Origin of the sequence: Streptomyces sp. NPDC001508 (assembly GCF_040298665.1) — a bacterium.
GTDB lineage: Bacteria > Actinomycetota > Actinomycetes > Streptomycetales > Streptomycetaceae > Streptomyces.
The window spans coordinates 1-56,996 of record NZ_JBEPAP010000054.1; the positions used below are offsets into that span (position 1 = coordinate 1).

Annotated in this window: 50 protein-coding genes and 1 pseudogene (1 of these 51 running past the window's edge); 19 read left to right on the plus strand and 32 right to left on the minus strand. The window is 72.5% G+C overall.

What is annotated here, in order from left to right; genetic code table 11:
• Positions 1–86 precede the first annotated feature (86 nt).
• Positions 87–881, plus strand: a complete 795-nt coding sequence (locus ABT245_RS34275) for a DUF2249 domain-containing protein (protein WP_351741440.1) — start codon at positions 87–89, stop codon at positions 879–881.
• Between the two features lie 96 nt (positions 882–977).
• On the opposite strand, the gene ABT245_RS34280 is transcribed toward ABT245_RS34275, so the two are convergent.
• The 7 genes from ABT245_RS34280 to ABT245_RS34310 all read right to left on the minus strand — a co-directional run bounded on the left by ABT245_RS34280 (position 978) and on the right by ABT245_RS34310 (position 10,271).
• Complete coding sequence (locus ABT245_RS34280) at positions 978–3,839, minus strand: protein kinase domain-containing protein (protein ID WP_351741443.1); 2,862 nt, start codon at positions 3,837–3,839, stop codon at positions 978–980.
• A 142-nt stretch (positions 3,840–3,981) separates the two neighbouring features.
• Positions 3,982–5,022, minus strand: a complete 1,041-nt coding sequence (locus ABT245_RS34285; protein ID WP_351741445.1) for a LacI family DNA-binding transcriptional regulator — start codon at positions 5,020–5,022, stop codon at positions 3,982–3,984.
• Positions 5,023–5,525: 503 nt separating this feature from the next.
• Positions 5,526–6,449 carry an SAM-dependent methyltransferase gene (locus ABT245_RS34290; protein WP_351741568.1) on the minus strand — a complete coding sequence of 308 codons (924 nt, stop codon included), beginning with the start codon at positions 6,447–6,449 and terminating at the stop codon, positions 5,526–5,528.
• Positions 6,450–6,637: 188 nt separating this feature from the next.
• Complete coding sequence (locus ABT245_RS34295) at positions 6,638–7,261, minus strand: cysteine hydrolase family protein (RefSeq protein WP_351741448.1); 624 nt, start codon at positions 7,259–7,261, stop codon at positions 6,638–6,640.
• Positions 7,258–8,385, minus strand: a complete 1,128-nt coding sequence (locus tag ABT245_RS34300) for an isocitrate/isopropylmalate family dehydrogenase (RefSeq protein WP_351741450.1) — start codon at positions 8,383–8,385, stop codon at positions 7,258–7,260. The genes ABT245_RS34295 and ABT245_RS34300 overlap by 4 nt, the downstream gene beginning before the upstream one ends.
• 20 nt (positions 8,386–8,405) lie before the next feature.
• Positions 8,406–8,957 carry an EF-hand domain-containing protein gene (locus tag ABT245_RS34305; RefSeq protein ID WP_351741453.1) on the minus strand — a complete coding sequence of 184 codons (552 nt, stop codon included), beginning with the start codon at positions 8,955–8,957 and terminating at the stop codon, positions 8,406–8,408.
• A gap of 225 nt (positions 8,958–9,182) precedes the next feature.
• The gene (locus tag ABT245_RS34310; RefSeq protein WP_351741456.1) at positions 9,183–10,271 is read right to left on the minus strand and encodes an MFS transporter; all 1,089 of its coding nucleotides are present in this window, start codon (positions 10,269–10,271) and stop codon (positions 9,183–9,185) included.
• A gap of 684 nt (positions 10,272–10,955) precedes the next feature.
• Here ABT245_RS34310 and ABT245_RS34315 point away from each other — a divergent pair.
• Both ABT245_RS34315 and ABT245_RS34320 read left to right on the plus strand, forming a co-directional pair.
• Complete coding sequence (locus ABT245_RS34315) at positions 10,956–11,972, plus strand: ArsR/SmtB family transcription factor (protein ID WP_351741571.1); 1,017 nt, start codon at positions 10,956–10,958, stop codon at positions 11,970–11,972.
• A gap of 75 nt (positions 11,973–12,047) precedes the next feature.
• Entirely contained in the window at positions 12,048–12,554 is a 507-nt protein-coding gene (locus ABT245_RS34320) for a glutathione peroxidase (protein WP_351741458.1), read from the plus strand.
• A 335-nt stretch (positions 12,555–12,889) separates the two neighbouring features.
• Here ABT245_RS34320 and ABT245_RS34325 read toward each other — a convergent pair whose 3' ends face one another.
• The 3 genes from ABT245_RS34325 to ABT245_RS34335 form a co-directional block, all read right to left on the minus strand.
• Positions 12,890–13,081 (minus strand): DUF397 domain-containing protein, encoded by a 192-nt coding sequence (locus ABT245_RS34325; protein ID WP_351741460.1) that lies wholly within the window; start codon positions 13,079–13,081, stop codon positions 12,890–12,892.
• A gap of 187 nt (positions 13,082–13,268) precedes the next feature.
• The gene (locus ABT245_RS34330; protein WP_351741463.1) at positions 13,269–14,126 is read right to left on the minus strand and encodes a helix-turn-helix domain-containing protein; all 858 of its coding nucleotides are present in this window, start codon (positions 14,124–14,126) and stop codon (positions 13,269–13,271) included.
• A gap of 275 nt (positions 14,127–14,401) precedes the next feature.
• Entirely contained in the window at positions 14,402–15,160 is a 759-nt protein-coding gene (locus ABT245_RS34335) for a GOLPH3/VPS74 family protein (protein WP_351741465.1), read from the minus strand.
• A gap of 1,080 nt (positions 15,161–16,240) precedes the next feature.
• Between ABT245_RS34335 and ABT245_RS34340 the strand changes: the two genes are divergently transcribed.
• Complete coding sequence (locus tag ABT245_RS34340) at positions 16,241–18,652, plus strand: D-alanyl-D-alanine carboxypeptidase (protein ID WP_351741573.1); 2,412 nt, start codon at positions 16,241–16,243, stop codon at positions 18,650–18,652.
• Positions 18,653–18,848: 196 nt separating this feature from the next.
• On the plus strand, positions 18,849–20,726 hold the full coding sequence (locus ABT245_RS34345; RefSeq protein WP_351741467.1) for a DUF8823 domain-containing protein: 1,878 nt from the start codon (positions 18,849–18,851) through the stop codon (positions 20,724–20,726).
• Between the two features lie 10 nt (positions 20,727–20,736).
• Here the strand turns inward: ABT245_RS34345 and ABT245_RS34350 are convergent, their stop codons facing one another.
• A complete protein-coding gene (locus ABT245_RS34350; RefSeq protein WP_351741470.1) occupies positions 20,737–21,597 on the minus strand; it encodes a hypothetical protein in 861 nt (286 codons plus the stop codon).
• A 123-nt stretch (positions 21,598–21,720) separates the two neighbouring features.
• On the opposite strand from ABT245_RS34350, the gene ABT245_RS34355 reads away from it, so the two are divergent.
• Positions 21,721–22,506 (plus strand): SDR family oxidoreductase, encoded by a 786-nt coding sequence (locus ABT245_RS34355; protein WP_351741473.1) that lies wholly within the window; start codon positions 21,721–21,723, stop codon positions 22,504–22,506.
• Between the two features lie 87 nt (positions 22,507–22,593).
• Here ABT245_RS34355 and ABT245_RS34360 read toward each other — a convergent pair whose 3' ends face one another.
• The 3 genes from ABT245_RS34360 to ABT245_RS34370 form a co-directional block, all read right to left on the minus strand.
• Positions 22,594–23,709, minus strand: coding sequence for an ADP-ribosylglycohydrolase family protein (locus ABT245_RS34360; protein WP_351741475.1), 1,116 nt, complete (start codon positions 23,707–23,709; stop codon positions 22,594–22,596).
• A gap of 393 nt (positions 23,710–24,102) precedes the next feature.
• On the minus strand, positions 24,103–25,185 hold the full coding sequence (locus tag ABT245_RS34365; protein ID WP_351741479.1) for a glycerophosphodiester phosphodiesterase family protein: 1,083 nt from the start codon (positions 25,183–25,185) through the stop codon (positions 24,103–24,105).
• 297 nt (positions 25,186–25,482) lie between these two features.
• Complete coding sequence (locus tag ABT245_RS34370; protein ID WP_351741482.1) at positions 25,483–27,873, minus strand: tetratricopeptide repeat protein; 2,391 nt, start codon at positions 27,871–27,873, stop codon at positions 25,483–25,485.
• 93 nt (positions 27,874–27,966) lie between these two features.
• Here ABT245_RS34370 and ABT245_RS34375 point away from each other — a divergent pair, with 93 nt between their 5' ends.
• Entirely contained in the window at positions 27,967–28,500 is a 534-nt protein-coding gene (locus tag ABT245_RS34375) for a DUF2165 domain-containing protein (protein WP_351741484.1), read from the plus strand.
• On the opposite strand, the gene ABT245_RS34380 is transcribed toward ABT245_RS34375, so the two are convergent.
• From ABT245_RS34380 to ABT245_RS34400, 4 genes are all read right to left on the minus strand, one after another.
• Positions 28,493–29,059, minus strand: a complete 567-nt coding sequence (locus ABT245_RS34380) for a hypothetical protein (protein WP_351741486.1) — start codon at positions 29,057–29,059, stop codon at positions 28,493–28,495. The two genes, ABT245_RS34375 and ABT245_RS34380, sit on opposite strands and share 8 nt — an antisense overlap.
• Positions 29,060–29,149: 90 nt before the next feature.
• On the minus strand, positions 29,150–31,735 hold the full coding sequence (locus ABT245_RS34385) for a bifunctional FO biosynthesis protein CofGH (RefSeq protein WP_351741489.1): 2,586 nt from the start codon (positions 31,733–31,735) through the stop codon (positions 29,150–29,152).
• A 504-nt stretch (positions 31,736–32,239) separates the two neighbouring features.
• A complete protein-coding gene (locus ABT245_RS34390; protein WP_351741491.1) occupies positions 32,240–32,707 on the minus strand; it encodes an NUDIX hydrolase in 468 nt (155 codons plus the stop codon).
• A 205-nt stretch (positions 32,708–32,912) separates the two neighbouring features.
• Positions 32,913–33,290, minus strand: a complete 378-nt coding sequence (locus ABT245_RS34400) for a DUF6087 family protein (protein WP_351741494.1) — start codon at positions 33,288–33,290, stop codon at positions 32,913–32,915.
• On the opposite strand from ABT245_RS34400, the gene ABT245_RS34405 reads away from it, so the two are divergent.
• On the plus strand, positions 33,246–33,389 hold the full coding sequence (locus tag ABT245_RS34405) for a DUF6879 family protein (protein ID WP_351741497.1): 144 nt from the start codon (positions 33,246–33,248) through the stop codon (positions 33,387–33,389). The genes ABT245_RS34400 and ABT245_RS34405 overlap by 45 nt on opposite strands.
• 21 nt (positions 33,390–33,410) lie before the next feature.
• A pseudogene (locus ABT245_RS34410) lies at positions 33,411–33,632 on the plus strand (helix-turn-helix domain-containing protein); the annotation flags it as partial.
• A gap of 87 nt (positions 33,633–33,719) precedes the next feature.
• On the opposite strand, the gene ABT245_RS34415 reads toward ABT245_RS34410, so the two are convergent.
• Positions 33,720–34,160: an ATP-binding protein gene (locus ABT245_RS34415; protein WP_351741499.1), complete on the minus strand. Its 441-nt coding sequence runs from the start codon at positions 34,158–34,160 to the stop codon at positions 33,720–33,722.
• Between the two features lie 201 nt (positions 34,161–34,361).
• Here ABT245_RS34415 and ABT245_RS34420 point away from each other — a divergent pair, with 201 nt between their 5' ends.
• Positions 34,362–35,216: a Scr1 family TA system antitoxin-like transcriptional regulator gene (locus tag ABT245_RS34420; RefSeq protein WP_351741501.1), complete on the plus strand. Its 855-nt coding sequence runs from the start codon at positions 34,362–34,364 to the stop codon at positions 35,214–35,216.
• 13 nt (positions 35,217–35,229) lie between these two features.
• Positions 35,230–35,433 (plus strand): DUF397 domain-containing protein, encoded by a 204-nt coding sequence (locus ABT245_RS34425; RefSeq protein WP_351741504.1) that lies wholly within the window; start codon positions 35,230–35,232, stop codon positions 35,431–35,433.
• An 87-nt stretch (positions 35,434–35,520) separates the two neighbouring features.
• Here the strand turns inward: ABT245_RS34425 and ABT245_RS34430 are convergent, their stop codons facing one another.
• Entirely contained in the window at positions 35,521–36,051 is a 531-nt protein-coding gene (locus ABT245_RS34430) for a GNAT family N-acetyltransferase (protein ID WP_351741507.1), read from the minus strand.
• Between the two features lie 77 nt (positions 36,052–36,128).
• On the opposite strand from ABT245_RS34430, the gene ABT245_RS34435 reads away from it, so the two are divergent.
• Entirely contained in the window at positions 36,129–36,524 is a 396-nt protein-coding gene (locus ABT245_RS34435) for a nitroreductase family deazaflavin-dependent oxidoreductase (RefSeq protein WP_351741510.1), read from the plus strand.
• A 281-nt stretch (positions 36,525–36,805) separates the two neighbouring features.
• Here ABT245_RS34435 and ABT245_RS34440 read toward each other — a convergent pair whose 3' ends face one another.
• The 6 genes from ABT245_RS34440 to ABT245_RS34465 form a co-directional block, all read right to left on the minus strand.
• Positions 36,806–38,266 (minus strand): aldehyde dehydrogenase family protein, encoded by a 1,461-nt coding sequence (locus tag ABT245_RS34440; RefSeq protein ID WP_351741512.1) that lies wholly within the window; start codon positions 38,264–38,266, stop codon positions 36,806–36,808.
• Positions 38,263–40,002: an N-acyl-D-amino-acid deacylase family protein gene (locus tag ABT245_RS34445; protein WP_351741515.1), complete on the minus strand. Its 1,740-nt coding sequence runs from the start codon at positions 40,000–40,002 to the stop codon at positions 38,263–38,265. Before ABT245_RS34445 ends, ABT245_RS34440 begins: the two co-directional genes overlap by 4 nt.
• A 145-nt stretch (positions 40,003–40,147) precedes the next feature.
• Positions 40,148–41,263 (minus strand): LLM class flavin-dependent oxidoreductase, encoded by a 1,116-nt coding sequence (locus tag ABT245_RS34450; protein WP_351741518.1) that lies wholly within the window; start codon positions 41,261–41,263, stop codon positions 40,148–40,150.
• A 141-nt stretch (positions 41,264–41,404) separates the two neighbouring features.
• Positions 41,405–42,175 carry an SDR family NAD(P)-dependent oxidoreductase gene (locus ABT245_RS34455; protein WP_351741520.1) on the minus strand — a complete coding sequence of 257 codons (771 nt, stop codon included), beginning with the start codon at positions 42,173–42,175 and terminating at the stop codon, positions 41,405–41,407.
• Positions 42,176–42,183: 8 nt separating this feature from the next.
• The gene (locus ABT245_RS34460) at positions 42,184–43,104 is read right to left on the minus strand and encodes a TIGR03619 family F420-dependent LLM class oxidoreductase (protein WP_351741523.1); all 921 of its coding nucleotides are present in this window, start codon (positions 43,102–43,104) and stop codon (positions 42,184–42,186) included.
• Entirely contained in the window at positions 43,101–44,339 is a 1,239-nt protein-coding gene (locus ABT245_RS34465) for an amidohydrolase family protein (protein ID WP_351741526.1), read from the minus strand. The genes ABT245_RS34460 and ABT245_RS34465 overlap by 4 nt, the downstream gene beginning before the upstream one ends.
• Positions 44,340–44,548: 209 nt before the next feature.
• Between ABT245_RS34465 and afsR the strand changes: the two genes are divergently transcribed.
• The gene (gene afsR / locus ABT245_RS34470; protein ID WP_351741529.1) at positions 44,549–47,506 is read left to right on the plus strand and encodes an SARP-family global regulator AfsR; all 2,958 of its coding nucleotides are present in this window, start codon (positions 44,549–44,551) and stop codon (positions 47,504–47,506) included.
• A 266-nt stretch (positions 47,507–47,772) separates the two neighbouring features.
• A complete protein-coding gene (afsS, locus tag ABT245_RS34475; protein ID WP_351741532.1) occupies positions 47,773–47,961 on the plus strand; it encodes a regulatory protein AfsS in 189 nt (62 codons plus the stop codon).
• A gap of 625 nt (positions 47,962–48,586) precedes the next feature.
• Here the strand turns inward: afsS and ABT245_RS34480 are convergent.
• On the minus strand, positions 48,587–50,188 hold the full coding sequence (locus ABT245_RS34480; protein WP_351741534.1) for a FadD3 family acyl-CoA ligase: 1,602 nt from the start codon (positions 50,186–50,188) through the stop codon (positions 48,587–48,589).
• Positions 50,189–50,320: 132 nt separating this feature from the next.
• On the opposite strand from ABT245_RS34480, the gene ABT245_RS34485 reads away from it, so the two are divergent.
• From ABT245_RS34485 to ABT245_RS34495, 3 genes are read left to right on the plus strand one after another with little or no spacing between them, the layout of a single operon-like run.
• Positions 50,321–51,481 (plus strand): lipid-transfer protein, encoded by a 1,161-nt coding sequence (locus tag ABT245_RS34485; protein WP_351741536.1) that lies wholly within the window; start codon positions 50,321–50,323, stop codon positions 51,479–51,481.
• A 7-nt stretch (positions 51,482–51,488) separates the two neighbouring features.
• Positions 51,489–51,917, plus strand: coding sequence for a Zn-ribbon domain-containing OB-fold protein (locus tag ABT245_RS34490; protein WP_351741539.1), 429 nt, complete (start codon positions 51,489–51,491; stop codon positions 51,915–51,917).
• Positions 51,914–52,690 (plus strand): enoyl-CoA hydratase/isomerase family protein, encoded by a 777-nt coding sequence (locus tag ABT245_RS34495; protein WP_351741542.1) that lies wholly within the window; start codon positions 51,914–51,916, stop codon positions 52,688–52,690. Before ABT245_RS34490 ends, ABT245_RS34495 begins: the two co-directional genes overlap by 4 nt.
• Positions 52,691–53,005: 315 nt before the next feature.
• On the opposite strand, the gene ABT245_RS34500 is transcribed toward ABT245_RS34495, so the two are convergent.
• The 4 genes from ABT245_RS34500 to ABT245_RS34515 all read right to left on the minus strand — a co-directional run bounded on the left by ABT245_RS34500 (position 53,006) and on the right by ABT245_RS34515 (position 55,136).
• On the minus strand, positions 53,006–53,569 hold the full coding sequence (locus ABT245_RS34500) for a hypothetical protein (protein WP_351741544.1): 564 nt from the start codon (positions 53,567–53,569) through the stop codon (positions 53,006–53,008).
• Positions 53,570–53,593: 24 nt separating this feature from the next.
• The gene (locus ABT245_RS34505; RefSeq protein WP_351741547.1) at positions 53,594–53,890 is read right to left on the minus strand and encodes a hypothetical protein; all 297 of its coding nucleotides are present in this window, start codon (positions 53,888–53,890) and stop codon (positions 53,594–53,596) included.
• Between the two features lie 101 nt (positions 53,891–53,991).
• Positions 53,992–54,552: a GNAT family N-acetyltransferase gene (locus ABT245_RS34510; RefSeq protein WP_351741549.1), complete on the minus strand. Its 561-nt coding sequence runs from the start codon at positions 54,550–54,552 to the stop codon at positions 53,992–53,994.
• A complete protein-coding gene (locus tag ABT245_RS34515; protein ID WP_351741575.1) occupies positions 54,549–55,136 on the minus strand; it encodes a lasso peptide biosynthesis B2 protein in 588 nt (195 codons plus the stop codon). Before ABT245_RS34515 ends, ABT245_RS34510 begins: the two co-directional genes overlap by 4 nt.
• 33 nt (positions 55,137–55,169) lie before the next feature.
• Here ABT245_RS34515 and ABT245_RS34520 point away from each other — a divergent pair, with 33 nt between their 5' ends.
• Complete coding sequence (locus ABT245_RS34520) at positions 55,170–55,307, plus strand: hypothetical protein (protein ID WP_351741578.1); 138 nt, start codon at positions 55,170–55,172, stop codon at positions 55,305–55,307.
• Entirely contained in the window at positions 55,292–55,831 is a 540-nt protein-coding gene (locus tag ABT245_RS34525) for a GNAT family N-acetyltransferase (RefSeq protein ID WP_351741552.1), read from the plus strand. The genes ABT245_RS34520 and ABT245_RS34525 overlap by 16 nt, the downstream gene beginning before the upstream one ends.
• A 48-nt stretch (positions 55,832–55,879) precedes the next feature.
• Here the strand turns inward: ABT245_RS34525 and afsK are convergent, their stop codons facing one another.
• On the minus strand, positions 55,880–56,996 hold the end of the coding sequence (gene afsK / locus ABT245_RS34530) for a protein serine/threonine kinase AfsK (RefSeq protein WP_351741555.1). Its footprint extends 1,235 nt past the window's final position; the window shows 1,117 of its 2,352 coding nt (coding positions 1,236–2,352); its start codon lies beyond the right edge, outside the window; its stop codon occupies positions 55,880–55,882.

Below are 56,996 nucleotides of genomic sequence, written 5' to 3' on the forward strand. Positions count from 1 at the left end.
AACGGCTCGCACCACTGGCCGTGCACCCACCGGGACCGAGAGGTCACAACCCTACCCGTGAGGGCTGCAGAAGGGATGGTCCTCTAATGAGCACCCTGACCATCGCATCGGACCCCCAGGACTCGGCGGCCGCAGAAGCGATCGAGGCACATCACACGCAGCTGGCGGGTGAGCTGGCCGGACGGGTCGCGATGCTGATCGCGGCCGCGGACCGCGACCCGGCGGCGGCCGACGGGGCCCGTGCGGAACTGGTCCGCTTCTGCGACCGGGACCTGCTGCCGCACGCGGTCGCCGAGGAGGCGGCCCTCTACCCCGTCGCCCACGACCTGCCCGCCGCCCACCTGCTGATCGACGGCATGCTCGCCGAGCATCGCAGGCTCACCACGCTCGTCGACGCGCTGCGCACCGCCGGATCGGCCGTGCGGGCGGCGACCGACGGCCGGGCGCTCCAAGTGCTGTTCGAGGAGCACCTGGAGAAGGAGAACACCCTCGTCCTGCCGCTGCTGGCCGGCGCACCGGACATCTCCCTCGCCCAACTCCTCACGGGCATGCACGACATCCTCGGCCACGACGACGAGCACGGTGGCGCCGGCGAGGCGGCCACGACCGGCGGTGGCTGCGGGGGAGCCTGTGGCTGCGGGGGTTCGGACGAGACGGAGGTGCCCGAGCTGGACGTACGCGACGTCCCCCACTCGCTGCGGCACGCCACGGTGTTCGGCGCGATCGCCGCGGTGCCCTCCGGACGCGCGATGGTCCTGGTCGCGCCGCACGACCCGCTGCCCCTGCTGGGCCAGATCGAGGACCGTCACCCGGGCGCGTTCGCGGTGGAGTACCTCCAGCGCGGCCCGCAGGCGTGGCGTCTGCTGCTCACACACCGCTGAGCACGCCGCACCGTCCGGTGGCTGACGCGGGCGGGGTGCGACGGAGCCGTTCGGTGATCGGGGACGCGACCACAACCCCGCCCGGACGCGCCGGGGTCAGCCCACCCCTGTTGACTTCAGTACCGCCAGCAGTGTGCGGGCGTCCCGTACGGTGGGGTGGGTTTCGCCGAGGTGGGCGGCGGCGTCGTTCAGCGCCTGTTCGGCGTTGCGTACTCCGCCGGGCCGGTCGCAGCCGAGCATGGCGTGTGAGACCCGCAGCCGCAGGGTCAGTGGGTGGCGTGCGCCCAGCCGCGCTTGTGCCTCGCTGAGGAAGGTGCCGCAGCCATGGCGCGTCTCCGCCATGGACATCCCCTCCTGTCCGCGCTCCCAGCGAAGGACTCGGGCCGCCAGCTCCTCGGCCGCCTCGTCCAGCGTCACCGTGCGGGCAGCGGCGTCGTCCTGCGTGGGCGTGGTGGCTACGGCGTCGGCAGTGCGCTCGGCCGCCTCGTCCACCATCCCCGTGCGGGCAGCGGCCTGCGTGGTGGCTGGGACCGTGTGGGAGGGCTGTGGCGTGGCCCATGTGGTGTCTTCGGGGGTAGGGGCTCGGGTGTAGGCGAGCGTCTGGTAGTGGCGGGTGGCTGGCACCGTGGCGTGCTCCGCGACGAGGGTCCGCGCCTGCTCCGACAGCGGCGGCCGTTCGATGCTGCCCTCGCCGGCCCCGGGGACCAGCGCCTCGGCCACGTCACCGGCCGTCGGCCGCCGCTCCGGATCGGGGTGAAGGCAGGACCGGATCACCTCCCCGAGGTCCCGGGGCAGCCCGGCGAGATCGGGAGTGCCGGCCCGGATGGCGGCGACCACGGACGGCGTGTCCCGGCCCCAGGGGCTGCGCCCCAGAGCGAGGCGGGCGAGGACGGTGCCGAGGGAGAACACATCGCTGGCCGGGGTGAACGTGGGCTGCTCGCGCAGTTGCTCGGGGGAGGCGTACGCGTAGGTGCCGGCGAAGCCGCGCCGTGGCTCGGTGAGCCGTTCGATCTGGGCGATGCCGAAGTCGATGACGCGCGGGCCGTCCTCGGTCAGCAGCACGTTGGCCGGCTTGAGGTCGAGATGCACGATGCCCTCGGCGTGAATGGCGCTCAGGGCGACGGCGATACCCGCCCCCAGCGTCCGTACCAGATCCGCTTCCAGCCCTCCGCAGCGCTCGACGAGTTCCTGCAAGGAGGGGGCGGCCACATACGGCACCGCCATCCACGGCGTCGGACCGTCGGTGTCCGCGGCGATCACCGGCACGGTGAACCGCCCGTCGACCCGCTGGGCCGCCCGCACCTCGTGGGCGAAGCCCCGCTTGATCGGGGGAGCCGCCGCGAGGTGTGCGTGCAGCGTCTTGACCGCGACCATCAGCCCATCGGGATCCTGGCACAGGTAGACACGTCCGAAGCCGCCCTCGCCGACGCACTCCAGCACCTCGTACGTACCGAAGGCGGGCGGCTGGTCCATCCCGGCGACGGGCCGGGCCCGCTCCATCTCCCGCCAGGTCCCGATGGCCGCGGCCTGCGGGTGCACCGCGATCCGGCCGTCCGCGGCGCCCGCGGACTTCCGCTTCAGCGCGGCCTGTTCACCGTTCGCGGGCCGCTCGTCCTTCACCACGACGACCCGTGCCGTCACCGGTTCGCCCTCCTGGAAGACGTACGCCTCGATCTGTACGTTCTCGTCGCTCAGACGGGACACATAGACGCCCGGCAGCCCCAACCCCTCGCACACGGCGGCCTCTTCGGGCATCGGCCGCAGGTCGCCGCGGGCGAAGCAGAGGGCCGTCGCCTCATATCCCTGCCGGGACAGGCCCCGCAGCACGGCCGCCCAGTGCTCGGCGTTCCACGCGCGCCATGTCACGTCGTCCGCACCGTCGTTCACGACCGCGAGGCGGGGCGCCTGGGACGGGCCGGCTTCGCGTGCCAGCACCGCGCATGCCGTCTCCGGGGCGGCCTGCACGGTCTCGCCCAACAGCGTCGCGGTCGGTTCGTCGATGCGGAGCACCGGACGCCGGGCCGTCCGGGCGAGTTCGTCGCGCTGTGCGCGGAGGATGTCGTACTCCGGTGATCCCGGTCCCTGGCCCCGCAGTTCCATGCAGGCGAGGACCTTTCCGAAGCAGTCGACGGCCGTCGCGTGGTCCTCCGCCGCTACCGCCGCCTTCGCCTGCTGGACGCGCGCGGAGAGGGTTCGGGGGCTGTCCGCGCCGTAGAGTTCCTCGGAGCGCGCGGCTATCTGCCCGTACATCCGGCCGGCGCGCTGGAAGTCCCCTTCGGCTTCGACCGCGGCGGCCGTCGCGAGGAGGTCCTGCAGCCCGTCGTGGCCGCCCTCGTTGCCGAACGGCAGTCCTCCGGCGACCTCGGCGTAGCGCTGGCGGGCGATGTTGACGAGCTGGTGGCCGGGGCCGAGTTCCTGTTGCGCGGTCTGCAGCATCTGGGAGAACGCGCGCAGCGCCGCCGCGTTGTCGCCGCTCTTCTGCTGCCAGTAGCCGACCTCGCACAGCAGGGTGAGCGCCGTCTCGGTGCGGTTCTCCGCCTCGGCGGACCGGCGCATGGCTTCGTAGCGGCGGACGGCCTCCTCGGGCCGGCCCGACCGGCCGTGCCAGTGGGCCAGTTGATGCCGGGCGAGTTCGGTGTCCCGATGACGTGGTCCCTGGATCCGCTCCCGGTCGGCCATCAGCCGGCCGAACAGGTGCACTGCGGCTTCCGGTTGTCCGGACTCGCCGGTCCAGTGGGCCAGTTGGTGCCGCAGCGCCAATGTGTCGGCGTCCTGTGGTCCCAGGGCGCGTTCCGCTTGCGCGACCAGCTCCGCGTAGCGTTCGGCGGCCTGCTTCGAATTGCCCTGACGGGCCGTCATTTCCGCCGCCCCGCTGCCCTCCCGCAACAGCGCGACCACCTCCGCGCGAGGAACCGGTACCGCCCCGCGCAGCTTGCCGAACCACCCCACCAAGCCCACCCCCATCGCCGTAGCCGGACGTGTTTCCCGGGCTCAGTATGCTCTACCCAATCGTTTGCGCCAATCGTTTGGGCAACGGTGCCCGCTGGCCTCGTGGGGAACGGAACTGACGGGTGATCGGGGCGGCGCTACGCTTTCGCGCTCATCGCAGACCCGGCCCGATCGGCATGCCCGAGGAAGCCCGCACCACGAGTTCGGGCCTGAGCACCTCCGAGGCGACGGGCTCGCCCGCGATACGGCGCAGCAGCAGCCGTACGGCGCGTCTGCCCTGCTCGGCCATGGGAGAACGGACGCTGGTGAGCGGGACGGGCAGTTCGGCGGCGAGCGGGGTGTCGTTGAACCCGGCCAGCGCGAGGTCTTCGCCCAGGCGCAGGCCCAGGTCGCGGGCGGCGCCCATGGTGCCGATGGCCGCGAGGTCGTTCACGGCGAAGATCGCGGTCGGCCGGTCGGGCCCGCTCAGCAACTCGGCGGCGGCCCGGTGCCCGCCGGCCGTGTCGAAACGGCAGTGCCGCACCCAGTGGGCGGGCAGGGGCAGGCCGGCCTCGCGGTAGCGGTCGGTGAAGCCGGTGGTGCGGTCGGTGCCGGTGCTGGCGAAGGATTCACCGGCGATGACGGCCACCCGGCGGTGGCCCAGATCCAGGAAGTGCTCGGCCACGCGGCGCCCGCCCAGCCGGTCGTCGCAGGTGATCGCCGGGTGGCCGGTGTCGGTGCGGCGGTTGACGAGTACGAAGGGCGTGCCGTCCAGGGCCGGGTCGGTCAGCGCGGCCCCGTCCAGGTGGGCGTCGCCGATGATGAGGCCGTCCACCCGGCGGCCCAGGACCATGCCTATCCGCTCGCGCTGGGTGGCGGGGTCGTCGTGGGTGTTGGTGACGAAGGTGGAGAGCCCCCGCGCGGTCGCCTCCTCCTCCACCCCCTCGTAGATGGTGGCCACCACGATCTCGGACAGCCGGGGGAAGAGCACCCCGACCAGGTTGCTGCGCCGGGTGCGCAGGCTGGTGGCGTGCGGGTTGGGCCGGTAGCCGAGTTCGTCGGCCAGCTCCCGGATCCGTCGCGCCGTCTCGCCCGACGCCGCGCGGCCCTGTTCCACGGAGGGGCCGTTGAGGACCCGGGAGACCGTCGAGACGTGCAGCCCGAGCCGTTCCGCGATCCCGCGCAGTGTCACCGGACCGCCCTCGCCCGCCATACCCGTCTCCCACCTCGCCGCTGCCGAACCGCCCCCATTCTCCCCAACGGGACACCTCCGGCGGCCGCCCGGACGCACCTGGACCCGGGCCGCACGGCTTCTGGCCGGCAGCCGGGCGGATTCCGGGGGGTGGCTAGGCGGATTCCGGGAGGGGCCGGGCGGATTCCGGGAGCGGGTGGCTTCCGAGGGGTGGCCGGGCGGCTTCCGGGGGGGGTGGCCGGACGGATTCCGGGGGGCGGCCGGAAGGATTCTGGCTGGCCGCCGGGGTGGCTTCCGGCGGGTGACCAGGCGGATTCCGGGAGGCGGCCGGGCGGATTCCGGCTGGCCGCCGGGGTGGCTTCCGGCGGGTGACCAGGCGGATTCCGGGGGGCGGCCGGGCGGATTCCGGGAGGCGGTCAGGCGGGGAAGCCTCGGGGTTCGCCCTCACCGCCCGCCACGTAACCACAACCCAGCCGAACAACCGTGACAGTGGCGGCAGTTGCGAGGGCCGGTCGTTCGCCTTGTCAGTGGTCGGTCGTCGTCCCGTCCGGGGAGGGCTGGTGGATGCCGGTGATCCAGCGGTTGGTGGACAGGGGGTCGTGGGGTTCTGGGTGGAGGCCGGTGCCGAGGCGGGGGGTGTGGTCGAAGGGGGTGTGGGTTGTGGTGTGCCAGCCGTGGTGGGTGAGGGTGGTTGCCGAGTCCGGGCGTGGGTCCGGGTCGAACAGGGCGAGCAGGTCGACGCCGATGCGTTCGCGGGCCGCCGTGTAGATCGGGGAGTTGCGGACCGCGGCCGACTCGACGCCCTCTTTCACCTCGTAGCCGAGGGAGCTTCCGGGGGCGCTGAGGGCGGTGACGGCGGCGATCAGACGGCGTTCCGCGGCGGCCGGGAGGTAGAGGAGCAGGCCCTCGGCCAGCCAGGCCGTCGGGTGGGCGGGATCGAGGCCCGCTGCGAGCAGGGCGTGCGGCCAGTCGTCCCCTCGTAGGTCCGCCGCGATCGGCACGCGCCGGGCGCGGGATGTGGCCGCCAGGCCGTCCAGGGTGTGCTGTTTGAAGGCGAGTACCGGCTCCTGGTCGATCTCGAAGACGGTGCTGCCGCTCGGCCACGGCAGTCGGTACGCACGGGTGTCGAGGCCCGCGCCGAGCAGGACCAGTTGGCGGGTGCCCGTCTCGACGCGGTCCAGCAGATGGTCGTCGAACACCCGGGTCCGCAGGCCGAAGTAGCGGCCGAGCCTGCCCCACAGGGGGTCGGCGTCACCGCCCGGCACCTCCTCGGGGCGCACCGGCCAGTCCGCGCAGGCCGGGGCGGCACGGACGAAGTGCTCGGCGTATTCGTCCCGGGCCGGCGCGTCGGGCCGGTGCGTCTCGATGGCACGGGCGGCGGCCACCAGCAGCGCGGTCAGACCGACACCTCGCTCAACCCCATTGGACTCGTAAGCGGTTGCCGTCAGACCGACACCTCGCTCAACCCCATTGGACTCGTAAGCGGTTGCCGTCAGACCGACACCTCGCTCAACCCCATTGGACTCGTGGGCGGTTGCCGTCAGACCGACACCTCGCTCAACCCCATTGGATTCGTGGGCGGTTGCCGTCAGACCGACACCTCGCTCAACCCCATTGGATTCGTGGGTGGTTGCGGTCATGTCTCCTCCTCTTCGGGGTGCCGGGTCCATGCGGCGGTGTGTGCGTACGGGGTGATACGGGCGCCGTAGAGGCGTCGCATGAAGCCCAGGATCCGCTCGTCGGGGGTGTGCAGGGCGGTGGTGCAGTCGCCGAGGACCGTGATGTGGAAGCCCTTCTGGAACGCGGTACGGGCCGTGCTGTCCACGCAGACGTCGGTGAACAGCCCGGCGAAGGCCAGGTGTCCGGTGCCACGGCCGGCGAGGTATTCCTCGAAGCCGGCGCAGAGGAAGGCGTCGAAACAGGCCCGCTTGGTGAACACCCGCTCGCCGGGCGCCGGTTCGAGCGGCGCCGCGAACTCGGCGCCCCAACTGCCCTCCAGGCACTTGGCCGGCCGTCCGCGCCGCTCGTCCCGGCGCCGCCAGGCGGGTCCCTGGTGGGCCGGGTCCCCGGTGAAGCGGACGAACACCACCTCGGTGCCGTGCTCCCGGGCCGCCGCGACCGCGCGCACGGTGTGGGTGACGACACTCCGCAGTGCCGCCGGGTCACCGGGGTAACGGGAGGTCGCGAGCGGGCCGGTGCAGAAGTCGTTCTGCATGTCGACGACGACCAGCGCCGTACCCCGGTGCGCCGCCGGCGTCATGGTCCGGCGGGCCGTGACGTGGTGACGGGCTGCCCCGCCCGCGCCCGCCCGCCCGGCTCCAGCGCGTCGAGGAAGGCGTCCACCACGTCCGTCGTGCGGTGCTGCCCGCCGAGGTCGGGGGTGAGGATGCCGTCCCTGCGGACGCCGGCGAGGGCCCGCTCCGCCGCGGCACCGGCGCCGGGGCACTCCGCGTGCCGCTCGGCGATCGCGGCGGCGGCCCGGACGGTGGCCACCGGGTTGACCAGGTCGCGTCCCTCCAGGTCGTCCGCCGAGCCGTGCACCGTCTGGTACTCGACCAGCCCGTGCACATCGGGGTGGAGATGCACATTGCGGGTGCAGTGGTCCTCCTGGCGTCCGGCGCCGAACCGGTCGAGCAGGACGACATGCATGATGTCGGCCCACTCGTTGCCCGCCACCAGCACCGTGCGGTCGGCCGGGCCGTGCGCGATCAGGTTCCGGTTGACCGTGTCCGGCTGGAAGACCCGTACGTCGACGCCGTGGCGGTCGGCGAACTCGGCCGCCCAGTCGTCCAGCGCACCGTCCAGCAGATGGAACTTGTACGCCATCACGATCCGGTCCGGCCCCTCGTGCGGCCACTCGCGCCAGGCCCGGCGCACCGCGTACTCCAGGACCTTCCCGGTGATCTCCCGGCTGAACTCCGTGACCCGCCTGACGTGTCCGGGCCGGTGCTCGTTGTCACCGGTGTAGAAGCCCTGCGCCTGGTCCCGGACCAGCAGCATCCTGGCGCCGCCCGCGTCGAGCGTGTCCACCTTCACGGCCCGGAGCCGCTGCCGTACCAGATACAGGGTCTGGGCGTTGATCGCCGTACGGAAGATCACCCGGGTGCCCGCCGCGGCCCGTGCGCGGACGAATTGTTCGTAGTGGTCGGCGTCCTCCTGGGTCAGCCGGCGCGTCTCCTCGATGCCGCCGCCGTCCCGGTCCCGGGTGGCGGACCGTGCCCGCAGGGAGAGGTACGAGTGGTAGGTGCGCGGCGAGCGCACCACCGCGATGTCGCTGCCGTACATCCGGGCGAACCCGTCCAGGACCCGTTCGAAGACCGCCGCGATCTCCGCGCCCGTGCCCCGGCCGACGGCCAGGCCGACGATGTGTTCCGCGCTGCTCATGACGGATTCCGGCCACCGTGTCAGGCCGCGGGCCCGGTGCCCGTCCCGACCCCGGCGACCAGGTGGTCACCGGGGATGCCCGCCTTGTCCGGGGCGTAGTAGTCCCTGATGCCCTCGACCCAGGTCGGCGCGGGGATCCGGTCGCCGGCCGCGGGATCGAAGGCGTCGAAGAGGGCGTCGACATTGCCGCGTTCGAAGCCGATCGCCGTCATCAGGGCCATGAAGTCCGGGCGTTCGATCAGCCCGTCGCCGTCCGGGTCGCCGAGGGCGGCGAGGGCCTGGGCGAACCCGGTGACCGTGGCGTCGAAGCGCTCGGGCGAGAGCACACAGGCGGTGTACTCCTCGAAGCTGATCACGCCGTCTCCGTTGGCGTCCAGCTCGGTCAGCAGCGTGGTCCAGTACCGTTCGAAGGCCGCCCGCATGGCGTCCTTGGCCGCCTGGCCGGAACGGGGTGCCGCGGCGACGACCCGGTCGCCCATGAGCGTGAAGTCCTCCGACTCCAGGACTCCGTTGCCGTTCGCGTCCAGGAGGGAGAAGACGAGGGCGACTCGCTGGGTGGCCTCTGCGCGCATGACTTGGTGACCTCTCGTGAGGGTGCGTCGGGGAATGGGGGTCGGGCGGGACCTGCGCCCGCTCCGTACGGCCGGACTTCGCCCGGCCCGAATCATGATTGCCGTGAGGTCCGAGGCGTGTGCGGCCATGCAGGGATGTATCGCCGAATAGGAGGAATCGGCCTGATTCTGTTGCGTGTTGTGGTGGGGGCGTGCACGCGCGCGTGGCGGTTGCGGCGGTGCAGGTCAGTCGGCGGCGGCACGGGACGCCCGGTCGTCGTGGGCGCCGCCCGGGCAGCGCCCGGCCGCGGCCAGGGCCAGCGTGACCGCGAGCGAGGCCATTGCCATCGCCGTCATTCCGGTGGCCGGCGAGGTCAGTTGGGCCACCGAGCCGGCCAGCGCGGCGCCCATGCCCTGCAACGTCAGCATGCCCGCCGAGTGCAACCCCAGGGCGTGGCCGCTGAGTTCGTCGGGGGTCAGGGCCATCAGCCGCTCCTGCTGGATCAGGCTCGCGCCGAAGCCGACGGAGGCGAGGGCGACACAGATGGCGGCGAGCGGGACCGCGGGGCGCAGCGCGAACACCGCGTACGGGGCGGCGAGCAGCGCGAGCAGCGGTGTCGCCAGCCGGGCCCTGACCGGCCCCGGCAGCAGCCGGCCGACGGTCACATCACCGGCGAGCATGCCCAGTGCCGCGCAGGCGAACAGGGTGCCCGCGGCGTCCGGGGCGTACGACACGTAAAGGGATTCACAGCCGACGACCAGGCCGTTGGGGATCCACAGGCCCAGGTAGGTCAGGCGGCGCGGGCGGGCCGACCACAGGACGGCGTTGGTGCGCCAGGTCGCCGTGACCGAGGGTCGGCCGGCCGCCCGGGGCGGGCGCGCGGTCAGGCCCAGGCGCAGGACGAGGGCCGCCGCCAGGTAGAGGACGGTCGCCAGCAGCAGCGAGGCGCGCGGGGAGAGGACGGCGACCAGGACGCCGCCCGCCGCGTACCCGGTGATCTGCATGATGCCGGACATCATGTTGAACACCGAACGCCCCAGCAGATAGCCGTCCTTGGTCAGGATCTCGTTGAGCAGTCCCCAGCGGACGCCGCCGCCGAGGGAGGCGACGAGGCCGAGGGCGAGGACGACACCGAAGACCGCGGCGATCGGCAGGCCGGGCAGTGCGAGGACCGCCGTGCCGGCCGCGAAGGACAGGGAGATGCCCGTCAACGCGGCCCGCGGGCGCAGCCGGTCGGAGCCGGACAGGAGGAGGGTGGCGCCCAGCACCTGGGCAAGCGACGGGCCGAACATGCTCAGGGCGGACAGCAGCGGCGAGTTGGTCGCCCGGTACACCAGCGTCCCGAGGGCGAGACCGCTGACGGTCTGGGCGGCGGTGTGCGCGGCGGTGGCGAGAAAGAGCGGGGCGAACTCCGGGGCCCGGAAGAGGCTTCGATATCCCGACCGCCCGAGGTCCGACCGGTCCCCGGGCGAACGCTCCGCGGGCGCCCGGTCACGCGGCGGGCGGTCGGAGGACGAACCCTCCGGGGACGGACGGTCCCCGGGCGGGGTCTCCGGGGACGGGCGGTCCCCGGGTGGGCACTCCGTGGAGGGGCGGTCCCCGGGTGGGCACTCCGTGGAGGGGCGGTCCCTGAGCGGGGGCTCTGCGGAAGGGTGCGTGGTGGAGGCGGGCCTTGAGGTGGGGGCGCCGTCCCTCGGCGCGCGGTCGGCTGCCACACCGTCGAAAGACACACGATCCACGGCCGGGCGCCCACAAGACGCACCGTCGAAAGACGCCCGGTCGCTCGGCGAACGGCCGGAGGACGAACCCTCCGGGGACGGACGGTCCCCGGGCGGGGTCTCCGGGGAGGGGTGGTCGGCTGAGCCGGTTCTTGCGGTGGGGGCGTGGGACGGAGTCGAGGGGGGTGTGGGGGGCGGGGTGGAAGGGTTGGTGTCGGGCATGCGCGGAGTCTCGGGGTGGCCGGTGGCGGCCGTTATTGTTTCGTCCTGGTGCGAAACGTCGTACGGGAGGAGACCGCCGTGGGCTGGTGGCAGGTCAACGCGGACACGCTGGCCGGCAGCCGGTTCGTACTCTCCCCGCTCGCCGAGACCTTCGCCGCTCTGAAGCTGCTGCACGCGGGCGGGGGAACGCATCCCGGCGAGGCGGAGTGGCTGCGCGAGCATCTGCCCGCGTACCGGGCGCGGCTCGCGGCCGACCCGGTCACCGCGCTGCTGGTGCGGGCCGGCCTGGGCCGGCAGCGGTCCCTGCGGCCGGAGCCGGCGCGGCCGGGCGGCCGGGAGGTCAAGGGCTGGAACGCCGACTTCCTCACTCCCCCGCCGCGCGACGGCGAGACCTTCGAGGAGGCCGTGGCGCGGGTGCGGGCGGCCCGCCCCGAGGCGGCGCGGGCCGATCTGCGGGTGTCCCTGGCCGGCCCGGTCCCCGCCGCACTGCACCGCGACGACCTGCCCGAGCGGGCGGCCACGCTCCTGGAGTACGTGTGGACGAAGACCGTGCGGCCGTACTGGGACCGGCGCCGACGCGTCCTGGAGGCGGATGTGGTCGCGCGGACCGCGCAGGTGAGCCGGGGCGGCTGGGCGGCGGTGCTGGACGCGCTCGCGCCGGGGCGCACGCGCTGGCTCGGCGAGAACCGGCTCCAGGTGAACCGGCACGAGTATCCGCCCCGGGAGATCTCCGGCGCGGAGCTGGTGTTCGTGCCGGTGACCGTGCAGACGGGCTGGGTGGCCTGGGAGGAACGGGACCGGTACGCCGTGGTCTACCCCTGCGCCGGGGCGCTGACGGACGTACGGGACCGGGCGGTGCCCGCGAGCCTGGGCGCGCTGCTCGGAGCGACCCGGGCCGAGGTGCTGGTGCTGCTCGGTTCCCCGATGAGCACGACGCAGCTGACGGCGGTGACCGGGCAGGGGCTCGGGTCGGTCGGGCGGCATCTGAAGGTGCTGCTGGAGGCGGGACTGGTCGAGCGGCGGCGGGCGGGCCGGTCGGTGCTGTACTCACGGACCCCGGCTGGCCGGATACTCGTCGAGGCCGGACGGCCGTGATGCGCCCTCGGTCGGCCGCGGCGGCATCGTGACCGGTTGCACCGCCAGGTCCGCGGCTCCGCATAGCATCGCGTCATGACGACTGACGACCAGAACGGCTCCGTACTCGACGTCGAGATCGACGCGCTCCAGGGCGGCCCCGCAGATCTGCCGCAGTACGCGGGCAAGGCCGTGCTCATCGTGAACGTGGCCTCCAAGTGCGGCCTGACGCCGCAGTACTCGGGTCTTGAACGGCTCCAGGAGCGGTACGCGGCGCGGGGCTTCACCGTGCTCGGCGTGCCCTGCAACCAGTTCCTCGGGCAGGAGCCCGGCAGCGCCGAGGAGATCGCCGAGTTCTGCTCCGCGACGTACGGCGTGACCTTCCCGATGACCGAGAAGGTCGAGGTGAACGGGGCGCAACGGCACGCGTTGTACGAGCGTCTTGCCGGCTTCGCCGACGCCGAGGGGCACAGCGGCGACATCCGCTGGAACTTCGAGAAGTTTCTGATCGGGCGGGACGGCACGGTCGTCGCCCGGTTCGCGCCGCAGACCGAGCCGGAGTCGGCGGAGGTCGTGGCGGCCATCGAGGGCCGGCTCGGCTGAGCGGCGGCCCGCCCGGTTGACCTTCCCCCTGCGGACTGGGACACGGCGGGACCCGGGGACGCGGTGTGCGACGTGGCGTTCCCGGTGCGGTGACACCGATGACGCCGGTGACGTCGGTGACGATGCGGTGACGCCGGGTGGTCGGTGCCTTACGCGGACCGGATGCCCCGGGGAAGGGGCGAGCCCCCTCGGCAAGGACGGCGAACTGGTCGAGAGGGCTCTGGGTCGAGCTTGTGCAGTTGTAACTGGTGCAGTTGTGGATGGTGCAGTTGTGGATGTCGCGATTACGGATGGTGTGGTTGTCGGCGGAATCCGGCGGGGCCAGAAAGGTTTCCCTACGCCTTGACCGATGCCACGAAGGCGTTCCACGCGTCGGTGGGGAAGGCCAGGACCGGTCCCTCGGAAACCTTGGAGTCGCGTACGGCGAGTCCCTCGGGTGCGGGCGACTTGACCTCGACGCACGCCCCGTTCCCTGCGGAATAGGAGGACTTCGTCCACGTCGCCGTGGCGCCCTGAAGCAGTGCCATGTCCACTCCTGTTGCGAGTTTCTGTCGTGCGATTCGCGCCAACGGTCTTCCAGTTGGCGTGATCGACGCTACTCGCCACCCTCCCCTCACGGAGGAGTCGTTCACTCGACTGGATGGCATATTCCAGTGGAGTCTTCCACCGGAGCGATGGGCCCATGTAGCATGCGCGCCGCCCTCGATGGAAGGCTCAACGGGCGTAACTTTTCGCCGCGTCTGCAATGAATTGCCGGGATTGTTCCACATTGAGGGACTGTGCCCGCAGATGTTCGTACATCACCGCGTACTTCTGAACGTCGTGCGCCTTCTCCAGGTACAGGTCGCTGGTGACCCCCTCCAGATACACCACGCTGGAGTCGGCCGCGTCCGCGAACTCCAGGATCGCGTACTGCCCGTTGAGCCCCGGATGCGCCCCGCACTCGAACGGCAGCACCTGCACGGTGACATGGGGCAGATGGGACATCTCGATCAGATGCTCCAACTGCTCGCGCATCACCAGTTTGCTGCCGACGAGCCGGCGCAGCGCGGCCTCGTCCAGCACCACCCACAGCCGAAGCGGGTTGTGTTCGGCGCTGATACGTTCCTGTCGCCGCATCCGCACCTGGACCCGCTTGTCGATGTCCTCGGTCGATGTCTCCGGCAACGCGCCCTGCACCAGGGCCTCCGCGTACGCGCGGGTCTGCAACAGGCCGGTGACGAGCTGGGGTTCGTACACCCGCAGTGACTCGGCGTCGGTCTCCAGGCCGATGTAGACGCTGTACGGGATGTCCCCGAACGCGTGCCACCAGCCCTGCTGTCTCGAGTCCCGGGCCATCTCCATCAGCGAGTCGACGATCCGCTGGTCCTCGACCTCGTACACCCCGCACAGGTCACGGACGTCCCGCTGGCTGATGCTGCGCCGCCCGTTCTCCAACCGGCTGATCTTCGACTGCGACACCAGCAGTCGCTCAGCCACCTCTTCCGCCGTCATGCCCTTGAGCTCACGGAGCCTGCGCAACTCCTGGCCCAACCGGCGTCGCCTGACGGTGGGATTGACATTGGACGCCACGGGACGTGCACCTCCGGCTGACTGCCTGTACCTGGCACTTTGCGTATCTGCTGTTGAGCAGACTGCCACCAAGGTGCTTATCACCGCTGGCAAACGGTGGATATGCGGCGCGTACGCGTCAGTTCGAGCGCAGACGGCCGAGCGGGACGGCGAGACCGGGGTCTCACCGTCCCGCTCGGACCAGCGGCTCCCGAACCGGGTCTGGGGACTGACGGTGCGGCATACGGTGGTGCTCCGTGCGGCCGGGTGGCGCGCGGTGCCGTGGAAACTGCGGCTCAGTGGACCACGGCGCGCGCCATCGAACCGCGGCGCGGTTGCATCGGAACCCCGTGTGCGGGTTCCACCGCGGGCCGGGCGCCGGGCCCGGACTGCTGCCGGCCGGCCGCGGCGGGGCCGCGGCGCGGCTGGGCCACCGCACCGTTCTGGACGTCCATCACGGCGTGCGCCACGAGGCCGCCCATCGGGTCGTGCCTGATCAGATCCCGTAGCCGGGAGCGGGACGAGCGTCCCTCGTTGCCCGGATACAGGTGCTTGCCGAGGCCGACCGCGTGCGCCAGGGCGGCGAGCGCCGCGGTCCGCGGGTCCGGCGGCACGCCGGTGCGGATCGCGGAGTCCAGCCGGGCACGGATCTCCCGGCTGATGGCGGTCTCCGTCGCCTGATAGCGAGTGGTCGGCAGCACCCCGCACATCTGGCCCGGCACGGCGGCGACCATGCCGCACCGCTCCAGATGCGAGAGATAGGTCTGGCGAAGCCCTAGACGCGGCCCGCCGATCCAGTGGACGGCACGTACCGGAGCGCCGCGCCTGCGCAGCAACTCCAATGCACTGTCCAAAGTCGGATCTCCTGTCGGCCGTGGCACCACCACGGCGATACGATCCCCGTCTGGGGCTATCCGTCCGGCCAGCGCCAGCTCCACTAGCTGTGCACCGGCCAGACCGAGGTCGAGCGACTGCGGCTGTGCAGTGGTACCCGTGGTCGGGTCCAATGCCAGCAGCAGAAGCTCCTCCGGAAGTGTTCTGCGGCTCCTGCCCATCCATGCCTCCCCGCGTGGATGAATGACAGGGTGACCCCTCTCACATTGGTCTGTCGAGAGTGCGTGACCGGTTCGTAAGGGAACCGGTAGGTATGTCGTTCTCGTCTACCCCATGGGTTTGGCCCATACACAGGACACTGGTACATGGTTCGGACAGCGGTGGGAGACGCGGTCCGGGCGGGGCCAGCGGTCAACAACGGTCGGTTCGGCGGCCGCACCCAGGACGTGCGGCGCATGGAGGAGGCATCGGTGGCGGGCGAGTCCCCCGACAGGTCGAAGCAGCGCGAGTCGTCGGGAGAACCGACGTCGGGGAGCGCGGGCACGGTTCCCGACACGCGGGATCCGCGGCTCGCGGTGGCCCGCGCGTCCGAGTCCCGCGGGGGCGCGTCCCATGGCGGCGCGGACACGGCGACCAAGGTGCTCTCGACACGGGAGGCGTCGACCGACGCCGACAACACGACGAACGCCGCGAAGCCGGCCCAGGCCGGTGGCCGGGCGGGCACCGGGAACACGGGCGGAACGGGGGGCCGGTCGAGCACCCGCAACCCGGCCCAGCCCGAGAGCCGAACGGGGACCGGGAACACGGCGCAGACCGAGGGCCGGGCAGAAGCCCAGACCGAGAGCCGGGCAGGGGCCCGGGGCGGCAGCGCGGAGACGGACCGGAACACGGCCGGGGCCGCCACGCGCGACGGCGGTGCGACGGCGGCCGGGAACACCGGCGAGGCCGAGGACGCGGCGCAGGGCGGCGTCGGTCCGGAGAGCGACGGGACGGGAGCGCGCCTGGCGGCTGCTGTGGCGGCGTGGGTGCGCCCGGGTGACTCCGGTGACGCCGACGGCGCGGAGCCCGCTGAAGCGCCCTCCAAGCCGCTTCCCGGGGCCGCTGAACCCCGACCTGAGGACTCCACGGCCTCGAAGGCACCCTCCGCCTCCGGAACCGACCCCGAGGACGCGGACCGCACCCCGGATCCCGAGACGACCTCCGAACCTGCGGCTGCCCAGAAGACGGCCCCAGCCGCCGACACGAACACGGCCCCCGCCAGGGACACCGACCCCAAGGCGGACGCGGACTCCAAGGCGAACGTGCCCTCCAAGGCGGACGCAGGCTCCGAGGCGGGAGTCAGCCACGACGCGGACGCAGACGCAGAGACAAACAGGGCCCCCGCCAGGGACACCGACCCCAAGGCGGACGCAGACCCCGAGGCGGACGCAGACCCCGAGGCGGACGCAGACCCCGAGGCGGACGCGGACCCCGAGGCGGACGCTGCCTCGAAGGCGGACGCAGGCTCCAAGCCGAAGGCGGCTTCCAGGACGAACGCGGGCTCCACCAAGGCGAAGGCGGATGCCGCCCGTACCGCGGAGGGTGAGGCCGTCGCCATAGCCGCCGGCTCGGTTTCCGGTGTCCGGACGAACGACGAAGCCGAGGCAGGGGCCGAGGATGCCACGGGCGTTGACGCTCCTCAGGCGTCCGGCACCAAGGCGGGTACCGGCTCCCCCGCAAGGGCCCACGGTGCCGCCGACGCCGCCGCGGACTCGGCCGGCAAGGCAGCGGCCGACTCCGCGGCAGCCGACGGGGCGAAGACCGGCGCCGGCGCCAAGACCGGTGCGGCCGCCAAGACGGATGCCGGCACCCCCCTCGGCCAGGGCTCTTCCTCGGGTGCCGGTGCCCAAGCCGATACCGACGCCGATACCGACGCCGACGCCGACGCCGACACAGATGGTGACGACGACGCCGACGCCGACACAGATGGTGACGACGCCGATGGCGGCAGCGCCCCCCAGGGCGGACCCGCGGACCGCCGTGACGGACCCGCGGACGGCCCTGGCGGACCCGCGGACCGCCGTGACGGACCCGCGGACCGCCGTGACGGACCCGCGGATGGCCGTGGCGGACCCGCGGACGGCCGTGGCGGATCCGCGGACGGCGCCGGGCGCGAAGGCGGAGTCGGGGCGCAGGGTGTTGATCAGCCGACCGCGGTTTTCAAGGCCGTACGGGCGCCCGCGGACGCGCCGGTCGATCAGCCGACGACCATGCTCAAGGTGGGCGGCGCCAAGAAGCCCGGCACGTCCGAGACCGATGCCGAGCAGACCAGCAAGTTCGTCGCGCTGAAGCCGCTCGACGACCCGGCCGCCCGCAAGCCCCCGGCGGCCCCCGCCGACGCGACCGCCCGTGTCCCCCGGCTCGGCCCCGAGCGCACCACCCAGCAGCCGCTCCCGCCGAAGCCGCCGCTCGACCTGCTGGCCGAGCTGACGAACACGCCGCCGCCCCCGCAGACCCCGGTCCGCACGGTCGTGCGCCGGGTCAAGATCTGGACCCCGCTGGTCGTCCTGCTGGCCGTCGTCTTTGCGATCGTGCAGGCGCTGCGCCCGCTGCCCACGCCGAGCCTCGATCTGACCGCCGAGGAGAACTACACCTTCACCGGCGGCAAGGCGTCCATCCCGTGGCCGTCCGGCGGTCAGGGCGCGCTCGACGTGCAGGGCATCGGCTCGTTCGGCTCGTCCGGCGAGGAAAAGCCCGTGCCGATCGCCAGTGTCGCCAAGGTCATGACCGCGTATCTGATCCTGCGCGAGCATCCCCTCAAGGGCGGTGAGGGCTCGAAGATCCCCGTGGACCAGACGGCCCAGGACCAGGCGACCGCGGACGGCGAGTCCACCGTGGAGGTCCGCGCGGGCGACACCATCACCGAACGGGAGGCGCTCGAAGGGGTGCTGATCGCGTCCGCGAACAACGTGGCGCGGCTGCTCGCCCGCTGGGACGCCGGTTCGGAGAAGGCGTTCGTGGCGAAGATGAACGCCGCCGCCAAGGACCTGGGGATGACCCACACGACGTACACGGACCCGTCGGGTCTGGAGAAGACGACGGTCAGCACGGCCGTGGACCAGGTGAAGCTGGCGAAGGCCGCGATGCAGAACGCCTCCTTCCGCGAGGTCGCCCGGATGATGGAGTACACCGACTACAAGGGCACCAAGCACAGCAACTGGAACCGTCTGGTCGGCTACAACGGCGTCATCGGCATCAAGACCGGCACCACCACCGCGGCTGGCGGCAACCTGGTCTTCGCGGCGACCCGGGAGGTCGGCGGGGAGACGCGGACCATCGTCGGCGCCGTGGTCGGCCAGGGCCCCGGCGGCTCGGACAACACGATCATCAGCGGCGCCCTCGACGCGGGCGACAAGCTGATCCGGGCCGCACAGGGCGCGCTGAACTCGGCGACGATCCTGAAGAAGGGCGATGTCGTCGGGTACGTCGACGACGGGCTCGGTGGCCGTACGCCGGTCGTGATCACCAAGGACGTCACGGCGGTCGGCTGGGCGGGGCTGAAGGTCGGGCTGTCGTTCGTCGCCGACGATGTGCCGCACTCCGCCAAGGCGGGCACGAAGGTGGGCACCCTCACCGTGGGCGACGGTTCGAACGGCGCGGTCAAGGTGCCGGTCGCCTTGCAGAAGGACCTCGCCGAACCCGGTTTCACGGACAAGCTGACCCGGCTCGGCTGACCCGCCGCACCCGGTCCGTTCCCGCACCCCGTCGACGGGGCCCCACCCGGGGGCCGCGCGGCGGGGTGCGTGCTAGCGTCACGAATCGGGGCAGGTCGCAGGTCAAGGGACAGGGCCGCGAACTGGCCGGTAAGCGGCCGGAAACACCGGGGAACCCGGCCGAGAACAAGAGACGGGACACGGGGAGTGCCTTCAGGTGGCCACTGCGGAGCCGACACGCGCCGACGACGCCGATCCGGGCCCGGGATCCGGCCCGCGAATACGCCCGCCCGCAACCGACGTTGACGACCACGCCGACCACGCGGACGGCCGTACGGACGGCCGTGCGCCCCGCCGGGCCGGGCCGCTCGCGTTCGCCGAACCCCTGCGGCAGCGGCTGTTGCGGCATCCGGCCCTCTCCGTCACCGCGCTCGCCGGTGTGCTGCACATCATCTGGTTCTTCACGTTCGCCAACAGCGGCGGCGACCTCGCGGCCCAGGACGCGTGGGCCGAGTTCGTCGGCCGGCACCCCGACTCGGCGTACAACCTCGCCTGGTACGGCGGGATGCACCCGGTGTCGTACAGCGTGGTGTCGCCGTATCTGATGTCGGTCCTCGGTGTCCGTACGACCATGATGGCCGCCGGGACGGTGTCGGCGGGGCTGCTGACCATGGTCCTGATCCGCAGCCGGTCGGTGCGCAATCCACTGTGGGCGGCGCTGGCCGGGGTCTTCGCGCTGTTGTGCAACGCGCTGTCGGGCCGGGTGACGTTCGGTCTCGGCACGCTGTTCGCGCTGGGCGCGGTCGCGGCCGTCTTCTGCTGGCCCTACCGCTGGCGCCACAAGCGGTGGGCGAAGGCCGTGGTCGCGGCGCCGCTGGCCGCGCTGGCCACCATGGCGTCGCCGGTCGCGGGCCTGTTCGTGGGTCTGGTCGCGGTGGCGTTGTTCCTGCAGAAGCGCCGCCCGGGCGCCTGGGCGCTGGGCCTCGCGCCGTCCGCGGTCGTCGCCGTCGCGGCCTGGCTGTTCCCGTTCTCGGGCACCCAGCCGATGGGTTTCGGCTCGACGGTCATGCCGCTGCTGTACGGCCTGCTCTGTCTGTTCCTGGTGCCGAAGCAGTGGACGACGGTCCGGCTGACGGCCGCCGTGTACAGCCTCGCGGTGCTGCTGGTCTGGCTGGTCAGTTCGCAGATCGGGTCGAACATCTCCCGGCTGTCGATGCTGTTCGCGGGGGTGGTGCTGGTCGCGGCGCTGCCCTTCGCGGTGCCGCGGTCGCGCAAGTGGTATGCGATCGTGCTGTCGTTCCTGGGGTTCGCCGGATGGATCGGCTTCAAGTCGGTCGATGACATCGTGCACACGACGCCGGCGGCCTCCTGGGCGCGTGAGCTGGCCCCGCTGGTCAATGAGTTACAGCAGGTGGGCGCCGAGAAGGGGCGGGTCGAGGTGGTCCCGGCGCGTTCCCATCGGGAGGCGTCCGCGCTCGCCCCGTACGTCAATCTGGCGCGCGGCTGGAACCGGCAGGCCGACATGGAGCGCAACCCCCTCTTCTACGACGACACGCTCAACTCGGCGAACTACCACGAGTGGTTGCAGCGCTGGGCCGTGCACTTCGTGGTGCTGCCCAAGGACGAGCCGGACGGTGACGGCGGCGAGCGGGAGCGGGAGCTGGTCCAGCGCGGGCTGCCGTATCTGAAGCAGGTCTGGGGCGACGCCAACTGGCAGTTGTTCCGGGTGACGGACGCGGCGCCGCTCGCCGAGCCGAACGCGGTCGTCGACCGGGCGGAGCAGGGTGAGTTGACCATCGAGGTGCGCAAGGCGGGCCGGGTCCTGATCCGCATCCCGTACTCGCCGTGGCTGAGCATCGTGGACGCCGACGGCAAGAGCCTGAAGCCGCCGCAGGAGACGCAGGCCTCCAAACATCGCGCCCCCGGGGTGCCGAAGACGTACGAGAACGTCAACGGCTGTCTGATGGAGACGGCCGAGGACGCCAAGGGCGACAAGTGGACGATGCTGCTGGCCCCGCGGGCCGGGACGTACCGGCTGGCGGCGCCGTACCAGCTGCCGCGGGGCACGCCGTGCCCGGACGAGCTGAAGCAGTGACCGGCGCCGGTCAGGCGTCGGACGGTCCGCCGGCCCGCAGTTCGGCCACATAGCGGTCCGTGCCGGGGACCGTCGGGATGAACGGCGCCACCAGCTCCACCCGGCCGAGGCCCGACTCCCGTACCTGTTCGTCGAGTCCGGTGAAGTGCCGCTCCCAGCACTCCCGCGGGTCGCTCTCCAGGAACCAGAGCAGGGTGAGGCGGGTGCCGATGCCCTCGACCTGCTTCACATAGGTCATGCGGTCGCCGGGCAGCGGCGTCGGGCGGAACACGGTCACCAGAGCGGCCGGGGAGCCCGCCAGCCGCCTCGGCAGATGGCGGGCGCGCAGCCACTCGAGCAGTGCGGCCCGGCCACCGGCCGGCTCCGCGTCCACGACCTCCAGCACCAGGCCGGCATAGGGGTGGTCGAGGGCGTGGATGTCACGAGGGCCGGCGGCGCCGTCCCGGTAGACGGTCGCCTCGTGGTCCTGGAAGGCCGTCAAGACATGGGTGCGCTCCTGGTGGACGCGGGCGTCGCGGTTCAGGCGCCGGTTGATGGCGACCGTCCAGCGCATGTGGTCGTCGTAGCGGCCGTCGGTGATCCAGTACGTGGAGAGATAGCAGCCGGCGGTGACCGGCCGGGCCACGGCCGACTTCTCGGGGTAGCGCAGGAGTTGCAGCTCCCGGGTGGCCACCCAGCGGCGGCCCGCGTACATCCAGGGCATGGCCATCGCCCCGGCGTAGTAGTGGTCGTCCTCGTACCAGCGGTTGTACGCGTACTCGTGGCCGGGGTGCGGTTCGACCATGGTGATCAGGGCGTGCCCGGGGCGGACCCCGTAGGGGCCCACGGCGGCCAGTTCGGCGTACAGCTCGCTGCGGGTTTCCTCACTCATGCCGTTGCCCTCCGTCGTCCGTGCTCTTCCTGGCTCCTGCGCTCTTCCTAACTTCTGCGGACGCCCATACTCTGACGCCCCGTCAGATAAAGCGCCAGGGTCGGGACAGCCGGGAGGTCCGCCATGTCACTGCTCGCGGGCAAGACCGTCGTGGTGTCGGGGGTGGGAGCGGGGCTCGGCCACCGGGTCGCCGCGGCCGTCGTACGGGACGGGGGCAACGCGGTGCTCGGGGCGCGCACCGAGGCGAATCTCGCCAAGAGCGCGGCGGAGATCGATCCGGCGGGGGCGCACACGGCGTACCGGGCGGCCGACATCACCGACGAGGGGCAGTGCGCGGCGCTGGCGGGGCTGGCACGGGAGCGGTTCGGACGGATCGACGCCGTGGTGCACGTGGCCGCGTGGGACTCCTGCTTCGGCGGTCTTGAGGACGCGGACCTCGCGACCTGGCGGTCGGTGCTCGACGTGAACCTGCTGGGCACGCTGCGGATGACCCGGGCCTGCCTGCCCGCGCTGAAGGCGGGCGGCGGTTCGGTGGTGTTCGTCGGCACCCAGTCGGCGGTGGCGGCGCCCTCACAGGTGAAGCAGGCCGCGTACGCCGCTTCGAAGGGGGCGTTGACCAGCGCGATGTACTCGCTGGCGCGCGAGCTGGGGCCGTACCGGATCCGGGTGAACACCGTGCTGCCCGGCTGGATGTGGGGCCCGGCGGTGCGGGCGTATGTGCGGTTCACCGCGCAGGCCGAGCAGGTGCCGGAGGCGGAGGTGCTGGGCCGGCTGACGGACCGGATGGCGCTGCCCGAGCTGGCGACGGACGGGGACGTGGCGGACGCGGCGGTGTTCCTGGCCTCGGACCGGGCGCGTGCCATCACGGGACAGTCCCTGCTGGTCAACGCCGGAGAGCTGATGCGCTGAGCCCTTTCGCCGGCCCCGCGAAGATGTGAACCGCGGTCAGCAAAGGCGAACCTTTTTACCTGCCCTCGACCTTCCGTTGAGTGACGGTCAGGCCCTCGGATAGCGGACCAGCCAGCCCGGCGAGGACCCGGTGGGCCCGTGCAGCGCGGGCCCCTGGGTCATCTCCATCGCGAAGTCGTCGGCCAGTTCCAGGATCGTGGGGCGGCCCTCCAGCTCGGCGAGCCAGGCCGGCGGGAGGGCCGTTTCGCCGTGCAGGGCGCCGAGCAGCCCGCCGGTGAGCGCGCCCGCCGCGCCGGAGGGCCCCGCCTGGTTGACGGCCAGACACAGCCCGTGCCGTACGTCCTCGCCCACCAGCGCGCAGTACACGGCGGCGGCCAGCAGCCCGTCCGCCGTGCCGTCACCGGCCAGCTCCTCCACCCGCGCCGGGCTGGGCATGCCCTGCCGCACCGCGCCGAGCGCATGCTGGAGGGCGTCCGAGACCGGCTGATGGCCGGGCCGGGCGGCGAGCAGGGCGAGCGCCCGCTGGACCGCGCCGTCCAGGCTCTCGCCGCGGGCCAGCGCGTGCACGATCACCGCGTACGCGCCCGCCGCCAGATACGCCGTGGGGTGGCCGTGGGTCTGCGCCGCGCACTCCACGGCCAGCTGCACCACCAGTTGCGGCTCCCAGCCGACCAGCAGCCCGAACGGCGCCGATCTGGCCACCGCCTCCGGGCCCAGCTCGCCCGGGTTCTTGGGCTTCTCCAGCGTGCCCATGTGCGCGTCGCCGAAGCCCATCAGCAGCGCTCGCGACGGGTCCCGCCGGGTGTACAGCCACTCCTCCCGGGCCAGCCAGCCGTCCTCCTCACGGCGCTCGTCCGGGCCCCAGTCCCGCTGGGTGGCCGCCCAGCGCAGATACGCCCGGTGCAGATCGGTCGGCGGATGCCAGGCGCCGGTGTCGCGGCGGACCTGGGCGCGGATCAGGCCGTCCACGGTGAACAGGGTCAGCTGGGTGTGGTGGGTGACCGCGCCGCGCCTGCCGAAGCCGACGGCCAGGTCCACCAGGCCCTCGGCGCCGAACGCGGAGCGGATCTCCTCCAGCGTGAGCCCGTCCGCCGGACCGCCCAGCGCGTCGCCGACGGCCGCCCCGAGGAGCGTGCCCCGCACCCGGCTGCGGAAGTCCTGCTGTTCGGCACGGCCCCAGACCGCACCGGCTGTCGCACCCACCAAGACCTCCTCCGGGCAGTGTCCGTACGCACGACAGCACAGCACTGTATTCGACCGGGAACGGTCCGTTCATGAGGCGGATCAGTATGCGGGATGTGCCAGAAATGACGAAGAGCGACCGGTATCGGGTGTCGACGGGGTCTGTCAGCGGGGTCTGCCGACGCCGCCGCCGACATCAACTCGGGGTGCTGGGCGAGATGTTGGCCGGCCGCGGACTTCGACGGCGACGGACAGCCGGTGGCGTCCCGGCACGCCCGGCACGCCGTGTCGGTGTCGTGGTGCGGTTCGCCGGAGGCTTGTCAGTCGTCGGGAAGCCGCGGTGTTCCAGGCGGGTGATCGGCGGGGCGGTGGTGTCGGCCGGGGGCTGCCGGCACCACCGGCGGGATGGGGGCGTCAGTGAGTGTGGGGGGCGGGGTAGGGCTTGGGCAGGCGCATGCCGCGGTCGGCCATGATGTCCCGGACGTGGTTGGGGTAGTCGGTGATGATGCCGTCGATCCCCATGTCCATCAGCGCCTCGATGGTGGGGTTGTCGTCACAGGTCCACGGGATGACCTTCAGGCCGCGTGCGTGGGCGTCGTCGACCATCTTCTCGGTGACGTAGAACCTGAAGTCCGGGTCCGCGGCGGTCCCGTTCTGCGGCATGCCGTAGACGGGCGAGAGCGCCTTGACGCCCGGGACGGCGGCGGCCGCCCTGACGAAGTCGCCGTCGTAGTCGTCGGCGTCGATGCCACCGAGCCACGGGGACGCGCCGGGCTTGCCGACCTGGAGGAAGTCGTAGTTGGTCAGCGCCACCAGCGGGTAGGACGGCGCGAGCCTGTGCATCTCCTTCAGGGCGCCCCAGTCGAAGGACTGGATGGTGACCTGCCTCTCGATGCCCGAGCGGTGGATCTCCTCGTAGACGCGCCGTACGAACAGCCCGCGCGGCGCCGTCTGCTCGGGCGCGCCCGCCTCGACCTTGGTCTCGATGTTGAGCTTGACCTTCTTGGCCCGGTAGCTCTTGACCAGGTCGAGGACGTCCTTCAGCTCCACCATGCGGAAGCCCTTGATCTGCTCCTGCTCGGGGAAGCCGGGCAGTTGCTGGTAGCCGCAGTCCATCGTCTTGATCTGGGCCAGCGTCAGGTCCTTGATGTACTTGCCGACGTACGGGTACATCGGGTCGCCCGGTGTCACCGGACCGGTGTCCTTGCACTTCTGGGCGCTGATCTGCCGGTCGTGGTTGACCACGACCTTCTGGTCCTTGGTGATGTGCGTGTCCAGTTCCAGGGTGCTCACCCCGAGGCGCAGGGCCTTGCCGAAGCCCTCCAGGGACTCCTCGGTGGTCATGCCGATGCCGCCGCGGTGGGCCTGCAGATCGAAGTGGGTCTTCTGGGGAAGAACGTGCTGGGCACCCTGCTGAGCGGTGGCCGCCTGGGCGGTCGCCGGGACAGCGAGCGCGGGCACCACTGCCAGGGCGGCGATTGCATGCCGGAGGAGCATTCAGGCCTCGCTTGGGTCGGACCGACTGTGCCCCGTGAAGGTAGGTCGCGGGTAAAGCCGTCACCAAGCCTTGACGCATGAGGGCTTCGTGAACGCCTGGAGAACGACGGCGCACGCGGGCTGTGCGGCCCTCGCGGTCGCCATGTGCCGTCATGCTGCTGCTCGCGGACCGGCGCCTCCCGATCGCCGGCTGGCCCGGCGGCCCCGCCCGTGCGGCGTTACCGAACGTGACCGGTGAAGCCCCGCACACAGGGGCCGCCCACGCCGTCGCACCGCCGGCCTGGCGGGTGCCGGGCCTCAGTCCGCCGGGCGGGTACGCAAAACGGACGCGCGCTGCTCCCGAGCCCAGGAGTAGTCCGGCCTCAGCTCCAGCGCACGCTCCAGATCCACAAGCGCGTCCCCGTAGCGCCCCAAAGCGCACAGCGAGGCGCCGCGGCTGGCGTATGCCGATGCGTAGCCGGGGTCCAGGGTCAGCGCACGGTCGTAGTCGGCCAGTGCCTCCTCGTGGCGGCCGGCCACCCGCAGGGCGTCGCCGCGTTCGCAGCGGCCCCAGGGCCAGTCGGGCAACAGCGCGATGCCCCGGTCCAGGTCGGCGAGTTGGCGGGCGTGGTCGCCGAGGCGGCGCCAGACGCGGGCCCGGCGGCCGAGCGCCCAGGCGTAGTCCGGCTTGAGTTCGAGGGCGCGGTTCAGATCGGCGAGCGCCGCCTCCAGGTCGCCCCGGCGTTCGTGCGCGGCACCGCGGGAGGCCCAGGCGAACTCACTGGCGGAATCGAGCCGCAGGCCCTCGCTGAGGTCCCGGACCGCCGCGTCGTCATGCCCCAGGATGCGGTGGTACTCGCCGCGCAGACTGTGCGCCGCGGCGTGTTCCGGTTCCAGTTCCAGGGCCCGGTCCAGGTCGGTGATCGCCGCCTCGTGGTCGGCCAGGTCGCCGCGGACCCTGGCCCGGTCGAGGCGGACCCAGACCAGCCCGGGGTCCAGCTCGACCGCCCGGTCGAAGTCGGCCAGTGCCTCCGTGTGCGCCCCGCCACGCCACAGCTCCCGGCCCCGCACCCCGCGGACGAGCGCCTGCGACGGGTCGTCGAGGCCGGCCCGGCCCAGCAGCAGGGTCAGCGCGCCCGCGGTCCCGCCGGCCGCGAGGGCCCCCGTCAGCTCGCTCCCCCAGCGGGCGGCCCGTGCCGCGTCGGCGTCCTGTCCGGCGTCCAGCAGGGCCCGCGCCCACCGCCGCGCGGCGACCTCGCCCACGTCACAGGCGCGGGCGAAGTCACGCAGCGCGAGGGGCAGCGCGTCGCGCTCCGCCGAGCAGAGCAGATGGTAGGACTCCGCCAGCCGCAGTTCCCGCCAGCGTTCGTCGCTCCACATCTCGTCGGCCCGCAGCCCCGACTCGGCCTCCGCCCGCCACGCGCCGAAGGTCTCGGCGAGCCGCCGCTGCCGCTCCGTCCAGCCCCGCGGCGACCGCTTGCGCAGCAGCCGCAGCATCGGCGCCCGTACGACGTCGTGGTACTGCGTCCGCTCCCCGCGCTCGTCCACGAACGGCAGCCCCGTCAACCCCGTGTACAGCGCGTCCAGTTGGTCGTCGGCGCACTCCACTACCGTCCGGAACACATCGGTGTCCAGCCACCGCGGCAGCGCGCAGGCCAGCGCGACGCCCCGCCGCACGGGATCCCGCTCCCATTTCAGGAACCGCTCCACGGCGGTGGCGCTGGGGTCGCCCACGTCCTCCGGGTCGGCGGGACGCGTCTCGGCGAGGGTCGAGACGAGCACCGGCAGCCCGCCGGTGAGCCGCAGCACCTCCGCGACGACCGGCTCGGCCACGACGCCCCGGTCGGCGAGCAGTCCCCGCGCCTCGGCGTCCGTGAACGGCGTCAGCGGCAGGTCGGACATGAAGTCGGCGAAGGCGCCCCAGCGGGCGGTGTCGAACGCCCGCTGTCCCGCGGTCACCACGACGACCTCGGCGGGCAGGGCGCCGTAGCGGTCGGTGGTCATCACGTCGTGCAGCCAGCCGTCGAGGAACGGGCCGGTGCGTTCGTACGTGTCGAAGAACAGGACGGCCCACGGCGCCGCGGTGAGCGCGTCGGCGAGTTCGGTCAGGAACACCGGTGTCAGGACGCGTTCGGGGGACAGCACGATCTGCACGTCCTCGTGGTTGCGGAACCGCGCGCTCAGGCCCGCCCGCAGCCGGTCGGCGCCCTGGGCCAGCCGTTCGGCGTCCAGCGCGCCCGCGAAGGCTCCGACGCCGGGAACCATGCCGAGGCCCACCAGTCCGGCCCGGGCCAGCGCCAGGCTTCCCGCCGACGCGGCCTCCGGGTCCAGCGCGGCCACCGCCGCCTCCGCCTCGTGCCGGCGCTCCCGGTGCGCGGCCAGCAGCCGGTCCAGTTCCTTGAACCGGTGGCCCTGACCGGCGAATCGGCGGCTGATGGCGGCCAGCGCCTCCGGCACGCTCCCGGCGGCCTCGTCCACATACGCGGTCAGCGCCCCGCGTTCCTTGGCGATCTGCTCCAACTCCCGTACCAGGAAGGTCTTCCCGACCCCCGCGTCGCCATGGACGTGGAACAGGAACCGGTGCCGCTCGTCGTCGGGCGGCAGGCCGAAGTTCGCCCGGAACGCGGCCCGTTCGGCGCCGCGTCCGATGAACCCGGACCGCCTGCGGCGCCCGATCAGCTCCTGCATCGACAGCCGCGGCTGCGCCATGCGTACGTCCCCTCGTCTCCCCGGAACGGCCCGGCTCCATTGTGGCTCAATGCGTACGGGACGCACCGGAGTCGGCAGGGTAGGAACCCGGTCATGGTCACCACCTCCACCACCCGCACCGCCGACGCCGGTGCCGCCGCCGTATCCCGTGGGCCCGCCCTGGCCGCGGGAGTGCTCACCGCGACCGTCGCCCTCTATATGACGCTCGTCGCCGTCGGGAACCTCACGGACTTCGGCACCAACCAGCAGTTCGTGCGGCATGTTCTGGCCATGGACACGACGTTCAGGGACGAGGACCTGATGGGCCGGGCCGTCACGAGCACCGCCCTCCAGGACGCCGCCTACGTCGCGATCATCGTCTGGGAGTGGGTCGCGGCCCTCGTCCTCGTCGCCGGGACGTGGCTGTGGGCACGCCGCGACCACGGGCGGGCCCGGCGGGTGTCTACGTACGGGCTGCTGATGGTGATGCTGCTCTTCGGCGCCGGGTTCATCGCGATCGGCGGCGAGTGGTTCGCGATGTGGCAGTCGAAGACATGGAACGGACTGGAGGCGGCGACCCGGGCGTTCCTGCTCAGCGGTGTCGTCCTGCTGATCGTCCAGTTGCCGCAGCGGTCGTCGGCTAACTGACCACCGTCACCCGGGTGTCCGGCTCCGTGCCGAACGTCCACAGGGCCGCGCCGTCCGCCTTGGGCATCCGGATGCCGCTGGTCTGCTGGCCCGCGGCGGGCGCCGGGGACGAGCCGTCGACCGCGTTGGAGAAGGCGATCGACAGGCCCGACTTGCCGGCGAAGTAGAGGACGTGCTCGATCGGTACGCCGTCGGAACCGGTCGTGGCCGGGCGGGTGTTGGAGATCGTGTAGGTGCCGGGGTCGGGGTCGACCGTCCCCGGCCACACGGTGAACGTCCTGGTCGCCTTCTCCGACGCGTCGACCAGCCACACCCGCTTCTGGCCGAGCGAGTAGACGATACGGCGGCCGGTACCGGAGCCGTCCGGCACCGCCGGGTCCGCCGTCCGGGTCGGCTTTGGTGCCGGGTGCGCGCTCGCGGACGCCGATGCGCTGGGCCGGGCCGCCGCGGCCGTCGGGTGCGGCCCCTTGTCGGCCTGGACGGCGAGGACGACGACGGCCACGGTCCCCCCCACCGTCAGACCGGTGACCCAGGCCCACGAGGGCAGTCGGGCTGGCACGGGTACGTATCTCCTCCGCTACGGGTCCCCGTCGAACGGGGGTCGGATCATCGTACTGTGGCCGTGCCGTCCGGCGGCCTCCCGAGGGTGTCAGTCCAGCACCGGCAGCAGCTCGGGCAGATGTCCGTCCGAGGCCGCCGCCGCCCGCTGCCGCTCCTCGGGCACCTCCCCGTACAGCGTCGTACGGGGCCGGGCCGGCCGGCCCGCCGCCTCGGCCACCGCGACCAGGTCGCGCACCGACTTGTAGGAGCCGTACGAGGAGCCCGCCATACGGGAGATCGTCTCCTCCATGAGCGTGCCGCCCAGGTCGTTCGCGCCGGAGCGCAGCATCTCCGCCGCGCCCTCGGTGCCCAGCTTCACCCAGCTGGTCTGGATGTTCGGGATGTACGGGTGCAGCAGCAGCCGGGCCATCGCGGTCACCGCCCGGTTGTCCCGCAGTGTCGGGCCCGGCCGGGCGATGCCCGCCAGATACACCGGCGCGTTGGTGTGGATGAACGGCAGCGTCACGAACTCCGTGAAGCCGCCCGTCTCCCGCTGGATACGGGCGAGCGTACGCAGATGGCCGAGCCAGTGGCGGGGCTGGTCCACATGGCCGTACATCATCGTCGAACTCGACCGGATGCCCAGCTCGTGCGCGGTCGTGATCACCTCTATCCAGGTCGCCGTGGGCAGCTTGCCCTTGGTGAGCACCCAGCGCACCTCGTCGTCCAGGATCTCCGCCGCCGTACCCGGGACGGAGTCGAGCCCGGCCTCCTTCGCCGCGGTCAGCCACTCGTGGATCGACAGGCCGGTGCGGGTGGCGCCGTTGACCACCTCCATCGGCGAGAAGGCGTGCACATGCATCCCCGGGACGCGTTCCTTGACCGCCCTCGCGATGTCGAAGTACGCCGTACCGGGCAGGTCCGGGTGGATGCCGCCCTGCATGCACACCTCCACCGCGCCGACGTCCCATGCCTGCTGGGCGCGGTCCGCGACCTGCTCCAGGGAGAGCGTGTAGGCGTCGGCGTCCGTGCGGCGCTGGGCGAACGCGCAGAAGCGGCAGCCGGTGTAGCAGACATTGGTGAAGTTGATGTTGCGGGTGACGATGTAGGTGACATCGTCGCCGACCGCCGCCCGGCGCACCTCGTCGGCGATCCGGGTGAGCACGTCCAGTGCCTCGCCGTCGGCGTGCAGCAGGGCCAGCGCCTCCGCGTCGGTCAGCCGGGTCGGGTCGTCGGCCGCGGTCGCCAGGGCCGCGCGCACATCCGTGTCGATCCGCTCCGGTGCCATCCCGGGGGCCGCCGCCTCGCGCAGGGCGGACCAGTCGCCGTACACCTCGTCGAAGTCGTCGCGCCGGTCCGCGGTGCGGCCCTCGGTGTCGATGGTGCGATGCAGATCGGTACGGCCGGTGGCGGCGAACGCCTCCTCCGGCTCCTGCCAGGGCAGCCCCGCCGGACGGACATCCGGACGCGCCAGGCCTGTCTCCGGGTCGGCCAGCGCGGCCACGTGCGGACGCAGCCGCGGGTCCAGCCAGGGCTCGCCGCGCCGGACGAACTCCGGGTAGACACACAGGCGTTCGCGCAGTTCGAAGCCGGCCGCCGCGGACTTCGCGGCCAGCTCCTCGATCTGCGGCCAGGGGCGTTCCGGGTTGACGTGGTCGATGGTGAGCGGGGAGACGCCGCCCCAGTCGTCGATGCCCGCGCCGATCAGCCGCTCGTACTCGGCGTCGACCAGGTTCGGCGGGGCCTGGAGGCAGGCGCTCGGACCCATGATGTGCCGGGCCACCGCCACGGCGGCGACCAGCTCGTCCAGTTCCGCGTCCGGCATGCCGCGCATCGCCGTGTCCGGCTTGGCGCGGAAGTTCTGGATGATCAGCTCCTGGATGCCGTGATAGGCGCGTGCCACCTTGCGCAGCGCGAAAAGGGACTCCGCGCGCTCCTCATAGGTCTCGCCGATACCGATCAGCAGGCCGGAGGTGAACGGGACGGAGGAGCGGCCCGCGTCCTCCAGGACCCGCAGTCGTACGGCCGGTTCCTTGTCCGGGGAGCCGTGGTGCGGGCCGCCCGGCTCCGACCACAGTCGGGTCGCGGTGGTCTCCAGCATCATGCCCATGGAGGGGGCGACCGGCTTGAGGCGCTGGAAGTCCGTCCAGGTCATGACGCCCGGGTTGAGGTGCGGGAGCAGACCCGTCTCCTCCAGGATGCGGATGGAGACGGCCCGGACGTAGGCGATGGTGTCGTCGTAGCCGTGCGCGTCGAGCCATTCACGCGCCTCGGGCCAGCGGTCCTCGGGCTTGTCACCGAGGGTGATCAGGGCTTCCTTGCAGCCGAGCGCCGCGCCCTTGCGGGCGATGTCCAGGACCTCGTCCGGGGACATGAACATGCCGTGCCCGGCGCGGCGCAGCTTGCCGGGGACGGTGACGAAGGTGCAGTAGTGGCACTTGTCCCGGCACAGCCGGGTCAGGGGGACGAAGACGCTCTTCGAGTAGGTGATGACGCCGGGCCTGCCCGCCGCTTCCAGGCCCGCGTCCCGCACCCGGGCGGCGGACGCGGCGAGGTCGTCAAGGGCCTCGCCGCGCGCCTGGAGCAGCACCGCCGCCTCGGAGACGTCGAGGGCGACGCCGTCCCTGGCCCGTTTGAGGGCGCGACGCATGGAGTTCTCGGTCGGGCCGGTCCCGGGGGTCGCGGAAGTCGTCATTCCTTGAGCATACGTTCGGGCTCCGCCGGTTCAGCGGGGTCGGGGGGCGGCTCGGGGGGCGGTGCCGTTGCCGGGCGCGGGGCCGTCGCGGCTGGTCGCGCAGTTCCCCGCGGCCACAGTCGGTCCAGCCGGGGCGGGAGACAGCTCGGCAGGCGCGGGACCATTGCCGAGTGCGGGGCCGTCGCGGCCGCTCGCGCAGTTCCCCGCGCCCCTTCGGTCGGCCGCGGCCACAGTCAGTTCAGCCGGGGCGGGAGACGGCTCGGGACGTGCGGGACCATTGCCGGGCGCGGGACCGTCGCGGCCGCTCGCGCAGTTCCCCGCGCCCCTTCGGTCGGCCGCGGCCACAGTCAGTTCAGCCGGAACGGGGGACAGCTCGGCAGGTGCGGGACCATTGCCGGGTGCGGCGCCGTCGTGGCTGGTCGCGCCGTTCCCCGCGGCCCTTTGGTTCTTTGGGGCGGCTGCCGGCTCGTTCGCTCCTACCCGGATTGGGGCTGCCCTGGTGGCTCAGCCGAGGTGGGGGTAGGTGCCGGCGAGGTAGTCGCCGATCTGCTGGCGCATGCTCTGGTGGATGTCGTACTGGTCCAGGTCGGCCGGCTGGACGAAGCGGACCCCGTCGGCCTCGTCGTTGATCGTGGGTGCTCCGCCGACGGGTCGGCCGATGTACGTGTTCTCGTACTGCTGGCGGATCTCGCCGTCGGTGTAGGCGACGATGTGGTTCGGATTGGTGTAGACGCCGAGGAAGCCGGTGATCTCCGCGATGATGCCGGTCTCCTCCAGGCACTCGCGTACCGCGCACTCGGCCGCGGTCTCGCCGATGTCCTGGGCCCCGCCGGGCAGCGCCCACTGGCCGGTGTCACGACGGCGCTGGAGGAGAATGGCGCCGGTCTCGTCGACGACGAGCAGGTTACTGGCCGGGATGAGGGTGTTCGCCTTCGGGGCGGCCGGGTCGTTGTAGTACTCAGTCCTGCCCACGGTGGGCGATCCTCTCCTGGTCGGGTGCCCAGGGTCGCGCGGCGGCCCAGACGGCGTCGAAGCTCTGAGCGTAGTTGTCGAACCACCCTGTGCGTACGGCGTGGTGTCGTGGAGCCGTACCGCGCACCCGGCTCGCCCCCGGCCCACCCGCCGAGCAGCCGTGGCGCCTACGTCTCCGTGACCGGTGGCAAGGTCTTCTGCGCGATCAGCGCTCCGACGCCGGCCTCGGGGGCTTACGGTGCCTTCCGGTGCCCGCGTCGAGCCTGGGCGTCGGCCCCGCGGCTGGGGGTTCACTGGCCTCGGGGTACAGAATGCGTTGCGCCTCGGCGAGGTTGGACGCGAACCCGTGGGGCTCCCAGGAGTGTCCGTTCCATCGCTGGATGGCACGCGGCGCATGGGGATTCAGATGCGAGCCCCTGGGGCCCTCAGCGGAGACGAGGGGTACTGCGCGAAGCCGACCGGCCTTGGCCCGCCGGCGTTCCGCCCGTCGACGGTTCTCGACGAAGTGCGCACCTGCCCGACCACCGGGGCCGGGCAGGTGCCGAACCGCAACGTCTTTGACGGCAACGGCCGTTGGGTCCACACCGACCAGACCGACGCGCCGGCCGTCGCCCGGCTGTGCTCGACCGCCTTCAACTACGTCTGGGAGCGGGGTATCCCACACGAGAAGTACGTCATCTGAAGAAGTCCGGTCCGTCAGTTCATGTCCACGACGCCGCTGTCCACCGCCCAGGCTGCCCGCGCGGCCATTGCCACCCGACTGGTCGAGATCAGGGAGGACGCGGGACTCACCGGGCATGAACTGGCGCAACGTTGCGGCTGGCACAAGTCGAAGTCGTCGCGCATCGCACGCGCCAAGACCGTTCCGTCCGATGCCGACATACGTGCATGGTGCCGGGCCTGCGGTGTGGAGGATCAGGCAGCGGCATCGTTCCCCAGCCGTGCTCGGGCTGTGCGCCTATGATCAGCCCCTGGTCAGTGGACATCGCTCCAGATCCCAGTACGGCCCTCGTCACCACGCCCTCGCCCCGCCTCCGCACTCGGCCCACAGCAGCTTGCCGCTCCTCTGCACGCCCAGCCCACGGAGCACCGACGCGCCCCACGCGTCCGCGCAGGCCCGCACGAGGGGCAGTCCGCGGCCGTGCTCGGCGTCCGGTGGGGGTGCCGGGGCGGCGGCGTTCGAGAAGCCGGGCGGGACGTGCGGGTCCGTGTCCCATACGGCCACGCGGAGACGACCGGGCTCGGCCGAGCGGAGCCGTAGGGCGTAGGGCCCTTTCGTGTGACTGTGCGAGTTGGCCAGCAGCTCCGCCGCCACGAGTTCCGCGGTGGTGGTGAACTCCGGCATCTCATGCGCGGCGAGAATCAGCCTGAGGGTGCCCCGTGCGATACCCGGTGCGCGTGGATCGTGCGGAAGGTGCAGGGTGTAGTTCCAGCAGGGGGATACGGTGGCCATCGGAAGTCTCCGGTCACTGAGGGGAGTTGGACAGGTGCCTGGTGTCTCCGCCGTGGCGTCCCACGGTGCGCTTCCAGGCGAGGCGCCCAGCAATGACGATAGGGGCATCGCAAAGCTGCTTTGCGAGCTTTCGAAGAATCTCGGTGCTATCTCCCTCATGTGGGTGACAAGCTCGCTGCACGCCCGCTAGGAGGAGGTCGCATGACGCCCAGGCCCGCGCCAACCGCGCGACGAGTCCGGCTCGCCACGGAGCTGCGCAAACTCCGCGAGAGGGCAGGTCTGAGTTCCACCGAGGCCGCACAGATGCTCGGCACCAGCTCGGGTCAACTCAGCAACGTGGAGTCGGCCAGGTTCGGGGTGAGCCCCGACCGCGTCCGGGCGATGGCCAACATCTACTCGTGCACGAACCAGCCCTACATCGACGCTCTCGTGGACATGGCCGCAGAGAAGACACGCGGCTGGTGGTGGGAGGCTTACCGCGAGGTGCTTCCGTCGGGGCTGCTCACCCTCGCCGAACTGGAGCACCACGCAACGGCCATCCGTACCGCCTTCACCGCTCACGTCCCGGGCATGCTCCAGACCGCCGAGCACGCCCGGGAGATCTTCAGCAAGGCGATCCCCGCTCCCACACCGCCGGAAGTGGAGCACCGTGTCTCGCACCGCATCAAACGCCAGGACGTAGTGTTCCGGGAGAACGCGAATCCGTACAGCACCGTCATCCACGAAGCTGCACTGCACATGCGGGTGGGCGGCCGGAGGGTGGCTCGCGACCAGCTCAGGCATCTGATCAGCATGAGCTTGCGGGACCACATCACCCTTCGGGTACTTCCCTTCGACGTCGGGGCGTTCCCGGGCTCGGGCCAGTCCATCAACTACCTGTGCGGTCCCGTACCTGAGCTTGACACTGTGCAGCTGGACCAGTTCCACGGTCCTCTACTGGTCTGCGCCGAGGCCCACTTGGAGAAGTACCGACGCCTCCTGGAGGTCGTAGGAGCCGCCGCCCTCAGCCCCGAGAAGTCCCGGGACCTGATCCATGCCATCGCCCAGAATCTGTAGTAGAGGAGCCAGTATGTCCACGCGCCGCTGGCGGAAGTCGTCGTACTGCCAAGAAGGGGAGGCCTGCGTCCACATATCCGCCACGCCCGCCGCCGTCCACCTCACCGATCGCCCCGCCCCGCCCCGTCCTGTCCTCACCACCAGCCCCGCTGCCTTCGCCGCCCTCCTCCACGCGCTGAAGTCCCGCGCTCCCCTGGCTCAGGTCACCGGGCGGTGATCCCGCGCAGAGCGGCGACCTGCCCGCACCGTACGGCCCCTTGTGCCGCTCGGCCCACGGCCCGCACCGCCACTGCGGATTCCCAGGTCACGATCTTCCTGGGCCGCCGCTGAGGTCGCGGGCCCAGCGCACCTCACCGTCCTGCCGCTCGTCGGTGGGTTCCAGACCGGCAGCGGCGGCGACGGCGGCGGACGCGTGGTGCCCGGGGTGCACATGCGCGACGATCCTGCGCACCGGCCGCAGGCCGAGCCAGCCGACGAGTCCACGGGCCGCCTCGGTGGCGATGCCCCGCCCCTGCCACGGCGTTCCCACCACCCAGGCCACCTCGGCGACCGGTCCCCCGTCGGCGGTGGCGATCGTCGCCTGGATGGTGCCGGTGAGCCGGACCTCGGCACGCAGCAGGACCACCCAGTTCAGCCAGGTGACGGCGGGGTCGGGGGAGCCCGCCGTCCACCGCCGGTAGCGTGCGCGCAGGTCCTGCGGGCCGGCCGGGGTGCCGCCGATGAAGGTGTGCAGGGCCGGGTCGGACAGCACGGCGGCCATCTCCTCGGCGTCCTCGACGCGCAGCGGACGCAGCTCCAGCCGACGGGTACGGATGATCTCGGCCTCGATGCCCATGGACCTACCTTCGCACGGGCCCGCGGGGGCGTACCGTCCGAGGAGGAACCCGTCCCGCCCACCCCCAGGAGACCCGGATGTCCGCACACTCCGAGACGAAGCACCGCATCGTGACCCGGTTCCAGCGTCATCTGGCCAATCCGCTCTCGCGGCGGCTTCCGTTGCAGACCGTGCTGGAGACGACGGGCCGCACCTCCGGACTGCCCCGGCGCACTCCGGTGGGCGGGCGGCGCGTCGGCGACTCGTTCTGGCTGGTCTCGGAGTTCGGCCTGAAGTCCCACTATGTACGGAACATCCAGGCCGATCCCCGGGTCCGGGTCCGGATCAGGGGCCGCTGGCACACCGGCACCGCGCACCTTCTGCCGGACGACGACGCCGTGGCCCGCCTGCGCGGCCTGCCCCGGCTGAACAGCGCCGCGGTGCGGGCGTTCGGCACGGACCTGCTGACGGTGCGGGTGGACCTGACCGACTGAGCGAGCCACCCACCCACTCGGCCCGCCCAGCCCGGCCGCCCAGCCCGGCTGCTCAGCCCCGCCGCCCAGCCCGGCTGCTCAGCCCCGCCGCCCAGCCCGACCGCCCAGCCCGGCCACTCGGCCTGCTCGGCCCGCCCAGCCCCGCCGCCCAGCCTGACTGCTCAGCCCGGCCACCCACCCACTCGGCCCGGCCGCCCAGCCCGGCTGCTCAGCCCCGCCGCCCAGCCCGGCCACCCGGCCCGGCCGCCCGACCGCTCGGCCCGGTCGCTCAGCCCCATCGCTCAGCCCGGCCACACCAGCGTCTGGACCTCGCTGTAGGCGTGCAGGGCGTAGGAGCCGACGTCCCGGCCCACCCCGCTCTTCTTGAACCCGCCGAACGGCGCCTCCATGTTGCGGCCGACGGTGTTGATGCCGACCCCGCCGGCCCGCAGCCGCCGGGCCACCCGGAACGCCCGCACCACATCCCCGGACCACACATAGTCGATGAGGCCGTAGTCGCTGTCGTTGGCGAGGCGGACGCCTTCTTCCTCGTCGTCGAAGGGGATCACCGCCACCACCGGGCCGAAGATCTCCTCCCGGGCCGCCCGCATGGCGTTCGTGCAGTCGGCCAGCAGCGTGGGCGCCACATAGAACCCGCTTTCCAGGGGCGGCCGTTCGCCGCCCGCCACCACTCTCGCGCCCTCCTTGCGAGCCAGTTCGACGTACGACTCCACCCGGTCCCGGTGCCCGGCCGAGATCACCGGACCCACCACCGTGTCCGGCTCCCCGGGGTCCCCCACCTTCAGCCGGGCCGCGTACGCCGCGAGCCCGGCGACCAGCCGCTCGTACACCCCGCGCTGCGCCAGCACCCGGGTCGGCGCGGTGCAGATCTGCCCGCTGTAGAAGGAGAACGTGGTGCCGATCCCGGCGACCGCCGAGGCGAGGTCCGCATCGTCGAAGACGAGGGCCGCGCCCTTGCCGCCCAGCTCCATCAGCTGCCGTTTCATCGCGCGCCCGCACGCCTCGGCGATGCGCTGCCCGACGGCCGTGGACCCGGTGAAGCTCACCATGTCGACGTCGGGGGACTCCACGACGGCCTCGCCCACCGCCACCGAACGCCCCGAGACGACGTTCACCACCCCGGGCGGCGCGCCCGCCTTGGCCAGCGCGCCCGCCATCCGGTACACGGACAGCGGGTCCTGCGGGGCCGGTTTCACGACCACCGTGTTGCCCATCGCGAGCGCCGGGGCGACCTTCCCCGCCGGGTTCGCCCACGGGTTGTTGTAGGAGGTGACGCAGGCGACGACGCCCACCGGCTGGCGCACCGCGAGCGCGCCGAGCACGCCGGCCGGCGCCATCGGGCCCGCCTCGCTGATCTGCGGCGCGATCGCCCACTCGGTCTCCTCCACGCGCGCGTAGCGGCGGAACCGGGCCGCCGCCACCGCCACCTGCATTCCGCGCGCCGTGGCGGTCGTCGCGCCGGTCTCCGCGCGGGCCAGGTCGGCGTACGGGACCAGCCGGCCGCGGATGATGTCGGCGGCCCGCGCGAGCACGGCCGCCCGTTGCCGCGGCGGCGTCCGCGACCAGGGGCCGAACGCCTCGCGGGCCGCGGCGCAGGCCGCGAGCGCCTGGTCCGGTGTCGCCTCCGGGGCCAGGCCCACGGTCCGTTCCGTCGCCGGGTCGAGCACCGGGTAGTGGCCGGCGGCCGGTTCGGTCCAGTCGCCGCCGACGAACAGCCGCTGCCGCTCGGGCGGGCCGTTCACTTGGTGGCCACCGTCTCGGTGTCCCGGCCCGAGCGCAGCACCCGGCCGGGCACGGCGCCGCTCACCACGTCGTCGCGGATCACCTCGACGCCGCCCACCCAGACCGCCCGGACGCCGATCGCCCTGGAGTCCAATCGTGGGCTGTCACCCGGCAGATCGTGCACCAAGGTGGCCCGGCCCGCGTCGATCCGCTCCGGGTCGAACAGCACCAGGTCGGCATGCCAGCCCTCGCGTATCCGTCCGCGCTCGCGCAGCCCGAACAGCCGCGCCGGGTCGTCCGTCAGCATCTTCACGGCCGCCTCCAGACCGACCAGCCGGCGTCCGCGCAGGCAGTCGCCGAGGAAGCGGGTCGTGTACGGGGCGCCGCACATGCGGTCCAGGTGGGCGCCCGCGTCGGAGCCGCCGAGCAGCACGTCCGGGTGCCGCCAGGTGTCCGCCCGCAGCGCCCAGGAGGCCGGGTCGTTGTCGGTGGGCATGGGCCACAGGACCGTACGCAGATCGTCGGCCGCGCAGATCTCCACCAGGCACTCGAACGGCTCCTGGCCCCGCTCCCGGGCCAGGTCACGGACCACCCGTCCGGTCAGCTGGCGGTTGCGTGGGCTGTAGGTGTCGCCGATGACGTACCGCCCGAAGTCCGTCAGCCGCCGGAAGACGCCCGCCTCCTTGGACTGCGCGCGCCGCAGCATGCCGGCCCGCACGGCCGCATCGCGCAGCCGGGCGATGCGTTCGGGCACCGGCAGGCCCAGGATCTCGCCCCAGCCGGGGATCAGGTTCAGGGCGCAGAAGGTGCCCAGGGACATGTTCATCGGTGTGAGGATCGGCATGGTCAGTGCCACCACCCGGCCGCCCGCGTCGCGGGCCCGTTCGCTCGCCGAGAGCTGGCGCGGCACCCGTTCGGGCACGGCGGCGTCCACGGTCAGGACGTTCCAGTTCAGGGGCCGTCCGGCGGTCGCGCTCAGCTCTACGAGCAGGTCGATCTCCGGGTCGCTGAACCGGTCGAGGCAGCCGGCGACGATCGCCTCGATCTGGGTGCCCTCGTGCTCGCCGACGGCGCGGGCCAGGGCCAGCAGTTCGGCGGGCCGGGCGTGCCGGGACGCCACCGGCTGTCCGTCGCCGTCGGAGTGGGTGCCGGACTGGGTGGTGGACAAGCCCCAGGCGCCGGCGTCCATGGCCTCGTGGAACAGGCGGACCATACGGGCGAGTTGGCCGTCGGTCGGCTGTCCGCCCACCGCGTCCGGGCCCATCACATGGCGGCGCAGTGCGCAATGGCCGGCCATGAAGCCCGCGTTGACAGCGATGCGGCCCTCCAGGGCGTCCAGGTAGTCGCCGAAGGTGTGCCAGTTCCAGGGCGCGCCCTCCTTGAGGGCCACCAGGGACATGCCCTCGACCCTGGCCATCATGCGGCGGGTGTAGTCGGCGTCGTCGGGCCGGTCCGGGTTCAGCGGGGCCAGCGTGAACCCGCAGTTGCCCGCGGCCACCGTGGTCACCCCGTGGTTCAGCGAGGGCGTCGCGTAGGGGTCCCAGAAGAGCTGGGCGTCGTAGTGCGTGTGCGGGTCGACGAACCCGGGCGCGAGCACGAGCCCGGCGGCGTCCTCACTGCTGCGGGCCTCCTCCCTGACGGCACCGACGGCGCCGACGACGGCGATACGCCCGTCCCGTATCCCGACATCGGCGGCGTACCCGGGCGCCCCGGTCCCGTCGACGACGGTCGCACCTTTCACGAGATGATCAAGCATGGGGCTCCCTCCTCATTTCCCGGCGCACCGAGGTGCCCCGCAAGGGGCGCGGGGAACTGCGCGACCAGCCACAACGCACCCGCGGCCCGCGACGACGCTCACGTGGCAGCCGAAACCGCCAAGCCGCCGCAGCCCGCGGCAGCGATCACGCCGCCCGGAATCGGGACGTCCGGTGCACAGGATCCGTGTCGATCCGCGGAATCACCTGCTCACCGATCAGCCGGATCGTCTGCAGGGTCTGCTCCTTGGGCACCCCCACCGGCAGCCCGAAGCTCAACTGGTCGGCCCCCGCCTGCTCCCACCGCTTGCACTGGGTGCGCACCTCGTCCGGATCACCGCAGATGAGTAGTTCCTCCTCGATGAGGATCTCGATGAACTCGGCGGTGTACTCGGGCAGCGTCTCGGGCCACACGGGGAAGCCGTCGGGCCGCGGGAAGGTGTCGTGGTAGCGGAAGACCAGCGAGGGCAGATAGTGCAGCCCCCCGTGCACGGCGATCTCGATCGCCTCCGCGTGCGTGGGCGCGCAGATCGCGGTCGTCGTCACCATCACGTTGTCGTTGACGAAGTCACCGATCGGTTCGGCGTTCACGATCGCCGTCTTGTACTGCTCCAGCACCCACTCCATGTCGGAGACCTTCTGCACGCTGAAGCCGAGGACGCCGAGGCCCTTCTTCGCGGCCATGGCGTACGAGGGCGGGGACCCGGCCGCGTACCACATCGCCGGGTGCGACCTCCCGTACGGCTTGGGGAGCACCTTCCTGGGCGGCAGCGACCAGTGCTTGCCCTGGAAGCCCTCGTACTCGTCCTGGAGCCACATCTTCGGGAACTCGGCGATGGTCTCCTCCCAGATCTCCTTGGTGTGGTTCATGTCGGTGATGCCGGGCAGGAAGCCGAGGATCTCGTGGCTGCCGGCGCCCCGGCCGCTGCCGAACTCGAAGCGGTTGCCGGTGAGGTGGTCGAGCATGGCGACCTTCTCGGCCACCTTGACCGGGTGGTTGACCTGGGCGAGCGGGTTGAAGATGCCCGAGCCGAGGTGGATGCGTTCGGTGGCGTGGGCGAGGTAGCCGAGGAAGACGTCGTTGGCGGACAGGTGCGAGTACTCCTCCAGGAAGTGGTGTTCGGACGCCCAGGCGTACTTGAAGCCGGAGCGGTCCGCCTGGATGACGTACTCGGTCTCCTCCATCAGCGCCTTGTGCTCGGCGAGCGGATCGGTCTCGGCACGCTTGCCCACGTATCCCTGTACAAAGAGCCCGAATTCCAAGGAGGTTCACCGTCCCCTGTCGTTCCGCTCATCTGACGCTACGTCAGATCTGGCTTGTCGCCCGACTGTGGCACCGGGCACATGGACCGTCAAGAGCTGACGGCTCGTCAGCTACAGAGACGAGGCGGTCAGATGGGGCGGTCAGACGACCGAGACCCCCGCGAGCCATCCGCCGTCGATCACGAACGGCTGCCCGGTGACATAGGAGGAGTCCGCGCAGCTGAGGAACAGCGCCAGCCGGGCCACCTCCTGCGGCCGCCCGATCCGCCCGAGCGGCACCAGCTTGCGGTACAGCTCGTCCAGCGCCCGGCTCGTCTCCTGCGCGTCGGCCGCCGGATCCAGCCGGGCCGGGTTGGACATCGCCGTGTCGATCGCCCCGGGGCACACCGCGTTGACCCGGATCCGCCGGTGCGCCAGCTCCAGCGCGGCCACCCGGGTGAGCCCGAGGATCGCGTGCTTGGTGGCGGCGTAGGTGCCCACCGCCGCCATCCCGGTCATCGCCGTGTAGGACGCGGTGTTCACGATGGTGCCCCCGTCCTCCATCACGGGCGCGACCGTCCTGATGCCGAGGAAGCAGCCGACCTGATTGACCCGGACGACCTGCATGAACTCGTCCAGCGGCGTGTCCACCAGGGCGTTGAAGCGCAGGATGCCGGCGTTGTTGACCAGCCCGTCGATATGCCCGTACGCCTCCTTGGCGGCGGCCACCGCGGCCCGCCAGCCCTCCTCCTGGCCCACGTCGAGGTGGACGTACAGCGCGCCCAGCTCCTCGGCCAGCGCCCGCCCCTGGTCGTCGAGGACATCGGCGATGACGATCTCGGCGCCCTCCGCCCTGAAGAGCCGGGCCTCCTGCTCGCCCTGCCCGCGTGCCGCGCCGGTGACGAGCACCACGCGTCCGTCCAGCTTGCCCATGCCCACTCCTAGAGGTCGGGGGCCACGTCGGCGCCGAACGCGGCCATCTGGTCGGTCAGTTCGGTGCGGCTTCGGCAGCGGAACCGCACCTGGATCTGGTCCACGCCCATCGCCGGGTAGGCCCGCAGCGACTCGGCGAGGGCGTCCGGGGGGCCGCTGAGGGTCCGGCGGCCCACGTCCCAGGCGGGCCGGCCGACGTACAGCGGCTCGGTGAGGGCGCCCACGGTCAGGGGCGCCGCGATGCCCGCCTCGGCGCGCGTCCGGCGCAGCCCGGCGATCAGGCCGGGCAGCCGGTCGCGCGGATCGCCCTGCGGCAGCCAGCCGTCGCCCTTGAGGGCGGCCCTGCGCAGGGCGGCCGGCGAGGACCCGCCGATCCAGACGGGCACCCGCTCCTGGGCGGGCCGGGGCCGCTGCCCCAGCCCCTCGAAGTCGTACACCTCGCCGTGGTGCACGGGGAACTCCTGTGGGCCGAGCGCGGCCCGCAGGGCGTCCACGCACTCGTCCAGCACGGCCCCGCGGCGCCGGAAGTCGGCGCCCAGCACGACGAACTCCTCCGCCACGTGCCCGGCGCCGACGCCCAGGATCAGCCGCCCGCCGGAGAGGTGGTCGAGGGTCGCGTACTGCTTCGCCGTCAGCAGGGGGTGGCGCAGACCCACGATCGCCACATGGCTGAGCAGCCGGGTGCGGGTGGTGACGGCGGCCAGATGGGCGAGCGTGGCCACCGGGTCGTACCAGACGGTGCCCATCGCCGGGGCCAGCCGGCGCGGTACGGCGACATGGTCGCAGCAGGCGATGTAGGCGAAGCCGGCGCGGTCCGCGGCGCGGGCGGTCTCGACCAGGTCGCCGGGGCCCGCGCCGGCCTCCCAGCGCTCCGCGTACAGAGTGCTCTGGGACTGGACGGGCAGTTGGATGCCGTACGCGACGCTCATCGCGGGCCCGCCCAGCGGCCGTCCTCGGTCAGCCCCAGCAACTCGATGGCGTTGCCCCGTACGATCCGCTCGACGACGTCGGGCGCCAGATGGCCCATCTGGGCCTCGCCGACCTCGCGGGACTTCGGCCAGGTGGAGTCGGAGTGCGGGTAGTCCGTCTCGTACAGGACGTTGCCGGCGCCGATCGCGTCCAGGTTGCGCAGCCCGAACGCGTCGTCGAAGAAGCAGCCGTAGACGTGTTCGGCGAACAGCTCGGACGGCGGCCGGTGGACCTTCTCCGCGACCCCGCCCCAGCCGCGGTTCTCCTGCCACACCACGTCGGCGCGCTCCAGGATGTAGGGGATCCAGCCGATCTGCCCCTCCGCGTACATCACCCTCAGATGGGGAAAGCGCTCGAACTTGCCGCTCATCAGCCAGTCCACCATCGAGAAACAGCAGTTGGCGAAGGTGATCGCGGAACCGACGGCGGGCGGGGCGTCGGCGGACGTGGAGGGCATACGGCTGCTGGAGCCGATGTGCATCGCCACCACCGTGCCGGTCTCGTCGCAGGCGGCGAGGAACGGGTCCCAGTCGTCGGTGTGCACCGACGGCAGCCCCAGGTGCGGGGGTATCTCCGAGAAGGCGACCGCCCGCACGCCGCGGGCCGCGTTGCGCCGGACCTCCTCGGCGGCCAGCCGGGCGTCCCACAGCGGGATGAGGGTGAGCGGTACCAGCCGCCCCCGGGCGACGGGCCCGCACCACTCCTGCACCATCCAGTCGTTGTAGGCGCGCACGCACAGCAGCGCGAGGTCGCGGTCGGCGGCCTCGGTGAAGGTCTGGCCGCAGAAGCGGGGGAAGGTGGGGAAGCAGAGCGCGGACTGCACGTGGTTGACGTCCATGTCGTCGAGCCGCCGCGACACGTCGTACGACCCGGCGCGCATCTGCTCGTATGTGATCACCTCCAGCCTGATGTCGTCCCTGCTGCAGCCGACCGCGGTGTCCAGGCGGGTCAGCGGGCGGTGCAGGTCCTCGTACACCCACCAGTCGCCCACCGGGCCGTCGTCGCCCGGCGCGCCCATGACGGGCCTGAACCGGCCGCCGAGGAACGACATCTCCTTCAGCGGCGCGCGCACGATCCTGGGGCCGGTGTCGCGGTACTTGCTGGGGAGCCGGTCCTGCCAGACGTTCGCCGGCTCAACGGTGTGGTCGTCCACGGAGATGATCTCCGGGAAGGGGGCTGAAGGTCGGGTCTGCATGGCGCTCACCGTAGCGCCGATCTGACGGCCCGTCAGCTTCCGTGGACGGGGCCGGGGCCGGAGGACCGCGCGGAACCGTGCGAAGAGGACGTGAGGAGGTTGTGGACTCCCGCGCGCCCGCCTGTGATCGCCGTCTCCCACGGCTGACGCATCCGCCCCCTACAAGGCAAACTGACGTAGTTGTTCGGGATGCCTAGGGGGACGAACGCATGGACGGTGGACCGCGAGTACCGGAGCAGCGGCGTCCCGGCTCCTCGGCCCAGGAGCCGGCGCTGCGCTTCAGCGTGCTCGGTCCGGTGCGCGCCTGGCACGACGGGGAGCCGCTCGCCACCGGCTCCCCGCAGCAGCGCGCCCTGCTCGCCGCCCTGCTGCTGCGCGGCGGCAGGACGGCGACCGCACCGGAACTGATCGACGCGCTCTGGGGCACCGAGCCGCCCCTTCAGGCCCTCGCCGCCGTACGCACGTACGCCTCGCGTCTGCGCAAGGCGCTCGGCCCCGGCGTCCTGGTCAGCGAGTCGGGCGGCTACGCGGTGCGCGGCCTCGGCGAGGGCGCCCTGGACCTGGCGGTGGCGCAGGACCTCGTGGCCGAGGCGGACAAGGCCCGCGCCCTGGGCGATCTGTGCCACGCCCGGGACGTGCTGGACCGGGCGCTCGCCCTGTGGGACGGCGAGCCGCTGGCGGGCGTGCCCGGCCCGTACGCCGACGCGCAGCGGGTACGGCTGGAGGAGTGGCGGCTGCAACTCCTCGAATCCCGCCTCGACATGGACCTGGAACAGGGCTGCCACGCGGAGGCCGTGTCGGAACTGACCGCGCTCACGGCGGCGCACCCGCTGCGTGAACGCCTGCGCGAACTGCTGATGCTGGCCCTCTACCGCAGCGGCCGGCAGGCGGAGGCCCTAGCCGTGTACGCCGACACCCGGCGGCTGCTCGCCGAGGAACTCGGCGTCGACCCGCGGCCCGGCCTGCGCGACCTCCAGCAGCGCATCCTCCAGGCCGACCCGGCCCTCGCCGAGCCCTCCGCGCCGCTCGCCGAGCCCGCGCCCGTCCCGCTGCGCCCCGCCCAACTCCCGGCCACCGTGCCCGACTTCACCGGCCGTGCCGCCTTCGTCACCGAACTGAGCCAGATCCTCGCCTCCGCCTCCAAGGCCGAGGGCCGGGTGATGGCCGTCTCCGCGCTCGCCGGGATCGGCGGCGTCGGCAAGACCACCCTGGCCGTGCACGTGGCCCACCGGACGCGGGCCGCCTTCCCCGACGGGCAGCTGTACGTCGACCTACAGGGCGCCGGGCCGCGGGCCGCCGAGCCGGAGACCGTCCTCGGCTCGTTCCTCAGGGCGCTCGGCACGCCGGACACGGCCGTCCCCGACTCGCTGGCGGACCGGGCCGCGCTGTACCGGTCGGTGCTGGACGGCCGGCGGGTCCTGGTGCTCCTGGACAACGCCCGCGACGCGGCGCAGGTACGGCCGCTGCTGCCCGGCACGGAAGGCTGCGCCGCGCTGGTCACCTCCCGCGTGCGGATGGTGGACCTGGCCGGTGCGCATCTGGTGGACCTGGACGTGATGTCCCCGGACGAGGCGCTGGCCCTGTTCACGAAGATCGTCGGGGCGGAGCGGGTCGCCGCGGAGCGCAAGGCCGCGCTGGACGTCGTGGCGGCCTGCGGCTTCCTGCCCCTGGCGATCCGCATCGCCGCGTCCCGGCTGGCCTCCCGGCGCACCTGGACGGTGTCCGTCCTCGCGGCGAAACTCGCGGACGAACGCCGCCGGCTGGACGAACTCCAGGCCGGCGACCTCGCGGTGAAGGCGACGTTCGAACTCGGCTACGGCCAGCTGGAACCGGCCCAGGCCCGGGCGTTCCGCCTGCTGGGCCTCGCGGACGGCCCGGACATCTCGCTCGCGGCGGCGGCAGCCGTACTGGACCTGCCCCCGGACGCCACCGAGGACCTGCTGGAGTCCCTGGTGGACACCTCGCTCCTGGAGTCCGCGGCCCCCGGCCGCTACCGCTTCCACGACCTGGTCCGGCTGTACGCCCGCGCCTGCGCGGAACGCGACGAGCACCCGCCGAGCGAGCGGGACGCGGCGATGTCGCGGCTGCTGGACTTCTACCTGGCGTCGACCGCGCAGGTGTACGCCATCGAGCAGCCCCGGGACCGGCTGATCGACGACCTGGAACCCACCCGCTATCCCGGGCTGAGCTTCACCGAGGGGGCGGCGGCCCTCGACTGGTTGTACACGGAGGCCGGGCCGCTGCTGGCCTGCGTACGGCAGGCGGCGGGAACCGGCCGGCTGCGCCGGGCGGTCGATCTGCTGTGGGTGGCCAAGGACCTGACCGAGTCGGGGGCCGGCTCGTACCAGTACGAGATGACGGCGCGGGCCACCTGTGAGGCCACCCGGGCCATGGGGGACGAACGGGCCGAGGGCAGGGCCCGTACGGTGCTCAGCGATGTGCTCCTGGTCTCCGGCCGTATCGAGCAGTCGGAGGACGAGGCCCGGGTCGCCATGCGACTCGCCGAGGCCATGCAGGACGCGACGGCCGTCAGCTGGGTGGCCAACAACCGGGGGCTCATCTGTCTGCACCAGAACCGGTTCGCCGAGGGCAAGGTCTTCTTCGACCAGGCGCTCGAAGGTCTGCGGGCGGCGGGGAACCGGCCGTTCGAAGCCACCGTCCTGGGCAACCTGTCCCGTGCCTACCTGGGGATGGGCGATACCGTCAAGGCGGTGGAGATCGCGCGGCGCGGGCTCGCGGCCCACAGTGAGATCGGCCGTTCGGTGCGCCTCGCCAACAGTCGTTTCGCGCTCGGGGTCGCCCTGAACCAGGCCGGCCGTCATGCCGAGGCGCTCGACGAGTTCTCGGAGGCCCTGCGCATCTTCAACGACCACCGGCAGCGGCTGTGGGAGGGCGTGACCAACTTCCGTGTCGCACAGGTGCATCTCGCCAGGTGTCGCCTCGCGCAGGCGGCCCAGCACGCCGAACAGGCGCTCGCCCTGGGCTGCATCGGCGGCGACCGGATGCGCGGCAACGTCCTGACGCTCCTGGGACGGGTGCTGAGCGAACTGGGGCAGGTGGACCGGGCCAGGGCCTGTTGGCGTGAGGCGCTCAACCTCTACGAACAGTGCGGCGCACCGGAGGCCGACACCGTGCGCCCGCTCCTCGCACCCGCCTCCGCGGCGTGACCGAGGTGCCTCACGGAGGTGCCTCACGGAGGTGCCTCACGGAGGTGCCTCACGGAGGTGCCTTCCGCGGTGGTTCGCGGGCGTTCAGCGTTCGTTTATCGCCACCCGGCATCCTCGTTCCTGTCAGACCGTCGCGTCGGGGGGCAGATGGTCTGATCTGGAGCCCGACCGGTTAATCTGCGGCTCCGAGCGCCCGTCCGGCAGCCCTCGGGGGAGCTTCCGGACGGGCGTTCCTCACTCGTCACCGAACAGAGGGATTCAGGCCCATGAGCGACCAGAAGCAGGACGCGACCGTCGCGAAGAAGAACAACGCGATGCCCACGCCGCCCGCCGCCGACGAGGCGATCACCACACTCAACAACGCCATGCCCAGCGAGCCCGCCAAGGAAGAGACGATCAGCACGCTCAACAACGCCATGCCGGCGCCGCCCGCGCTGGACCTGGACGACAAGTAGACCTTTCCTCCGGACGGGGACCGGCCGCGGCGGCACGGAGGGGAGCCGCCGCGGCCGAGGCGTGCTGGTGGGCGGGCGGCCCAGGCGTGTCCGGGAGCGGGCGGCCCAGGCGCGTCCCGGGATCGGGCGGCCCAGGCGTGTCCGGGAGCGGGCGGCCCAGGCGTGTCCGGGGGCGGGCAGCCGGAGGCACGTCCGGGAACGGGCGGCCGGAAGCACGTCCGGGAACGGGCGGCCCAGGCGTGTCCGGGGGCGGGCAGCCGAGGCGTGTCCGGGAACGGGCAGCCGGAGGCAGGAGCGGGCGGCCGGAGGCACGTCCGGGAGCAGGCAGCCGGAGGCACGTCCGGGAGCGGGCGGCCGGAGGCATGTCCAAGGGCGGGCGGCCGGAGGCATGTCCAAGGGCGGGCGGCCGGAGGCACGTCCGGGAGCAGGCAGCCGGAGGCACGTCCGGGAGCAGGCGGCCGGAGGCATGTCCAAGGGCGGGCAGCCCAGGCACGTCCGGGAGCAGGCGGCCAGAGGCGCGTCCCGGGAGCAGGCAGCCGGAGGCACGTCCGGGAACGGGCAGCCCAGGCGTGTCCGGGAACGGGCGGCCGGAGGCACGTCCGGGGGCGGGCGGCCGTGCGGGCTCTCAGCGGGCGCGGAGTTCGGCCTTCAGTATCTTGCCGCTTGCGTTGCGTGGCAGGGCGCCGAGGAACTGGACCGTTCTCGGCACCTTGTAGTTGGCCATTTCGCGGCGGGACCAGGCGATCAGGTCGTCGGCGGTGAGATGGGCGCCCGGGCGGCGGACCACGAACGCCTTGCCGACCTCGCCGAGCCGCGGGTCGGGGACGCCGATCACCGCCGCGTCGGCCACATCCGGGTGCAGGGCGAGGAGTTGCTCGATCTCGGCCGGGTAGGCGTTGAAGCCGCCGACGATGAACATGTCCTTCAGCCGGTCGGTGATGCGCAGATTGCCGGCGGCGTCGAGGACGCCCACATCGCCGGTGCGCAGCCAGCCGTCCGCCGTCATCGCCTCGGCCGTCGCCGCCGCGTCCCGGTAGTAGCCGCGCATCACATGGAAGCCCTGGACCAGCACCTCACCGGGGGTGCCGGCGGGCACCGGTGTGCCCGCCGGGTCCACGACCCGGACCCGGGTGCCGGGGATCGCCCGGCCCGACGTCGAGGCGATCACCGTCGGCGGGTCGCCGCGGCGGCACATCGTCGCCATGCCGCTCGCCTCCGAAAGACCGTACGCCGTCAGCACCGTCCGCACGCCGAGTTCGCCGCGCAGCCGCTCCACCAGCCGCAGCGGGACGACCGCCGCGCCCGTCACCACCAGACGCAGCGCCGACAGGTCGTGGCCGGCCCGGCCCGGGTGGTCGAGCAGCGCCTCAAGGAGGGTCGGCGGGCCGGGCAGCACGGTGACCCGTTCCGCGGCGAGGTTCGCCAGCGCCGTGTCCACGTTGAACACCGGCTGCGGAATCATCGTCGCGCCCCGTGTGAGACAGGCGATCACGCCCGCCTTGTAGCCGAAGGTGTGGAAGAAGGGGTTGACGATGAGGTAGCGGTCGCGGGCGCGCAGACCGGCCAGGCCCGCCCAGATGTCGTAGGCGCGCAGTGTCTGCCCGTGGGTGATCATCGCCCCCTTGGGGCGGCCCGTGGTCCCCGAGGTGAAGACGATGTCGGACAGGCTGCTGCCGTCCAGGCGCCGCGCACGCGCGGTCAGTTCGGCCCGGCCCACGCCCTTGCCGCCCACCAGGAAGTCCTGCCAGGTGCAGAAGTCGGCCGGGGCGTCGCCGGCGAGAACCACCACCTGTGCCAGCTCGGGCAGTCCGGGCAGCGGTCCCGCGGTCCCCTCGCCGCCGGCCGCCGCCCGCCGCAGCGACGCCACGTACGAGGTGCCGAGGAAGGTGCCGGTCACGAACAGCAGCCGGGCCCCGCTGCGACGCAGCACGTCCGCCGCCTCGGCGCCCTTGAAGCGGGTGTTGAGCGGGACGAGGACCGCACCGGCGGACACCGCGCCCAGCGCCGCCACGATCCAGTCGAGGGAGTTGGGCGCCCAGATCGCCACCCGGTCGCCGATGCCGGTGCCTGCGGCGAGGCAGGCCGCCGCCGCACGGTCGACGCGGGCGCCGAGTTCCGCGTACGAGACGCGGGTGCGGCCGTCGACCACGGCCTCGGTGTCCGCGTACCGCTCGGCCGCCGCTCGCACCAGGTCAGGAATGCTGCCCCACCGCATGTCACCGCGCACAACCGGCCTCCCCGAGCCTCCCGACGCATAGCTGACTGACCGTCAGATTAGCGGTAGCCTGACGGGCTGTCAGCACAGCGGCGGACCGGCCCTTTCGACGGTCGGCGGCCACCGGGCGAAGGGGCGGGCACCATGGCGGGAAACGGTCTGAAGGACGCCACCGCGATCGTCGGCATCGGGCAGACGCCGTTCGCCCGGCACCTTGCGGAGGACGAGAAGACCCTCGCCTGCCGGGCCGTGCTCGCCGCCCTCGACGACGCCGGGATCGCACCCGGCGAGGTCGACGCCCTCGCCTCCTACACCATGGAGGAGACCGACGAGGTCGAGCTGGCCAAGGCCGTCGGGCTCGGCGACCTCACCTTCTTCAGCAAGGCCGGGTACGGCGGCGGCGGTTCCTGCGCCACCGTCGCCCATCTCGCCACCGCCGTCGCCGCCGGACAGGCCACGGTCGGAGTCGCCTGGCGGTCCCGCAAACGCGGCAGCGGCCCCCGCCCCTGGACCGACACCACGGCCCAGCTCCCCACCCCCGCCCAGTGGACCCGCCCCTACGGGCTACTGCGCCCGGTGGACGAGATCGCCCTGCTCGCGCGCCGCTACATGCACGAGTACGGCGCGACCCGCGACCACCTCTTCAATGTCGCGCTCGCCTGCCGCAACCGCGCCAACCAGAATCCGGCGGCCGTGATGTACGAACGGCCGCTGACCCGCGAGATGTACATGACCTCCCGGTGGATCAGCGAACCGCTCTGCCTCTTCGACAACTGCCTGGAGACCGACGGGGCGCTGGCCTGCGTCGTCGTCTCCCGCGAGCGCGCCCGGGACTGCCGGCGCGCCCCCGTCTATGTCCACTCCGCCGCCCAGGGCCTGCCCGCCCAGCACCACGGCATGGTCAACTACTGGACCGACGACCCCCTGACCGGCCCGGCCTGGACCGCCGCCCGGCACCTGTGGAAGCACGCCGACCTCACCCCGGACGACATCGACGTCGCCCAGATCTACGACGCGTTCACCGCGCTCATCCCGCTCTCCCTGGAGGGGTACGGCTTCTGCGGGCGGGGCGAGGGCGGCGCGTTCACCGAGGGCGGCGCGCTGGAGATCGGCGGGCGGCTGCCCGTCAACACCGGGGGCGGCGGGCTGTCAGAGGCGTATGTGCATGGCTTCAACCTGATCACCGAAGGCGTGAGACAACTGCGCGGGACCAGCACCGCCCAGATCCCGGGGGCCGCCGCCTGCCTGGTCACGGCCGGCGAGGGCGTGCCCACCTCCGCCCTCCTTCTGACGAACAGGAGTTGACACCGCTGTGCTGACCCCCGTCACCGACACCGACGGCGCCCCCTTCTGGGAGTACGCCGCCCGGGGCGAACTCCGCGTCCAGACCTGCGCCGACTGCGGCGAGCCCCGGTTCCCGCCCCGCCCCTGCTGCCCGCACTGCCAGTCCTTCGGCCACGAGTGGCGGGCGGCCTCGGGGCGCGGGCGCGTGTGGTCGTATGTGCTGCCCCATCCGCCGCTGCTGCCCGACTACGCCGCCCGGGCGCCGTACAACGTGGTCGTGGTCGAACTCGACGACGCGCCGCGCATCCGGCTCGTCGGGAACCTGGTCGCCGGGCCGGGGGCGCCGCTCGACTCCGTACCGGCGGAGCGGATCCGGATCGGGGCCCGGGTGCAGGTCGTCTTCAGCACCCTGGACGACGGCACCTGTCTGCCCCAGTGGACCCTGGAGCGCCCATGACCGCGGTCCGCGTCAGCGCGGAGCCGGACACCGGCGTCGCCGTCGTCACCCTGGACCGGCCGGCCCGGCTCAACGCCATCGACCTCGCCATGGCCGACGAACTCGTCGCGGCCTGGCGGGCGTTGCGGTTCGACGACACCGTACGGGCACTCGTCCTGACCGGGGCCGGTGAGCGGGCCTTCAGCACCGGGATCGACCGGGACGCCGTGGTGCCGCAGCCCTCGTCGCCGTATATGCAGGACGATCCGCTGCTCGGGATCGGCCCGAAGGCGAACGACCTGTGGAAGCCGGTCGTCGCGGCCGTGCGCGGGATGGCCTGCGGGGGCGCGTTCTATCTGCTCGGGGAGGCCGACTTCGTCGTCGCCGACCCGACCGCCGTCTTCTTCGACCCGCACACGGCCTACGGCATGGTCAGCGCCTATGAGTCGGTGCTGATGGCCCAGCGGATGCCGTTCGGGGAGGTCGCCCGGATGATGCTCATGGGCAGCGCCGAGCGGATCTCCGCGCGGCGGGCCCACGAGATCGGCCTGGTCTCCGAACTGACCGAGCCCGGCGGGGCGTTGGCCGCCGCGCGGGCCTGCGCCGCGGTCATGGCCGGGTATCCGGCCGAGGCGGTGCAGGGGACGGTGCGGGCGCTGTGGGCCGCCCGGGAGGCCGCACTGGCCCAGGGATTCGCCCAAGCCCCACACCTCGTCTCCCTCGGCAACCTCCCCACACACCGCCAGGCAGAACTGTTCGCCACCCGCCGCTCCGGGAAGTTCCGCACCCGCTGAGATCCGGCCCCGCCGCGACCGACCGGGGTCAGCCGACAGCCGGGACGGCCGGGGCAGCCGGGGCGGTCGGGGTCAGCCGACAGCCGGGACGGCCGGGCCGGCCGGGCCGGCCGGGGTCAGCCGACGGGCGGGGCGGCCGGGCTGGCCGGGGTCAGCCGACAGCCGGGACGGCCGGGCCGGTCGGGGTCAGCCGACGGGCGGACGGTCGGGCCGGTCGGGGTCAGCCGACAGCCGGGACGGCCGGGGTCAGCCGACGGGCGGACGGTCGGGGCGGTCGGGGTCAGCCGACGGGCGGGGCGGTCGGGGCGGTCGGGGTCAGCCGACGGGCGGGGCGGTCGGGTGCGGGTCGCACCGGCCGACCCGGGCCGCGAGGGCGGAGCCGGCGACGTACACGTTCACGGTGACCGTGTCGTACGCGGACACGTCGACCTCCTCGACCTCGGAGGCGATCCGTTTGCCGCGCGCGTTCTCGAAGTCGACGGTGACCGCGAACGTCCCCGGTGTGCCATGGGGGTTCTCGACCTCGACGGTCGCGTACGGCGCCTTCTTCGACGCGCAGCGCAGCAGTTTCACCGTCGCGTCCGCCGACGTCGGCGCCGGCGCCGTCGTGCCGGTGCTGGTGCCGCCGCTGCCGTAGCCGTCGTCGCTGTCGTAGGTGTCATCGTCGTCGTAGCGGTCCCGGTACGAGCCGGAGCCGCCGGACGAGGACGACGACGTGTCGTGGTCCTGGCTGGAACTGCTGCAACCGCCCCCGCCGTCGCTGTCGCTGTCGCTGTGGTGGTGACCGCGGCCGTGACGTCCCGTGGAGAATCCGGTCAGCGAGAGGATGACCAGCACCGATACCGCTGTGAGTTTGAGCGTGTGCCCCCGTGACTGCATGCCGCCACCCTAACGACCCATCTGTCACGCCCATGTCACCATATGGTGACCGTGCGACAGGGCTCGGCCGTCAGAGCTTCGGTCTTCGAGCATCCGAGTGACGAGGCCGGGCATCGTGCTGGACGAGGTGGGGGCACGCAGGATCTCGCCGCGGATGTCGCGGGGGACGATCGTCCCGGCGATCTGGGTAACGAGGGAGTCATCGTCGTAGCAGCGGCCCAGCCATCGGGGGTCATCAGGAAGGACCGGCCGCCACGCGGTGGGGCCGGGGCCGTGAACCGCTTCGAAGAATCCGCTGCGCAGGAACTCGTGCCGGGGCACCGTCTCCACCCGCGCGGAAGGGCCACAGCGCGATTGGAGGAGCGAGCGGCCCCGCCCGCGAGGCGGCGAGCGGGGGCACTCAAGCGAGGATGAGCAGCGCGTCAGCCGCCGGCGGCAGCAGCCACGGCAGACGGTCCGGGGAAGTCCTCGGGCAGCGCGTCCATGAACAGTTCGTCCACGGGCTTGCCGAGCCAGTAGCCCGACTGCCGGAGCCGGCCGGACGGGCGGAACCCTGCCTTCTCGTACGCCGCGATTCCGTTGGGCTCCAAGACCTTGAGCCACACCATGCGCAGGTGCGCGAGATGGAACGCCCAGTCCAGCGTGAGCCGAGCCGCTTCCGCGGCGAGGCCCTTGCCGCGTTCCTCGGGGGCGAGCACGATCACGAACTCGGCGGTGCGCACGTAGGTGTTGACTTCCAGAATCGTCATTCCCACGGGGGTGTTGCCGTCCAGCCGCACCACTTCGAACTGTTGGAAGCGCTCGTTGCCCCGCTGCCGCTCGTATCCGGCGGCGCGGACCTCCCACGCCTGTGCCCACTGGTTCCCGTACCCGAGGATGGTCCGGGCGTCGTTCTCCCATGCGTGGTACGTGGGCAGCATGTCTTGGCGGGGCATTGCGAGGGCGAGCAGTTCGCCGCGTAGCAGGATGTGCGGGTCACTCACGGTCGTACTCCTCTGTCGGCCCGTGCCAAGCCGGGCCCGTCTGGTGTGTAGGTGGGGGTGTAGAGAGCGGTGTCCGCCGGTTCTTCGACGGGTTCCCCTTCCGGGTCGGCTATCCAGGCGTGCAGCCGTACGGGGTCGAGTGCCACCCCGTGGCACCACTCGGCGCGGTGTCGAGCCACCGTCAGCAAGAGGGCTGCAGCGGCCGAGTCCTCCAGGCACGCCCTGCGCATCGGCAAGAGCCGCGCTGCCCAGCGAACCGCGCGCACAGCGTAGCGAGCCTGAGAGGTCGTGGCCGGGGGCAAATCGCGTCCCGCACAGGCGAGCCGCACGAGTCGGGAGAACCTGTTACGACGCGGACCGACCGTCCATGTCGCGGCGGTGGCGAGCACGACCGGCACAGCAGCGACCCGCCACCGAATCGGAATCGACGTCGGCTCCGACGGCCGGCTGTTCGACAGTTCCCCACGACAGGCCGGTATCGGGAAGCGTGACGACCGTCGCGCCCATGGCCGCGGCAGCGTCGGAAGCGGGGCGCCACGGTCCACCTCGCCGTCGCCCAGCTCCACCAAGGCGACGCCGAGCATGCCTGCGCCTCCGCAGAGGGCGTCTTCGACCTGATGTCCGGCAGCCCGCTGCCCGGCCGCCTCCGGGTCCTGCTCGGCGACTTCTATCGTGGCCTTCTCACCCATGCGCCGTCCGCCAAGGTGGCGCGGGAGTGGGCCGACCGGTACCGATCCGAATGGAGCGCCCGTTGACCACGGCAGTTCAGCTACGCCGCTACGGCCATGCCGACCTTCCCGGCATCCGGCAGACCCTGCTCGACGTTCACGCCGACGCCTACGCCGACAGGCGCCACGAGGAGTTCGTGCAGCGGTTCCCCTGGTTCGTGGACCACTGGGGCGGCCGGGAAGAGTTCGCGTGTGTGGTCGCCTACGCAGAGGGCGAACCCATCGGGTTCACCTACGGGGCGCCCGGCGAGCCGGGCCGCGAATGGTGGCGTGAGTACCTGGACGAGGAGCCCGCCGATGCGTCCACGTTCTCCGTCTCCGAACTCATGCTCAGGCCGAAGTGGCGCAAGCAGGGTCTCGGGGAGCAGTTGCATGCCGCGCTGCTCGCCGACCGGCCAGAGGCGCTTGCCGTGCTCACCGTCGACACCGAACGCCCACGCTTGCAGGCACTGTACGAGAGCTGGGGATACCGGAAGGTCGGTGAGCGTCAGCCGTTCCCGGACTCTCCGCTGTACGCCGTGATGCTCAAGGAACTCAGGCCCGCGGCCTGACCCCGCACCACTGCGGCACGCCCCTTTCTCTCCCTTCTCAGCGAAGTGTCACGCGCGTGCGGTGCCCGTGCCTTTCTCCGCGTCCAACGCGTACACGCAGCGGTCCTTGCTGCATGCGTACACCACCCCGTCCGTCACCACCGGGGATCCGGTGATCTCCCCGCCGGTGGCCAGCTTCCAGCGCAGCCGGCCGTCGTCGGCCTTGAGCGTGTACAGCAGGTGGTCGGTGGAGCCGAAGTGGATCCGGCCCTCGGCGACCGCCGGCGAGCCGACGATGTCGCCGCCCGCCTGGAAGCGCCATTTGGGGGTGCCGGTGACGGCGTCCAGGGTGTACAGGCCCTTGCCGCTGCCGACGTGGACGTGGCCCGCGGCGACCAGCACCGGCTCGATCGAGGACCGGGCCTCCGTGGCGATGCGCCAGCGGTCGCGGCCGTCGGCGGCGTCGAGGGCGTAGACCGTGCCCAGGTAGTCGGCCAGGTAGATGCCGCCGCCGGCGACGGCGGGCCCGGGCACGAAGGCCGGCGGGCACAGGAAGACCGCCGGGGCCTCGAAGTGCCAGCGCACCATGCCGCTCGCCACGTCGATGGCGAGGACGCGGGAGCCCGCGGAGATGTACACACAGCCGTCGGGGGCGTGGGTCAGCCGCACCGGCACCATCCCGCAGGAGGCGGCGTCGCCGATCGGGTACGCCCAGCGCTCCTCGCCGGTGCGTGCCTCCAGGGCGCGCAGCCGGGCGTCCTGCCAGACGAACGCGGTGCCGTCGTGGACGGCGGGCCCGGACTCGGGGGACTCGAAGTCGGTCTGGCAGCCGGCGATCTCCCACAGCTTCTGCCCGCCCGCCGCCTCCCAGCCCTGGGCGCCGCCGCCGCGTGTGCCGGTGACGACGGTGCCCCGGTCGGCCTTCAGGGAGTACACCCAGGCGTCCGTGGACAGCCGCCACAGATCGGTGCCCTCGCGGGCGTCCAGGGCGAACAGGGTGGGGCCGTCGGAGGCGTGGATACGGCCGTCCGCGACCGCCATCGACCAGGCCACATCCCGGGTCTTGAAACGGCGCCGGCCGGTGGCCACATCGAGTGCGTGCACCTCGAAGGAGGTGACGTGGACGAGGCCGTCGGCGACGGACGGGGTGCCCCAGACGTCGTTGGACATGCGAAAACGCCAGGGG

Bases quoted from the DNA above. Each gene is read 5' to 3' on its own strand.
- ABT245_RS34515 (WP_351741575.1), bottom strand. From the start codon at position 55,136: ATGCTCGGCGTCGCCTTGGTGGAGCTGGGCGACGGCGAGGTGGACCGT.
- ABT245_RS34495 (WP_351741542.1), top strand. From the start codon at position 51,914: ATGACCGCGGTCCGCGTCAGCGCGGAGCCGGACACCGGCGTCGCCGTC.
- ABT245_RS34335 (WP_351741465.1), bottom strand. From the start codon at position 15,160: ATGGGCAGGAGCCGCAGAACACTTCCGGAGGAGCTTCTGCTGCTGGCA.
- ABT245_RS34275 (WP_351741440.1), top strand. From the start codon at position 87: ATGAGCACCCTGACCATCGCATCGGACCCCCAGGACTCGGCGGCCGCA.
- ABT245_RS34415 (WP_351741499.1), bottom strand. From the start codon at position 34,160: ATGGCCACCGTATCCCCCTGCTGGAACTACACCCTGCACCTTCCGCAC.
- ABT245_RS34430 (WP_351741507.1), bottom strand. From the start codon at position 36,051: ATGGGCATCGAGGCCGAGATCATCCGTACCCGTCGGCTGGAGCTGCGT.
- ABT245_RS34420 (WP_351741501.1), top strand. From the start codon at position 34,362: ATGACGCCCAGGCCCGCGCCAACCGCGCGACGAGTCCGGCTCGCCACG.
- ABT245_RS34285 (WP_351741445.1), bottom strand. From the start codon at position 5,022: ATGGCGGGCGAGGGCGGTCCGGTGACACTGCGCGGGATCGCGGAACGG.
- ABT245_RS34305 (WP_351741453.1), bottom strand. From the start codon at position 8,957: ATGCGCGCAGAGGCCACCCAGCGAGTCGCCCTCGTCTTCTCCCTCCTG.
- ABT245_RS34460 (WP_351741523.1), bottom strand. From the start codon at position 43,104: ATGAGCGTCGCGTACGGCATCCAACTGCCCGTCCAGTCCCAGAGCACT.
- ABT245_RS34455 (WP_351741520.1), bottom strand. From the start codon at position 42,175: ATGGGCAAGCTGGACGGACGCGTGGTGCTCGTCACCGGCGCGGCACGC.
- afsR (WP_351741529.1), top strand. From the start codon at position 44,549: ATGGACGGTGGACCGCGAGTACCGGAGCAGCGGCGTCCCGGCTCCTCG.
- ABT245_RS34300 (WP_351741450.1), bottom strand. From the start codon at position 8,385: ATGAGCAGCGCGGAACACATCGTCGGCCTGGCCGTCGGCCGGGGCACG.
- ABT245_RS34385 (WP_351741489.1), bottom strand. From the start codon at position 31,735: ATGACGACTTCCGCGACCCCCGGGACCGGCCCGACCGAGAACTCCATG.
- ABT245_RS34520 (WP_351741578.1), top strand. From the start codon at position 55,170: ATGTCCGGCAGCCCGCTGCCCGGCCGCCTCCGGGTCCTGCTCGGCGAC.
- ABT245_RS34370 (WP_351741482.1), bottom strand. From the start codon at position 27,873: ATGGCGCAGCCGCGGCTGTCGATGCAGGAGCTGATCGGGCGCCGCAGG.
- ABT245_RS34320 (WP_351741458.1), top strand. From the start codon at position 12,048: ATGACGACTGACGACCAGAACGGCTCCGTACTCGACGTCGAGATCGAC.
- ABT245_RS34365 (WP_351741479.1), bottom strand. From the start codon at position 25,185: ATGCTCCTCCGGCATGCAATCGCCGCCCTGGCAGTGGTGCCCGCGCTC.
- ABT245_RS34375 (WP_351741484.1), top strand. From the start codon at position 27,967: ATGGTCACCACCTCCACCACCCGCACCGCCGACGCCGGTGCCGCCGCC.
- ABT245_RS34355 (WP_351741473.1), top strand. From the start codon at position 21,721: ATGTCACTGCTCGCGGGCAAGACCGTCGTGGTGTCGGGGGTGGGAGCG.
- ABT245_RS34350 (WP_351741470.1), bottom strand. From the start codon at position 21,597: ATGAGTGAGGAAACCCGCAGCGAGCTGTACGCCGAACTGGCCGCCGTG.
- ABT245_RS34295 (WP_351741448.1), bottom strand. From the start codon at position 7,261: ATGACGCCGGCGGCGCACCGGGGTACGGCGCTGGTCGTCGTCGACATG.
- ABT245_RS34485 (WP_351741536.1), top strand. From the start codon at position 50,321: ATGGCGGGAAACGGTCTGAAGGACGCCACCGCGATCGTCGGCATCGGG.
- ABT245_RS34435 (WP_351741510.1), top strand. From the start codon at position 36,129: ATGTCCGCACACTCCGAGACGAAGCACCGCATCGTGACCCGGTTCCAG.
- afsS (WP_351741532.1), top strand. From the start codon at position 47,773: ATGAGCGACCAGAAGCAGGACGCGACCGTCGCGAAGAAGAACAACGCG.
- ABT245_RS34525 (WP_351741552.1), top strand. From the start codon at position 55,292: ATGGAGCGCCCGTTGACCACGGCAGTTCAGCTACGCCGCTACGGCCAT.
- ABT245_RS34500 (WP_351741544.1), bottom strand. From the start codon at position 53,569: ATGCAGTCACGGGGGCACACGCTCAAACTCACAGCGGTATCGGTGCTG.
- ABT245_RS34445 (WP_351741515.1), bottom strand. From the start codon at position 40,002: ATGCTTGATCATCTCGTGAAAGGTGCGACCGTCGTCGACGGGACCGGG.
- ABT245_RS34325 (WP_351741460.1), bottom strand. From the start codon at position 13,081: ATGGCACTGCTTCAGGGCGCCACGGCGACGTGGACGAAGTCCTCCTAT.
- ABT245_RS34465 (WP_351741526.1), bottom strand. From the start codon at position 44,339: ATGCAGACCCGACCTTCAGCCCCCTTCCCGGAGATCATCTCCGTGGAC.
- ABT245_RS34425 (WP_351741504.1), top strand. From the start codon at position 35,230: ATGTCCACGCGCCGCTGGCGGAAGTCGTCGTACTGCCAAGAAGGGGAG.